At 38.7% G+C, this 44,136-nt stretch carries 38 protein-coding genes and 3 pseudogenes; 14 read left to right on the top strand and 27 right to left on the bottom strand.

All coding sequences use genetic code 11. The features are described from left to right. Positions 1–613 (top strand): transposase (locus HJP15_RS20400; RefSeq protein ID WP_170174510.1); only part of this gene is annotated, 613 nt, incomplete at its 5' end. Further along, entirely contained in the window at positions 610–795 is a 186-nt protein-coding gene (locus tag HJP15_RS20395) for a hypothetical protein (protein WP_170174509.1), read from the top strand. The genes HJP15_RS20400 and HJP15_RS20395, both read left to right, overlap by 4 nt. A 129-nt stretch (positions 796–924) precedes the next feature. Here HJP15_RS20395 and HJP15_RS20390 read toward each other — a convergent pair whose 3' ends face one another. The 12 genes and pseudogenes from HJP15_RS20390 to HJP15_RS20340 all read right to left on the bottom strand — a co-directional run bounded on the left by HJP15_RS20390 (position 925) and on the right by HJP15_RS20340 (position 10,145). Next, complete coding sequence (locus HJP15_RS20390; RefSeq protein ID WP_170174508.1) at positions 925–1,758, bottom strand: ADP-ribosylglycohydrolase family protein; 834 nt, start codon at positions 1,756–1,758, stop codon at positions 925–927. A 354-nt stretch (positions 1,759–2,112) separates the two neighbouring features. Further along, positions 2,113–2,289, bottom strand: a pseudogene (locus HJP15_RS22080) (transposase); the annotation flags it as partial. 325 nt (positions 2,290–2,614) lie between these two features. Continuing rightward, complete coding sequence (locus HJP15_RS20385) at positions 2,615–3,154, bottom strand: hypothetical protein (RefSeq protein WP_170174507.1); 540 nt, start codon at positions 3,152–3,154, stop codon at positions 2,615–2,617. Positions 3,155–3,876: 722 nt separating this feature from the next. Beyond that, entirely contained in the window at positions 3,877–4,062 is a 186-nt protein-coding gene (locus tag HJP15_RS20380; RefSeq protein WP_170174506.1) for a hypothetical protein, read from the bottom strand. 167 nt (positions 4,063–4,229) lie between these two features. Beyond that, a complete protein-coding gene (locus tag HJP15_RS20375; RefSeq protein WP_170174505.1) occupies positions 4,230–4,829 on the bottom strand; it encodes a PLP-dependent aminotransferase family protein in 600 nt (199 codons plus the stop codon). Then, complete coding sequence (locus HJP15_RS20370; RefSeq protein ID WP_170174504.1) at positions 4,823–5,473, bottom strand: hypothetical protein; 651 nt, start codon at positions 5,471–5,473, stop codon at positions 4,823–4,825. The genes HJP15_RS20375 and HJP15_RS20370 overlap by 7 nt, the downstream gene beginning before the upstream one ends. Before the next feature lie 283 nt (positions 5,474–5,756). Further along, entirely contained in the window at positions 5,757–6,008 is a 252-nt protein-coding gene (locus HJP15_RS22075) for a hypothetical protein (RefSeq protein WP_170174503.1), read from the bottom strand. A gap of 43 nt (positions 6,009–6,051) precedes the next feature. Next, entirely contained in the window at positions 6,052–6,456 is a 405-nt protein-coding gene (locus HJP15_RS20360) for a DUF1761 domain-containing protein (protein ID WP_170174502.1), read from the bottom strand. A gap of 129 nt (positions 6,457–6,585) precedes the next feature. Next, on the bottom strand, positions 6,586–7,119 hold the full coding sequence (locus HJP15_RS20355; protein WP_170174501.1) for a response regulator transcription factor: 534 nt from the start codon (positions 7,117–7,119) through the stop codon (positions 6,586–6,588). Next, a complete protein-coding gene (locus tag HJP15_RS20350) occupies positions 7,116–8,360 on the bottom strand; it encodes a sensor histidine kinase (RefSeq protein WP_054205067.1) in 1,245 nt (414 codons plus the stop codon). The genes HJP15_RS20355 and HJP15_RS20350 overlap by 4 nt, the downstream gene beginning before the upstream one ends. Positions 8,361–8,418: 58 nt before the next feature. After that, positions 8,419–8,823: a nuclear transport factor 2 family protein gene (locus HJP15_RS20345; RefSeq protein WP_054204986.1), complete on the bottom strand. Its 405-nt coding sequence runs from the start codon at positions 8,821–8,823 to the stop codon at positions 8,419–8,421. 8 nt (positions 8,824–8,831) lie between these two features. Then, positions 8,832–10,145, bottom strand: a complete 1,314-nt coding sequence (locus HJP15_RS20340) for a metal-dependent hydrolase family protein (protein ID WP_170174500.1) — start codon at positions 10,143–10,145, stop codon at positions 8,832–8,834. 153 nt (positions 10,146–10,298) lie between these two features. Here HJP15_RS20340 and HJP15_RS20335 point away from each other — a divergent pair, with 153 nt between their 5' ends. Then, positions 10,299–11,378: a ketoacyl-ACP synthase III gene (locus HJP15_RS20335; RefSeq protein WP_054204987.1), complete on the top strand. Its 1,080-nt coding sequence runs from the start codon at positions 10,299–10,301 to the stop codon at positions 11,376–11,378. Positions 11,379–11,507: 129 nt separating this feature from the next. Here HJP15_RS20335 and HJP15_RS20330 read toward each other — a convergent pair whose 3' ends face one another. Together HJP15_RS20330 and HJP15_RS20325 are read right to left on the bottom strand one after the other, a co-directional pair. Beyond that, the gene (locus HJP15_RS20330) at positions 11,508–12,869 is read right to left on the bottom strand and encodes a leucyl aminopeptidase family protein (protein WP_170174499.1); all 1,362 of its coding nucleotides are present in this window, start codon (positions 12,867–12,869) and stop codon (positions 11,508–11,510) included. 94 nt (positions 12,870–12,963) lie between these two features. Continuing rightward, positions 12,964–13,389 carry a hypothetical protein gene (locus HJP15_RS20325; RefSeq protein WP_054204989.1) on the bottom strand — a complete coding sequence of 142 codons (426 nt, stop codon included), beginning with the start codon at positions 13,387–13,389 and terminating at the stop codon, positions 12,964–12,966. A 150-nt stretch (positions 13,390–13,539) separates the two neighbouring features. Between HJP15_RS20325 and HJP15_RS20320 the strand changes: the two genes are divergently transcribed. The 3 genes from HJP15_RS20320 to HJP15_RS20310 all read left to right on the top strand — a co-directional run bounded on the left by HJP15_RS20320 (position 13,540) and on the right by HJP15_RS20310 (position 18,198). Next, positions 13,540–13,695 (top strand): oxidoreductase-like domain-containing protein, encoded by a 156-nt coding sequence (locus HJP15_RS20320; protein ID WP_170174498.1) that lies wholly within the window; start codon positions 13,540–13,542, stop codon positions 13,693–13,695. A 323-nt stretch (positions 13,696–14,018) separates the two neighbouring features. After that, positions 14,019–16,670 carry a TonB-dependent receptor plug domain-containing protein gene (locus HJP15_RS20315; protein ID WP_054204991.1) on the top strand — a complete coding sequence of 884 codons (2,652 nt, stop codon included), beginning with the start codon at positions 14,019–14,021 and terminating at the stop codon, positions 16,668–16,670. Between the two features lie 85 nt (positions 16,671–16,755). After that, entirely contained in the window at positions 16,756–18,198 is a 1,443-nt protein-coding gene (locus tag HJP15_RS20310; protein ID WP_170174497.1) for a tetratricopeptide repeat-containing sulfotransferase family protein, read from the top strand. On the opposite strand, the gene HJP15_RS20305 is transcribed toward HJP15_RS20310, so the two are convergent. Then, positions 18,176–19,075, bottom strand: a complete 900-nt coding sequence (locus HJP15_RS20305) for an alpha/beta fold hydrolase (protein ID WP_054454023.1) — start codon at positions 19,073–19,075, stop codon at positions 18,176–18,178. The genes HJP15_RS20310 and HJP15_RS20305 overlap by 23 nt on opposite strands. Positions 19,076–19,343: 268 nt before the next feature. Between HJP15_RS20305 and rlmF the strand changes: the two genes are divergently transcribed. Both rlmF and HJP15_RS22235 read left to right on the top strand, forming a co-directional pair. Then, positions 19,344–20,291: a 23S rRNA (adenine(1618)-N(6))-methyltransferase RlmF gene (gene rlmF / locus HJP15_RS20300; protein ID WP_054454021.1), complete on the top strand. Its 948-nt coding sequence runs from the start codon at positions 19,344–19,346 to the stop codon at positions 20,289–20,291. After that, positions 20,288–20,377, top strand: a pseudogene (locus tag HJP15_RS22235) (beta-eliminating lyase-related protein); the annotation flags it as partial. The gene rlmF and the pseudogene HJP15_RS22235, both read left to right, overlap by 4 nt. Before the next feature lie 228 nt (positions 20,378–20,605). Here HJP15_RS22235 and HJP15_RS20290 read toward each other — a convergent pair. The 7 genes from HJP15_RS20290 to HJP15_RS20260 form a co-directional block, all read right to left on the bottom strand. Next, positions 20,606–21,199, bottom strand: coding sequence for a thymidine kinase (locus HJP15_RS20290; RefSeq protein WP_170174496.1), 594 nt, complete (start codon positions 21,197–21,199; stop codon positions 20,606–20,608). 54 nt (positions 21,200–21,253) lie between these two features. Then, positions 21,254–21,736 (bottom strand): methylated-DNA--[protein]-cysteine S-methyltransferase, encoded by a 483-nt coding sequence (locus tag HJP15_RS20285; RefSeq protein ID WP_170174495.1) that lies wholly within the window; start codon positions 21,734–21,736, stop codon positions 21,254–21,256. Beyond that, the gene (locus tag HJP15_RS20280; RefSeq protein WP_170174494.1) at positions 21,733–23,094 is read right to left on the bottom strand and encodes a DNA-3-methyladenine glycosylase 2 family protein; all 1,362 of its coding nucleotides are present in this window, start codon (positions 23,092–23,094) and stop codon (positions 21,733–21,735) included. The genes HJP15_RS20285 and HJP15_RS20280 overlap by 4 nt, the downstream gene beginning before the upstream one ends. 85 nt (positions 23,095–23,179) lie before the next feature. After that, positions 23,180–23,791 (bottom strand): superoxide dismutase, encoded by a 612-nt coding sequence (locus HJP15_RS20275; RefSeq protein WP_054454015.1) that lies wholly within the window; start codon positions 23,789–23,791, stop codon positions 23,180–23,182. A 29-nt stretch (positions 23,792–23,820) separates the two neighbouring features. Further along, positions 23,821–24,327, bottom strand: a complete 507-nt coding sequence (locus tag HJP15_RS20270; RefSeq protein WP_054454013.1) for a DUF2753 family protein — start codon at positions 24,325–24,327, stop codon at positions 23,821–23,823. 82 nt (positions 24,328–24,409) lie between these two features. Beyond that, positions 24,410–24,904: a GNAT family N-acetyltransferase gene (locus tag HJP15_RS20265; protein WP_170174493.1), complete on the bottom strand. Its 495-nt coding sequence runs from the start codon at positions 24,902–24,904 to the stop codon at positions 24,410–24,412. A gap of 46 nt (positions 24,905–24,950) precedes the next feature. Beyond that, complete coding sequence (locus HJP15_RS20260; protein ID WP_170174492.1) at positions 24,951–29,708, bottom strand: PAS domain-containing protein; 4,758 nt, start codon at positions 29,706–29,708, stop codon at positions 24,951–24,953. 426 nt (positions 29,709–30,134) lie between these two features. On the opposite strand from HJP15_RS20260, the gene HJP15_RS20255 reads away from it, so the two are divergent. From HJP15_RS20255 to bfr (HJP15_RS20245), 3 genes are all read left to right on the top strand, one after another. After that, a complete protein-coding gene (locus tag HJP15_RS20255; RefSeq protein WP_170174491.1) occupies positions 30,135–30,398 on the top strand; it encodes a hypothetical protein in 264 nt (87 codons plus the stop codon). Between the two features lie 184 nt (positions 30,399–30,582). After that, positions 30,583–31,056, top strand: a complete 474-nt coding sequence (gene bfr, locus HJP15_RS20250) for a bacterioferritin (protein WP_054205002.1) — start codon at positions 30,583–30,585, stop codon at positions 31,054–31,056. A gap of 10 nt (positions 31,057–31,066) precedes the next feature. After that, positions 31,067–31,531, top strand: a complete 465-nt coding sequence (gene bfr / locus HJP15_RS20245) for a bacterioferritin (RefSeq protein ID WP_054205003.1) — start codon at positions 31,067–31,069, stop codon at positions 31,529–31,531. 66 nt (positions 31,532–31,597) lie between these two features. Here the strand turns inward: bfr (HJP15_RS20245) and HJP15_RS20240 are convergent, their stop codons facing one another. The 3 genes and pseudogenes from HJP15_RS20240 to HJP15_RS20235 all read right to left on the bottom strand — a co-directional run bounded on the left by HJP15_RS20240 (position 31,598) and on the right by HJP15_RS20235 (position 32,954). Then, on the bottom strand, positions 31,598–31,792 hold the full coding sequence (locus tag HJP15_RS20240; protein WP_054205004.1) for a (2Fe-2S)-binding protein: 195 nt from the start codon (positions 31,790–31,792) through the stop codon (positions 31,598–31,600). 471 nt (positions 31,793–32,263) lie between these two features. Next, positions 32,264–32,374: pseudogene (locus tag HJP15_RS22065) on the bottom strand (DUF6436 domain-containing protein); the annotation flags it as partial. Between the two features lie 25 nt (positions 32,375–32,399). Beyond that, on the bottom strand, positions 32,400–32,954 hold the full coding sequence (locus tag HJP15_RS20235) for an isochorismatase family protein (RefSeq protein ID WP_054454009.1): 555 nt from the start codon (positions 32,952–32,954) through the stop codon (positions 32,400–32,402). A 147-nt stretch (positions 32,955–33,101) separates the two neighbouring features. On the opposite strand from HJP15_RS20235, the gene HJP15_RS20230 reads away from it, so the two are divergent. Beyond that, positions 33,102–37,643: an EAL domain-containing protein gene (locus HJP15_RS20230; protein ID WP_349304643.1), complete on the top strand. Its 4,542-nt coding sequence runs from the start codon at positions 33,102–33,104 to the stop codon at positions 37,641–37,643. Positions 37,644–37,945: 302 nt separating this feature from the next. Here the strand turns inward: HJP15_RS20230 and HJP15_RS20225 are convergent, their stop codons facing one another. Both HJP15_RS20225 and HJP15_RS20220 read right to left on the bottom strand, forming a co-directional pair. Beyond that, positions 37,946–40,363, bottom strand: a complete 2,418-nt coding sequence (locus tag HJP15_RS20225) for a hybrid sensor histidine kinase/response regulator (protein ID WP_349304642.1) — start codon at positions 40,361–40,363, stop codon at positions 37,946–37,948. A gap of 442 nt (positions 40,364–40,805) precedes the next feature. Then, positions 40,806–41,693 (bottom strand): cation diffusion facilitator family transporter, encoded by an 888-nt coding sequence (locus tag HJP15_RS20220; RefSeq protein WP_054205008.1) that lies wholly within the window; start codon positions 41,691–41,693, stop codon positions 40,806–40,808. A gap of 240 nt (positions 41,694–41,933) precedes the next feature. Between HJP15_RS20220 and HJP15_RS20215 the strand changes: the two genes are divergently transcribed. Together HJP15_RS20215 and HJP15_RS20210 are read left to right on the top strand one after the other, a co-directional pair. After that, positions 41,934–43,349, top strand: coding sequence for a sensor domain-containing diguanylate cyclase (locus tag HJP15_RS20215; protein WP_349304641.1), 1,416 nt, complete (start codon positions 41,934–41,936; stop codon positions 43,347–43,349). 46 nt (positions 43,350–43,395) lie between these two features. Then, a complete protein-coding gene (locus HJP15_RS20210; RefSeq protein ID WP_170174489.1) occupies positions 43,396–43,761 on the top strand; it encodes a hypothetical protein in 366 nt (121 codons plus the stop codon). Positions 43,762–44,136: the final 375 nt, after the last annotated feature.

Below are 44,136 nucleotides of genomic sequence, written 5' to 3'. Positions count from 1 at the left end.
AATCGTTACATCAGCTTATTGCGCGGGTATAGAACTCAAAGAGAAGAATATTAAACTCAAAACGTTACTCGATAAATTCGCAAGTCAACCACTTGAATTAACAGTACGTTGGAAGAAAAATGGACCCCAGTACAGACTTAGCTATTTACCGGATGAAAAGCGCCCCGTTTTTCTTGTTACTAATTTAAAAGAAGTACAGTTTAACTTTGACGAGTTACTCGATATATACGCAACTCGTTGGCAAATTGAGCTGTTTTTCAAAGAGCTAAAGTCATGGAATAACCTTAAAGGGTTTATCACACGAGATCCACACATTGCCGAATCACTGGTTTGGCTGAGCATACTGCAAACACTTATCAAGCGTTTTATCTGCCATAGTGCAGCAACTATGTTTAAGTGTGCGATCTCGACATTTAGAACGAGCAAGTGCAGTTATCTTTGGTTGGATGATATTCTAGATTGCATGGAGCAAACACGGTGCAGCCACAAGATACACCGTGTACTAAAGCTACTAGCGGAAAATTGTAAGCGTCAATCCATTGAAAAAGAGAGTGACATTTGCCGTTTTAAAACACAAACAAAGATGACACCCATCCTAAAGTTTGATACTTGAATTCAAGAAGAGATAAGTTTTTAGCCCAAAAGAGTAAACTTAGTAGCGCAGTTTTATTTGCTCAATTAAAATGGCTGTCTAGTTTATTCATTCCAGCTAGTAAAAATAAATATGTTTCAACAGCAGCTTTTGTTACTGCAACTAACGGCAAAAATAATATTAAAGCTATGGAAATGGCATAAATCATAACTTGCCCTTTAATTTCCACTTTCTTTTTCGACATAATTTGTCATCCCTTGTACGATCCCAGTGCCATGAACACCATTTAACAGACCAATAATATCAAGTGTCTGTCCCAATGGTTTGTACTATCACAAAAACTTATTCTTAAGTTGAATGTCTAAATCTCTGAGATAATCTAATCCAAAGTCGTCCTTAGAAAAATTAGTAACGAGCTTATTTGGAAGAGTTTTATCAACACCATCATAACAACTTGCTATTCCGCAACTAATTGAGGCGACACTATCGGTGTCTCCACCACAGTCAACAGCTGACTTTATCAAAGCTTCATAACTAAAATGCCGCGTTAGATTAGACATTACTGCAGACAAAGTATCTCCTGACACTGCACGTACTCTTCCCTGCCAATTTAGGTCAATCTCGTATCCTTGAGATGCAAGATACTCCGGCAATGTTTTAAGTGTTGCTTTGCAGTGCAAGCCTGCATGTGCAGCAAGAGCAATGCAAACCGCAGCATCGACAGCAATCTGATGATCATGGGTAACACGTGCCTGTATAGTAGCATTGCGTATTACTACAACCTCATCTTTAAAAAAGCCAATTGGAACAGCTCGCATCATTGCCCCATTGCCAAAGCTATCCGTTTTAACTAACCTTGCAAAATGGTCTGCATTTCTCGCCTCAGAAAATGCCGTTTGTAGTCGCTTTGCGTAGCCATGCACAGGATCACGCTTATAGCATTGAAAAAATGCCTCGGCTATATGGGCTTCAGTCCAGTCAACGTCGTTTAACATTAACTCAGACAGCGCTAATGACATTTGAGTGTCATCAGTATAACACCCAGCAATGTTAGACAATTGATGCGCACGAAAGGTCTCGAGGTTATTTTCGGCTGATATAATTTCCTGATCTACAAACTCAAAACCCGCACCATATGCATCGGCAATTGCTATTTCTACCAACATAATATTTAACTCATTCTAAATTCGGAAAAAGTGATTATATAATACCCTTTTGATTGAAAGTAAAGGAATACTGTTATCCAATCACTTGTTTCTATAAAACTACCTGTTAATGTTTTTAAACATGGCATTAAGAACTTAAGTTGACACCCATCTTAATTATTTATTGAAAAAAAACAACAAACACACCGCTTGACATCATTAGTAAGTAAACATTTTCGACATAATCACGATTTAAACACAGTTCCAAAACTTAAGTTCCGAATTTGGCTAAATTCAAAAATTTAGGCTCCTACATTACAGGCACATACGCTTTTCTCTTGAAGAGCAATTTTAAGATTTAAAAGTGTGTGAACACTACGCTAGTAACTTTTCGCAGTTGCTGATGTTCGTTCGCCGTTTTCTGTGTAAATTTTCGCAGTAACGTGTGTGCGATGACACTCTACCTACTGCGCCATGACATACGCGCGAAAATTGCGTGGTCAGTTTTAACCAGTTTTATGGGGAGATATTTACTCTTTCTAGTAAAGGTAAAAAAATATCTTAAGATGACACCCATCCTAAAGTTTGATACTTGAATTCAAGAAGAGATAAGTTTTTAGCCCAAAAGAGTAAACTTAGTAGCACAGTTTTATTTGCTCAATTAAAGTGGCTGTCTAGTTTATTCTGTATTGAATTAGAATATAAAACCTTTAAGAACATTGAATTTAATATCCTTATTAAAAATAACTATCATGATAAAAAGGCAAGAAGAAAGGCCTGCCCCTATTCTTTGCTATTAAAATCTCAAAAAAGCTATTTTAACTTTTAATATAAAGCTTTAATCGCAATAAAAGAAAAAGGAAATATCTGTCTCTATTTATTCTTTTAGGTAACCACTACCGATTATTAATTTTGTATTATCTTTTGATGGGTAAAAACTGTGCCAGTCATAATTTTCGAATAAAACAACTTGTCTATTTTTTTTATCAACATAAATATAGCGAACTTTGGGTTTACTTGAAATTTCTAAAGTGACAGCTAAGTTCCGCCAGTTATCTATAAAATCCGCACTACATATAGGTAATTTATAAAGGTCATCGATTAAATTAAGCAGCTTATTGAAGCGACTACCTTCATGTTCAACTGATGGTGTTTTATCTATACTATAACTTATATCATAACGTTCACTTCGGTAATTATGTATTTCAAAAGTACGTGCTCCAATATTAACCTTTTCCTTGCTAATAAACTCCCCTTTGGCCGTTAGTATGTCACGCTCAAATAAAACTTTTGATTCCGTTTCAATCTGAAACTGTTTGAACGGTACTTTTAAACCAGTAACATAATTAAGCTCTATAAGTTTTATTGCCTCTATTGTTTTTTCACATGAAAAAGCCACTGATGAAATACTTATCATTAGTAATATCAATAATCTTACCAACATCTCATTGTATCCCCGCATTTTGGTGCAACGTCCCTTATATAAGACTTTTCAATTTCATTTATTGAATGCATGAACGATTGCGATTTCTCATAATACTGATCCGCCGTTAAAGTTGCGCTCCAAACTCCCATTATGCCGCTAGCTTGACCATACCACGCAGCTTGGGGCACGGAAGGCCCGACTGAGGTTGCGATAGTACCTAATGGATCTCCAATTAGGGTCATACCACCTTCAATTATAGTCATCGCATATGGCATAGCTTCCTCCACTGCGGCACTATTAAAGCCATCAAACTGTTGTGGTCAACTAATTCAATATTAAGAACTAAGGTATGTTTGATCATTAACAGAGTTCAACTTCAAGTTTCTTAAGATCCAACCTATGATTCTGAACTAGCAAAGCTGAAAAAACACATAATAAGAAAACACTCACTTTAAACAGTAAACTCTCAAAAAAGCTATTTTAACTTTTAATATAAAGCTTTAATCGCAATAAAAGAAAAAGGAAATATCTGCCTCTATTTATTTATCTTTTGGTGAATCATCTCCTCGCTACATTGAATTATTTTACCTTTAAAAGAAAACATGTATATAGCCACAGCGATTAACATTGGAATATGATAATCATAAAAAAAACTAAAAGAGCAAATTATTAATGATATAAGGTAATTCATTAATACAACTCCCTTCAACAACTTATTTTTTAAAACTAATAATCTTAAATTTTTCCAAAAAAATTAACGCAATAATTCCAGCTAGTAAAAATAAATATGTTTCAACAGCAGCTTTTGTTGCTGCAACTAACGGTAAAAATAATATTAAAGCTATGGAAATGGCATAAATCATAACTTGCCCTTTAATTTCCACTTTCTTTTTCGACATAATTTGTCATCCCTTGTACGTTCCCAGTGCCATGAACACCATTTAACAGACCAATAATATCAAGTGTCTGTCCCAATGGTTTGTATATACAGGGGGATCATGATTAAGTATTATGAAGCAAGTGATCTGACCCCTATTTTTTGTCCTATTGTATTTATTTTTTAAATTTATTTATTTATTTCCTTTTCTAAAACCCCACCAATTAAGATCCGATCATTATACTTGGTCTTAATTATAAAGCTCGCATCTTTCCAGTCGCCTTCGTGATACCAAACAATTACATTTTCAGTTTTAGACGAAAAAACCTCAATATATTTTGACCCTGAATGTACAACAAGTGAAGTAAGAGCCAAATAATTTGCGATTTTTTCAGGCTTACAGGACAAGGTATTATCTTTTCTAAAATCATTAATAATGGAAATCAAAACATCAAAGTAATTATTATTAACAAGGTTTATAGTTGGTAGCGCGTTAACTAGCATCTCTGTAAAATGAAGTTCGTAGTTATCATTTTCATATATATTCACAACTAGAGGTCGCTCGTCCGTGCCTATATTTTCACTATAATAGCTAGAGTCTTTAGGTATGCCCACTTCCAAACCCTCAGAACTCTCTAGATTAAAATGTTTCAAAGATTCAATAGGACTTTTATCAATAAAACGATAAATTTTCATAACTTCAACTTCATATGCAGACAAGTTACACCCCGCATAACAAATATTAGAAAATAAACCTAAGAGAATAGTTTGGAGTATTCTTTTTAACATCTGAATCCACTTCCACAATTTTCTGCATAATATTTCAACGAGCGGCTATCTAGTTTGTTGAGAGTCATTTTAAAACTGTCTGAACGGCTATAATAATTATTTGCCGCCGATGCCGCCGCCCATAGTCCCAAGGCCCCATCAGCTTGAGCCATCACGCCAATATTAGGTAGAGAGACTCCAACAGCTTGTTTAATTGTTTGTTCGGGATCTCCTATTAATGTCATGCCGCCACTGGCAATCGACATAGCTGAAGGTAACAACTCATTAAATGCATCCACACTTAGGTCGTTTATCATAAAAGTCCGAGTTCGTCTAGCAACAAGACTAGACCTCACAATATTCGCTCCATTACCTTTTGTATAGCCGCCCCTGATAGCCCATCCAGCTATCTTAGCTCGATCTCCTATATCTCTATAGTTTAATTTAGCTAAATGCTCACGAACCGCTTGTGCATGTTCTTTAATCTGCTGCTTTTTGGCTTCAACAGCCCCTGCTCCTTCAGCATTATACCACCATTGCATTGCTGAGGTGACGGCGCCATTGGCAAACTTTCCACCCGTAAGTTTAGACACGGTGCCGCCCACAACCCCTGCAATCGCGGTACGGCTATATGCATTACCAAATTCAGTGGTTTTCGGATTCATAAATCCTTTCAGAAGGAACTAAGATGACACCCATCCTAATTATTTATTGGCAGCAAAACAACAAATGTATCGCATGAAATCAGCTGGGAATAAATATTTTTAGGGAGGGCACCATTGAGCCAACACTTGTGAGTGTGCTTCGTGATACGCAGCATCAACCCAAGTCACCGTGCTTATTAACGGCTATTGAATGCGGAAAGCTTAGTGAATAATGGCTAGAGTTCACTATGAAAATCAATTAGTACTCTCCCATTAACTGAAACAGACAAGCAAGTACTTACTGTTATTTAAATGTGACTTTGCCACCAATCATTTTATACGCGGGCGCGCCGCGGACCATGGTTTCTCTTGCGAAGGATTTGTCACACTGGGGGCACACACAGGGTTTGGTGGTGTGATCTTGGGTTATACGTTCAATAAAGCATTTAATTAATGCTCCCTTCCCTCCTTTGCGATATTTAAAGAGGGGTGTTTTGCAATTAGCACAATAAACATCGACCGTTTTTGTTGGGCCTTTTTTATTCGGTTTAGCCATTTAGGAATTACTTTACATAAAATAGTGCGTGTACTTTAACAGTTTAAGGCCACATCCCCAACACTAAGCCCATTAAAGTAAATTGCAAAACATGATAGCCGCTGTTTACTAAAAATAACTTAAGTGGTCGCTGTTCGAAAATATAGCTCATCCCGAACGAACTACTCACCCAACAAATGCCTATTGCAAAACCAGCGCCAACGGCCACTCCAAGTGTGGGGTGCGGTCCAATAAATAACGATAAACTGAACGCCATAATTAAAGATAAAACAAAACTGCCGCCAAAAATCCATTTTGGATCAGAGTTTTTCAAATCTATCTCTGTTAACCCGCAACCTTCCATCCAAGTTCGTTGAAAGAGTAAAGGTGAATACCAAATGCCACCAAGCATAAAGGCTGATAATGCCGCTAGTAGGATTGCTAAAATATTTAATTGAGAAAAATCCATAAATACAACTCATGTTAACTGCACAAAAAGTGATTATTATTTCACTGTAGTTAATAATAGCCGAAGCAGCAACCAGTAGCGGCGCTTATAAAGAAGAAATATTCAGGGTTTTCTCATTTGACAGCACTTTTATTTTTGAACGGGCTTTTTTTGTAACTTACGTTGTAGTGTACGCCTATGCATATTAAGTTGGCGCGCAGTGGCTGATACATTCCCCTGATTACTGTGTAAAACTTGCTGAATATGCTCCCATTGTAAGCGTTCTGTAGACATAACCGTCGTTGCAGGATCCACTGGTAGGTCAGAAATAGCCTCGCTTATACCTTTTAGCGCTTTAACTAAAGTCAGCATATCGACCGGCTTAGTTAGGTAGTCGTTAGCCCCTAAACGCATTGCTTCAACGGCGGTTGCTATACTTGCAAACCCTGTCAGTAACACCAAGTGAGAATTCGGTAATATATTACGCAACGGTGAAATCAACGTTAAACCATTGTCGTCTGCTAATTTCATATCTAATAATATATGAGTGGGTAAAAACGTTTTTGCAACGAGTAACGCATTGTGACTATCGTGCGCTTTTTCGCAATTAAATCCTTGTTTGGTGAGGCCGCGCGCGAGCGTATTTGCTAAATTAATATCATCTTCTATGATAAGTAACTTCATAAAACGGCCTCTTGTTTTGCCGTTATTGCTAATTGAACTTTCGCTACACCGCCGCCTTGAGGGTGGTTAAATAACGTTAATGATCCTTGCAGGCGTTCAAGCGTCACATTTGACAGTAGCACTGCCATTCCCATACCTGTTTCGCTGGGCATAAGTTGGCCTCCTAGCTCGCTTAATTGATCTGCTGTAAAGCCCTTACCAAAATCTCGAATTGATAAATTAATCGCAACAGGTTGTTTTTGCGGAAATAGCTGCCAACTTAATGTGATTGTTTGTTTTGCTGTTTGCTGATTTGCTGTTACCGCATTTTGAAGCAGATTTAAAATGGCAGGTAACAACATTGCATCGCTGATAACCGTGTATTGTGGTGTTTCATTTTCCCATATTAGTTGTTGACTAGGGTATTGTAACAACATCGTATCTTGTATTTGTTCAGCTAAGCTAGACAAGGGCATTGAAACTGTTTTGCCTTGAGATCTTAGCTGCTCTGATAGCCGTCTAAAATTGCTCAACTGATTAGTGCATTGCTGTAAGGGTTGCTGCATATCGGCAACAATTGGGTTATCGGGTTGCTCATCAATTAATTCTTCAAACAGTAATTGTAAGTTTGTTATTGGACTTGCTAATTGATGAGTTATTTGCGCAGCTGCGCCATCGAGAGTTACAAGCTGCTCTGCTCTTAATTGTTTTTCGCGGGTGCTGGCAATAATGCGTTCTCTTGAATGTAGTGCACGGTTCATTGCCCCGACTACCAGTGCTATAACACTGGCGCTTATGACAAAGTTAACCCACATCCCGATAAAGTGACTGGTCATATCCATATGATGCATAGTGTGTTGTGGCATTTTAAATAATAAAATACTGTATGCGGCAATTGCTAGCATGGCTATATATGCAAGTCCTTTAGCGCTTACGCTCACTGCTGCAATCATAATAGGTAATAATAATAACGACACAAACGCATTTGTTGCCCCGCCACTAAAGGAGAGTAAGACAGCTAAAAAAAGTACATCAGCCGTAAGCTGCATCAACATCCCAAGCTCTTTGGCTTTACCAACATTACGATAAGCAATAACACTTAAAATCTGAAATACGGCTTCTAGCGAAATAACCACCAGCAAAGGCAGTAATGCTATTTGATGACCTAATAAAAAGTATACGGCAATAACCGCGATGAGCTGAATTACAATTGCGCCACTGCGTAACATCAGCAAACGGCTAATAGCAGGATCTGTGCGCATTAAAAATGCCATATTTTTTGCCTAAGGAGTTTTTGAGCAAATAAAAGAGTAGTGGTGTTTAATCGTCATCCATCGAAATACTAAAAACAGCACAGGGAGTGCCTTGATGAAAAACCATTTTCCAATGTCCATCGGTTAAGCGCCACAACGACATACGTAATGAGTAATTAAATTCAGCACGCGCTGAGCGCCGATAAGCAGCTTGATAGCTTAGCTGTACGATTTCATCACTAAGCATACGCCCTTTAAAGTGTTGATTATAAAATTGCGGAACAACTTCTGTCGGCAATCGTGTTAACACTTGGTACTTATTAAAAACAGTCCCATTGGCAGCAATTTCGATAAAATCATCGTCTAATAATGCGTCCAAAGCTTGCTCTGATTGGCGGACTTCTGGATCAAGTAATTGTCGTTCTGCATCAATTAAATGATTAAACAATGATGCCTTTATTTTGCTGCCCATGATGTACCTTACAATTGGTTTTTATATACGTTGCCTGCTTTCATCACAAACTGCACATTTTTTAATGTCGTTATGTCATCAAGAGGTGAGCCATTTACGCTGATGATATCTGCTTGTTTACCAACACTCAACTGCCCTAGCCTGTCTTGTTGACCAAGTAACTTTGCTGCATCAACCGTTGCTGACATAATAGCCTGTTTTTCACTCATTCCATATTTAACTAACAGCACAAACTCATCCGCATTAAGCCCATGACGAGAAACGCCTGAATCAGTTCCAAATGCAATGTTAACCTTGTTTTTAAGTGCCAGCTTAAATGAGGCTTCCATTTTAGGGGCGACCTCGCGTACTTTGTCAGCAATGGCTGTTGGCATGTTTGGATTACTAAGCACCTCTTTACTCACCGTTGCACCAGCTAATAATGTTGGCACTAAATACGCGTTGGTTTTATTAAATAGTTCCATGCTCTCTTTTGTTAAATAAGAGCCATGCTCAATTGAATCAACACCTGCTTTTAGCGCCGCATTAATACCCTTCGTTCCATGGGCATGAGCTGTGACCTTACGCCCTAAATGGTGTGCAGTATCGACTATTGCAGCCAGTTCATCATCACTTAATTGTTGATTAACACCCGCGGCAGTATTACTCAACACACCACCTGTTGCTGTGATTTTGATCACGTCAGCGCCATTTTTTATGACATTTCGTACAGCTCGGCGGCAATCATCGGCACCATTGCACACGCCTAAACTGCTCGTCATTACATCACTTACTTCTTTACGGTAACCATGTAAGTCGCCATGTCCGCCGGTTGCTGTTATTGCATTTCCCGCAGCAAAAATTCGTGGCCCTGTAATATCACCTCGTTCTACTGCGCGCTTAAGCGGAAAAATAACTTTATAATTCCCCCCTAAATCACGTACCGATGTAAACCCAGCATCTAAACTACGTTTTAAATATTTTATCGAACGCAGCGCGTTATCAGCTTCATATTCAGTTAGCCATTGATGCGGGTTAACTGTCGCATCACGCTCAAAAGTTACATGAACATGCATATCAATCAGCCCTGGCAGCACAAACTGATTTTTTAAATCAAAAACATGCGCATCAGGTAATTTAAGTTCGACAACACTTGGAAAGCCTTTAACAATGTCTGTGATAATGTTGTCTTTAATTATTATGGTGCGCTGTTTTTCAAGTGTTTGCTTCGCCCCTAATAACACGGAACCCGCATATATAACGGTGGTATCTGTTGCAATACTTTGCGGTGAAAGTAGCGTTAAGCTCAAAGTTGCGAGTGTAGTTAATAGTTTTTGTTTCATGTTTGCCTCTTTTTTCAACTACCATTACCGTAATTAACGTGTAATTACCATTATTTACGATGTAACAGACCTATGACCTAGTCTTGTAGCTGGGTTTTTGGTATAAAACACACCATAGATGAAAGATTTCTGACCATTTAAAGAGAACACATAATGACTTACGCACATATAACTGGTTGGGGTAAATGCATTCCACCGGCTCGTATCACTAATGATGATATTAGCCAAATTGTTGATACTAATGATGAATGGATCACCTCGCGCACTGGGATAAAAGCCCGCAGAGTAAGCCATGTTACTACTGCTGAACTGGCAACAGTTGCAGCTAAACATGCGCTTGCCTGTGCTGGCGTTGATGCTAAAGATATTGACCTAGTCATACTCGCAACCTGCACCCCCTCTACAATGGTGGCTAATACGGCATCGCTTGTGCAAAAAAATATTGGTGCCGTAGGTGCAGCAGCTATGGATACAAATGCTGCATGCTCAGGTTTTTTATATGCACTACAAGCAGCAACAGCACAAATACAAGCAGGCATGATTAAAAAAGCAGTGGTTATTGCCGCTGAGCGGATGACTTGGTATATAAACTGGGAACGTCGTGACAGTGCAGTATTATTTGGTGACGGCGCAGGAGCGGTTGTTCTTGAGGCTGCAGAGTCACCCGCTGGACTACTTGCTACTAAAGCGGGTTGTGATAGTGAAGATCGTGATATTTTACACATTAGAAACTGTGGCAGCGACTTAAATAAATACCAGCCTATTGGCCCGTCAGACTTACTCTTTGAAGGCCGTGAGATTTTCAAACGTGCAGTTAAAGGGATGAGCGAAGCGTGCGATGATGTGTTAACACAAGCAGATTTAAGCCTTGATGAAATTGATGTACTTGTTCCGCATCAGGCTAATTTACGTATTATTCAGGCTATCCAACAGCGCTTAAAAGTTGCTGACGAAAAAGTAATGGTAAACATTGGTGAATACGGTAATACATCAGCGGCAACCATTGCAATCGCATTATGTGAAGCTGTAGAGCAAGGTTTAATAAAACCACATGCCAATATAATGTCTGCTGCATTTGGAGCAGGTTTAACGTGGGCTGCAAGTTATATTAAATGGGGTAAGCGTGTAGAACCGATTGCCATCAGTGATGCCGTATTACCGCCATGTGATAAAACAGGGTTAGAGCTAATTGCACCCGCTGTAGCAGCATGCGAAGGTACCGATCGCAAATAACCACGCTGTCGGTAACTATATCAATAAAAAGTAGCGATAAAAAGTATCGCTAAATAGTTACCTAAACAGCATTAATGAGCTTTACGATAAATACCTAAGCACCATCGTAAAGCTCATTAATTACTTTAATTACTTAAAACGGTTTTGTAAGTAGTTAAATACCGCACGAATACCTAAAGCTTCACCGCCAACTGGGCGCCCCGGTAATGAGCGAATATTCCACGCCATAACATCAAAATGTACCCATGGCGTTTTCGGCTCTACAAATTCTTTTAAATATAGAGCTGCGGTTATTGCACCACCAAATGGAACACTGGCACAGTTAGCCATATCAGCTACGTCACTTTTTAACAAACTTTTATACTGCTCAAATAAGGGTAATTGCCATACAGGATCACTCACATGCATACCTGCATCAATTATACCGTTAGCAACATCACGCTCAGTTGAGAAAAAACCCGGTAACTCGGTCCCTAAAGCAACACGGCAAGCACCCGTTAGCGTAGCAAAATCAACAATCAACTCTGGATCATCATTTTGGGCTTCAGTAAGTGCATCACATAATACTAAGCGCCCTTCGGCATCTGTATTATCAATTTCGACCATTATTCCTTTACGCGTTTTAATCACATCCCCTGGGCGAAATGCATTACGTGACACTGCGTTTTCAACAGCGGGCACTAACACACGTAATCGCACCGGTAAATTGGCAGCCATAATAAGCTGAGCTAATCCTATAACATGCGCTGCGCCGCCCATGTCTTTTTTCATGTTGCGCATACCTGAGCTTGGTTTTAAATCAAGCCCACCCGAGTCAAAACACACACCTTTACCTACTAACGTGATCAAAGGAGCATCTTTTTTACCCCAGTGTAGGTCAAGTAATCGTGGCTTATTCTCGCTCGCACGTCCAACCATATGAATTGTTGGGTAGTTTTGCTCTAGTAACTCATCACCAACCCACTCGCTAAAGTCACCTTCGTAGGTTTGTGCCAAATCCGCCATTACTTGCGACAAATGCTGCGGCATCATGTCAGCGGCGGGTGTATTCACTAAATCACGGACCAAATAAATAGCATTAGCTTGTTGCTTTAAGCGTTCAAATAGCACTTCATCTGCAATTGCTAATTGTGCTTTTACTGCGCTTTTTTCTTTATATTCGCTAAACTCATAGCCGCCTAACATAAAACCAAGTGCAATCTGTTCTAGTTGTTGCTCACATTCTTGTATTTGGTAAGTGCCAGCAGGTAGCTTATTTGCAAGATCTCCAGCTAACCAGAAATCATCAATACTATGTACTAAACAATAAACATGGCTTAATGCGCCACTTTGTGGATTAACAACTAAAGCGAGGCCTTGTTTCTCAAAATCACAACTGTTTAACCAATTTTGTAAAAAAATCGGCTGTTGTTCTTGCCATTCAGCTAAGCCATTTTTAACAATGAAAGATAAGGGTATACCAGAGGAACTATGACGAATTAATGCGCTCATTAAATGACTCATTTAAAATAATATAATGAACAAGCATACCAATATCTAATCCTAAAAGGTATAGCTTGATAACTATCCATTTAACTCGCTGGCATTATTTTTTTACATTTGTCTCATGCTTTTTAGCCTCAGCATCTTCTAAGGCAATCTGTTTATCTATCTCTTTAATCGGTTTATTAATATTAAAAGAACTCGGTAAAACATCAACACCCACCCATTGTCCTAATTTAACAACCAAAGGAATAGTAATAGGCGCAAAGGGTAAAACAGCAAACACACCAAGCCCTAACCCTTTAAGAATATCAACAAATTGTGCATTTGCTTTTTGTAAATCCTCTTTACTTACATCTCCTTGGGTGTAACGCCGGTAAATTGTAAGCATCTCTTTAGTTTCTTGCTTCTCTTGTGCCAAAGCAAGTTTTAAAGCCACCATAGCGCGCCTAAAACGCAACTGTTGGCGCTTTTTACTAATTTTTGCCACCCGCACAGGAGCTCGGTGAATAACTTTATATATTCGCATAAACTCTATTCTCACATAGCCTAAGCACTTAACAAAGCACAATTTAATAAGTCGTATATATATTTGAAAAAAGAAGTGTTTGCTATTAAAAATGGGCTCATACGCTATAATAGTTTCTTTTTAAATCTCCAATATCAACTAGTGAATATAATGCAACAAACTAAAGCAGCGCCCAAGCCACAAATTGAACAACCAAAGCCACAAAAGCCAGCACCTGATGAATGTTGTGGTGGGGGGAGTTGCTGTCCATGTGTATGGGATGAATACAGAGATAAATTAAAACAGTGGCAACAGGATTTTAGCTAGCAAGACTAAAATCTCCTACTAAATCAATTCAATATGATGTCATAAAAACAACATATACAATTTATTTTTTAACATTTGACCTCATAAACAGCTTGATTTTCAACCACTTCATTTTTCCTTTTCAAAAAAAAGCATTTATTTTCAGTTAGGTAAGTTTACTTTCAATTTTCCTCTATACGAAACCAAAAAAAATTACATTATATTAACGATTTGCAAAATTCATTAACCGTATGTATAACTTATTAGCGTCGAAATTTCATCATTATGGATTTTTGCGAAATAAATATAACTAAACAATCTAATTCTAACCGGGGAAAGTCAGAATGAAATTTAAAAGTAATGCGCTGCAGCACGCAGTAAAGTTCGCACTAGCGACAACAACAGCAGGCTTATTTATGTCTGGTTCTGTGATGGCTGCCGAAGCTGATCAGAGTGAGAAAACCAAAGTTAACAAAAATGTAGAAAAAATCGCCGTGGTAGGAACTCGTTCTGCACCGCGCTCAATTGGTGATTCACCAGTACCTATCGATATTATCGGTGGCGAAGAACTTGGCAAATCAGGTAATACCGATATGCTCGAGCTGCTAAAAGGTGCCATCCCTTCTTTAAACGTTCATTCAATGCCTATCAGTGATGCTGCATCACTTGTTCGTCCTGCTAATTTACGTGGCCTGCCTTCTGATAGCACATTAATTTTACTTAACGGCAAACGTCGCCACCGTGCATCGGTTATTGCTTTTTTAGGCGGCGGTATTAATGATGGCGCACAAGGTGCTGATATTTCAGTTATCCCTAGCATTGCACTAAAACAAGTTGAAGTACTGCGTGACGGTGCTGCGGCTCAATATGGTTCTGACGCGATTGCAGGTGTAATGAACTTTGTACTCAAAGACGCCTCTGAAGGTGGTAGCCTAGAAGTTCGCAAAGGCCAGTATTACGAAGGTGACGGCGATACAACACAAGTCTCTGGTAACATTGGCTTACCATTTACTGATAACGGTTTTGCAAACTTAAGCTTTCAATATAAAACATCGGATGCGACTAGCCGCTCAGTGCAGCGTCCAGACGCTGCAGCACTTGCCGCCGCTGGGGTTCAAGGTATTGCGCCTTTAACTCAAGTTTGGGGAGCTCCTGAAGTTAACGATGATATTTCAATATTTGGTAATGTAGGCTTAGAGCTTACAAATGACTCTGAATTCTATATGTTTGGTAACTACTCAGAACGTGATGTTCGAGGTGGCTTTTATTATCGTAACCCTACTACCCGACCTGGCGTTTATGGCGGTACTATTCGCGATGTCAATGGTACTAATATGCGCCGCCCTGGCGATGATAATCCTGAAGGCCAAAAAGCGTGGGATGCTGCAACGCCAACGGTTTTAGTTGGCTCACTTGATGGCTATGATCAACAGTTAGCCTGCCCACTTGTTGAACTTCAAGCAAATGGTGCACCCGATCAAGCAGCAATCGACTCTCTTACTGCAGCAAACTGTTTTGCATTTAATGAAACTATTCCTGGTGGGTTTACGCCTAACTTTGGCGGTAACATTACTGATACATCGTTAACTATCGGTACTAAAGGCGAATTTACCGGTGGTTATCTTGAAGGTGCATTTTATGACTTAAGTGGTACCGTTGGCTTTAATGAATCTCGCTACTTCATTTACGATACATTAAACGCATCCTTAGGCTTAGATAGCCCAAGAGATTTTAGCCCGGGTAAATACACGCAACTTGAGAAAAACTTTAACTTTGACCTTTCTAAAGGTTTTGATTTTGGTTTAGCGTATGACCTGAATGTAGCTGGCGGTTTAGAGTGGCATGAAGAAACCTTTACTGTTACCTCTGGCGATGTAGCATCATTTACAGCAGGCCCTTATACTGATCAAGGCTTTGGTATTGGCTCAAACGGCTTTCCGGGCTTTAAACCTTCGGATGCTGGCGAATACACTCGTCGTAACTACGCCGCTTATGTTGACTTAGAAGCCCCCTTTACTGAAGATTTTTTAATGGGCTTAGCACTTCGTTATGAAGATTATGACTCTTTTGGCTCAACAACAAACTATAAGCTAACTGCTCAATACCACGTAACTGAAGACCTTAATATACGAGGGTCAATAAGCTCAGGTTTTCGCGCTCCGACTGTTGGCCAAGCAAATGTCAGTAATGTACAAACAAATTTAAGCAGCGGCGTATTGGTTGATTCAGCTTTATTACCACCAACAAACCCTATTGCAATACTTAAAGGCGGAACCGAGTTACAACCAGAAGAGTCAAATAGTTATACATTTGGTGCTGTTTACACTATGGGTGATTTGTTCTTCACAGTAGATTATTACAACATCAAAGTGGATGATCGTATTAGCCAGTCTGAAAAAATAGAACTTAGTCAAGCAGATAAAGATGTATTAGATGCAGCAGGTGTTCCTAATGTGCAAAGCCTTGCCCAAGTAAGCTTCTTCACTAATGACTTTGACACTACAACACAAGGTATTGATTTAGTAGCAAACTACTCTGCAGATTTACTTAATGGTAGTTCAACCTTTAGCTTAGCCTACAACTGGAATGAGACGGAAGTAACACGCTCTAGTGATATTACAGGCGCATTTAAAGTAAGCCGACTAGAAAACGACTTGCCAAATCATCGTGCAACGCTAAGCTGGGCACAACAGTGGGAAAGTTTCTCAGCGTTTACCCGCCTAAATTACTTTGGTGAATACCAAGGTGTTCATGTTGATTACGATGCAACGGCAAAAACAGCGGATGCTGCTGTAACACTTGACGCCGAAGTAACCTACTTTGTAAATGATTCAATTAGTTTGTCAGTCGGTGCACAAAACTTATTAGATCAAGATGCTGAAGAGCTGGATTTTACTGCCGCTCCTAACAATAACTGGGGTGGTAAGTACTACGAAACATCGCCATTTGGTATTAACGGTGGTTTTTACTACGTTAAAGCAACTTATACTTTTTAAACAAAGTTAAAAGACGCAGGCGAAATGCTCAAGACATTTCGCCTTTTTCGTTTTATAGTAACTAAAAAACAAATAGCTATAATGTATGCTGCTAAAAAAAGCCAACCAATTACTTGCCGACAACCGTTTAAAAGAAGCTGAATTTCACTTTAAAACCTTACTCGATACGGATCCCCAAAACGGTGAAGCTTTGTTTGGCCTTGGCCGTATTGCACTTAGGTTAGAACGTTTTGATGCTGCGGTATATTTACTACAAAGATCCTGTGAACGATTGCCAAACATGCTTGAGCCATTGCATGCCTTAGCGGACGCATTTAACGGCGTAAACTCCCCCAATGATGCACTTAAAGTACTTGAGTACGCGAAAGCATTGGCAAGTCATAACCCTGAGCCGCATTATTATCTTGCCCAGCACTACTTAACCCATGGGGAGCTTGATAAAGCACACACCACTTTTGCGCAAGCCCTCAGCCTTGGGCTCTACCCAGTTACAGCGTATATTTTACTTGAATTAGTGCAATTAGGACGATTTGATAAGCAACATAATTACACCAGTAATTTGCATCACCTTTTAACGCAAACAAATAACCTGCACTTAAAAATGATCTGCTATTACGCATTAGCAAAAAGCTACGATCAACTAGATGATATTGAACAAGCAACCAATTACTATACCCTTGCAAATAAGCTACAACGCCAGCTAAGTGATTTTAATACCGATGAATTAACCGCATTTTATCAGCAAATTATTGCGCATAATCCAGCTCCCTTGTTTACGAATATAGAACAAGGATTTAAAGGCACTATTACACCGGTGTTTATAATTGGTATGCCGAGATCCGGCTCAACCTTACTTGAGCAAATTTTAGCAAGTCATAGTGAGTTTGCCAGTATTGGCGAAGATACCAGTATCAGTAATCATGTCGTGGCGTTTATTGAGCAACAAACGAAGCTTCCCTACCCTGAATGTTTAACAGCCTTAACGCCCACATTAATTGAACAAGGCCGTGCTATTTATACAAATAGGCTCAAACAAGCGAAGCCAATCCGCGCTTTTATGATCAATAAGCTACCAGCTAATTATCAATCATTAGGACTCATTAAGCGCTTATTCCCCAATGCCAAATTTATTGATTTAAAACGTGATTTTAACGCCACAGCTTGGTCTGTATTTAGTAACTACTTTGCAGAAAATGAGCCTTATTTTTGCTCAGTACCTGAGTTTAAAACTTACTATGATCTTTACCAAACACTTATGGCACATTGGCACAATGCTCTACCCAATGCGATTTTTACACTTGAGTACGAGCAATTAGTTAGCAACCCGAAAGAACAGCTCAGTCAATTGTTTGGATTTTTAGGCTGTAATTTTGAGCCCCAATGTCTGGATTTTTATAAATCTAAAAAACCAGTTTCCACACTAAGTAAACACGCAATACGCCAGCCCTTAAATAACAAGGCCGTTGAACGTTGGAAACGTTTTGAAGCCCCGTTGCGTCAATTGCTTAATACGCAGCAAACCAATTAACTAAATCGGTAAATTGATCCGCTTTTGCGTTAGGATGAGTCAGCATATTAATGTGATCATAATCAAATTGATGGCCGTGCTTACGCCCATAAATACGTAAGTCTTGCACGCCTTTACCTGACTCATCAATGAACTTTTGAATGTCAATGGGTTGAGCAAGCGCCTTATCTTTAACACCTGCAATATGCAGTGTCGGTGGCAAGTGCATCTCACTCACAGCCGCGCCGTAATCAAAGCCATCATCAGAGTCAATCCACGGTTTTTTCTTTGCCCATTGCATACTTTGATAATGCGATTTTTTAGTCTCATCATCACTGCCCCATTTAAGTTTTTTAGCCGGTAAGTAGCCATGCTTGTTAGCTAAAATTGGCGCTAAAAAATACCAAATAACATTCCCTTGAAAGTACTTTTTAGGGTGATGATTATACAATGAGCGTTTAGTACCAAAATACGCACACGCTTTAACATCCGCAATATAGTGCGGAAATCGAGCAAATACGCTGTTCATCAATACGCCTCCCCACGAATGAGCAACCCAATATGCAGGTGGCTTGCCTTCTAGTTCAGCTATTTTATCTATGAAAGCGGGTATATCCTCGGTAATCGCCTCTGTTTGACCATAATGCGCATGCTTTGAAATACCCGGTTTACTTTCGCCTCGACCACGTAAGTCAGCCACATAACAAACATACCCTTGCTCAGCTAAAAATGGAGCCAATCCTTTATTACTATGTGTATAAAAAATTTTGCCATTTTCAACTGCACCATGCACAAATAACACTGCAGGGCCTTGGCTATTTGGGTTATATATACGTCGTAAATGCAACGTTTGTTGGTCGGCTAATTTAATAAAAACCGACTCTTGTTTAATTGTCATCAAATTACCTATTATTATTTTTAAAGCCCAACTCATCCTACCAGTAAATACACGCTAATATAAGCATGTATACCAAATGACCTCAAGATGCGAACGTCATTGGAATTAAAAGCAATTTAGACAAGGCATTGATTGTAAAGTAAGACCTTGATATTAAGTCCCCGATGAAATGATGAATTTTGTATACTGGGGCGGCTTAGGGATATTTACACCTTAAAATAAATATCTGTTAAACTAATCAACCTGTTTACTCTGCTAGCTATCAATCATGAAATCAGTGCCTAAAAAAGCCAAACTACATCCACGAAATCGCCATAACCAAGGTTACGACTTTGATCACCTTATAACGGTTGAACCTGCATTAAATGTCTTTGTTTCACTCACTCAGTATGGCGAAAAGAGTATTGATTTTAGTGATAATAAAGCAGTCAAAACCCTTAACCAAGCGCTACTAAAAGCATATTACAAGGTCGACTTTTGGGACTTCCCTGAGCATAACTTATGCCCACCAGTCCCTGGACGCGCTGATTATATCCATTACTTAGCTGATTTATTAGCCGCCGACAACCAGGGCGCGATCCCACAAGGTCGGCAAGTAAAAGCGCTTGATATTGGTACCGGCGCAAATATTATCTACCCATTACTTGCAAGCCACGAGTATAACTGGAGCATGACAGGCAGCGATATTGATCCTGCGGCTGTAAAATTAGCCAAACAAATAGTGCAGTTTAATAATCGTAAAATCACTGTGAAAGTTCAAAAACAGCCTGAGCATATTTTTCAGGGCATTATCAATGCCAAAGATTTATTTCATTTAACACTATGTAACCCACCATTTCATGCCAGCGAACAAGAAGCGAAACAAGGCAGTGATCGTAAATGGCGTAATTTGGGCAAAACCCCGACAACTAATTTAAATTTTGGTGGCCAAAATAACGAACTATGGTGTGAAGGCGGTGAAGCACAATTTATTACGACCATGATCACAGAAAGTGCTTTATTTGCAGAGCAGTGCCTATGGTTTACATCATTGGTGTCTAAAAAAGAAACTTTGGTAACACTGCAAAATGAACTCGCTAAGCACCCAGTTGCAGATGTTAAAATAATTGAAATGGCTCAAGGTCAAAAAGTAAGTCGATTTATTGCTTGGAGCTATTTTGACGAAGCAACTCGCAAAGAAATTTGCCAAGAATTTACACCCATGGAGACACCATGATCGATTTTCGTTCTGATACAGTCACAAGACCTTGCGATGCAATGCGTAACGTGATGTTCAGTGCACCTCTGGGGGATGATGTATACCCAAACCTGAGGGATCCCCACGAATATTTATTCATGTAATCCCTCAATATTGACTGTTAAATTTGAGAGTTCGGACAATACACCAATGTTGCTGATCACATCGATATTAATACCATTGCTCTGGTGTTAAAAGAGCGGGGAATTTTAATAAGCCCGAGTAAAACCTTACGTTTAGTTACGCATTTGGATATTACTCGAGCCAACATTGATACATTTATTGAGGTGATATCAAGCGTTCGAGCGCTCCATATTTAACGCTGCTTTATAATGCTTGCGGCACACTGATACATATCGGTCGTTGCCGCCTATTTCTACCTGGTTGCCATCGGCAATTGCATTGCCATCTTCGTCTGTTCTCAATACATGATTAGCTTTACGGCCGCAATGGCATACCGTTTTCAATTCAATCAGTTTATCAGCCCATGCGAGTAAATATTGAGAGCCGCTGAATAACTCGCCTCTAAAATCATTACGCAGCCCATAACACAACACAGGAATGCCCAAGTAGTCCACTACATCGGTCAGTTGCATGACTTGTTCTTTTGATAGGAATTGGCATTCATCGACAAGTATACAATGGCGCTTTTTTTCGCTGTTTAATGACTTTATTAAGTCAAATACATCTTTATTTTCATCAAAAATATGCGCTTTAGCCTCAAGCCCTATACGTGATGACACCTTACCCACACCCGCGCGATTATCTATGGCAGCCGTTAATATTACGGGCTCCATACCTCGCTCGCGGTAATTAAATGCTGATTGTAATAATGTGGTGGATTTGCCTGCATTCATCGCAGAATAATAAAAATACAGCTGAGCCATAAAAATGCCTACCAATAAAAAGTGCGCTAATGCTACATCAAATAACCCATAACATCACCCCTGACTTGGGTAACCTTCGTGTTTAAGTAACCATTGTTTACGCTCAAGCCCACCAGCGTAGCCAGTTAACTTTCCACTGGCACCAATAATTCGATGACACGGCACTATTATGCTAATAGGGTTTTTACCATTTGCAGCACCCACAGCTCGTACCGCCTTTGGGTTACCAATAGCGCGAGCTATATCGCTGTAACTTTGTACTTGCCCAAATGGCACATTTAACAATGCCTGCCATACACTTTTTTGAAAATCAGTGCCTTTGGTATCTAAGTTAATAGTGAAAGTGCGCCGCGTATCATTAAAGTACTCATCAAGCTGACTTATGCACTGATGTATATGAATATTATTTACATCTTTCAATATCTGTTCTGGGTATTCTTTTGTGGGGTAAAAGCCAACATAACTCACTCCTTGCTCAGTCGCTTGAATTATAATGTCATCGAGTGGGCTGGCGATCTTAATTTGTACAATACTCATAATAATTGCTGCCATAGTTGAAATGTTAAATATGAACGAAATGGTGCACACAGTTCATCATTAAAGGGCTTTGCTGCTGCTTGCGCTTTTTTTACTCCCAAGTCACCCGCGAGTAAAATATCAGGCTGGCTTTGCCCCCTAAGTTTTGCGTAATTGACCGTCCAGGGGCCTATACCTTTTAACCCTAACCATTCATCCAACTGTTCGCAATCAGGATTATCAGCACAAAATTGGGCTAGCGCACGTAATGCGTTTTTACGAGCCTGCGGCATTTTAAAAAAATCTAACTCACTGTTTGCAACCTCTTGCGGGTGAGGAAAATAAATACGGTCTTGCTCTTTTTCACCTAATGCTTGAACTAATTGCGCCACTAAGTTGTGTGCAGCCGTTACACTCACCTGCTGACCTAGCACAGCCCGAATGCCCGCCTCAAACGTTGACCAAATACCCGGTAATCGTAACCCTGTTGTTAATTTAATTGCGCCGTGAGTATGTGTCTCAAGGTGATCTTCAATTAATGTAGTATCCGCATCTAAATCAAGTATACGGCGTATCTGAGTTAAAATGGGGTGTAAATAACGCGGTTCATCAATATCTATTGATACTAAAAAATGATGTTTTTGTTCAATAAACTCAGCCGTAAATTGCCCTTTACAACCATGCGTATTAAAACTTCGTCCATAACTATTATCACTTAACCATTCCATAGGTGATATAAGCCTGCGCGCTAAAAACTGATGTAATGCAGCCCAATTATAGGGTGGCCTAAAAGGCAATTTGATCGTCAATGTGAGGTTACTTGGTTTATTAGTAGCGCGCATTTTACTGGGGCAAATATGCAGCTGCTGTAAAAAGGCATCATTAAAACGGCGGATACTGCTAAAGCCCGATGCAAACGCAATTTGTGATACGGGTAAATGTGTTTCTTGCAGTAATTTTTTAGCAAAATGGCATTGATTAAATAGTCGATACTGGGTGACTGAAATACCAAAATACTGCATAAATAAGCGACGTAAATAGCGGCTGCTAACACCTAACCGCGCAGCGAGTTGTTCACAGTTTTGTGGCTGGATTAAGTTTTGATCAATTAAGTATTTTGCACGTAATGCGCTGGTTTTGGTTCCTTGCCATGCGCCACTACCTGGGGCACTGTCAGGGCGACATCGTATGCAAGGCCTAAACCCTGCTTGTGCAGCACTATGCGCATATTGATAGTACTGAACATTGTGTTCTTTGGCCGTGGGGGCGGGACAAATTGGTCTGCAATAAATACCGGTACTTTTTACCGCAATAAAAAATACGCCGTCAAAGCGATGATCGCGACTTTGACGGGCACGTTGCCAATGGCTATTATCCATGGAGCTCTCATAACTAACTTTATCTATCAATTAGATTACGTGAAAAACCATACATTACTAGCCATTTTCGGCACTCAATAAAATGTTATGAAATAGCGTCTAGATAACGTCGTTCCACTTCATTCCAATTAATCACATTATAAAAAGCGGCGATGTATTCTGGGCGGCGATTTTGGTATTTCAAGTAGTATGCATGTTCCCATACGTCTAAACCAAGAATAGGTGTATTACCATGCATTAAAGGGCTGTCTTGGTTTAAGCTGCTTTCCACGATTAACGTTTTATCTGCAGTCACACTCAACCATGCCCAACCACTGCCAAAACGACTGACTGCCGCAGCGGTAAATGCCTCTTTAAAGCTGTCAAAGCCTGCAAGCTGCTCAGTGATAGCATCAAATAAAGTACCTGTGGGCTCTCCCCCACCATTTGGACTCATAACAGTCCAAAATAACGAGTGGTTTGCGTGACCGCCACCATGCTCTTGCACAACCTTATTTAATGGGCTTGCTATTGTATCAATATTACGTAATAGCTCATGTACATCCGTATTAGCATACTCAGTATTTTCTAATGCAGCATTGGCTTTATTAATATAAGTTTGATGATGTAATGTGTGGTGAATCTCCATAGTTTTTGCATCTAAGTGCGGCTCTAATGCATCATATTCGTAAGGTAACGCGGGTAATATAAACGCCATAATTGCTCCTTTGGGCTTGCGTAACGTGATCAATGTACTGTGGCAGTATGATCCGGGGTATAACTTAAAGTGTGGTTAATTTTTTCAATTAGTTGCGGGCAGTGGCTGTGGCTTTTTGCAAATTGCACAAGCTCTGTATACGTTTTGTGATGATGATGAGCAACCACGGTGCGTATGGTATTACAAGGGTGCTCAATTAAATGACTCAGTGTTATATGAACATCACATAACCACTGGCAAGCTTGATCTGATTGGCTCATCGCTCGATAAGTGTCAGCTAAATTATGTGCCGCCACAACCAGCGCTGGGCAACAATGCTCTATGGCTGCAATGACTGACTGGCACGTTTGTGCTTGACTAAACTGGCTTAATAAGTGAGATGCTAAAGTATGTGCGGTGGTGTATTTATCGCGCGCTTCCAACAAGGCACCACGTTCAAACGCATAATTACCCGCCATTATATTAGATTGCCAAGGGCTGAGTGCTTGATCTACCTGTGGAAGTTCGGCTTTATTACTAAGCTGGGGATGTGCCATAAAAATCACCTGCGCAAAATTAAATGATGTGCATAATCTACACACCATCACAACTTAATACAAATGATTTTTATTTATATTGCTATTTATTTTCTGCGAAATCTATTAATGCTTGACCAGTTAAACGATAAATTATCCACTCATTTTGAGGCTCAGCGCCCATGCTATTATAAAAATCAATAGCTGGCTTATTCCAATCAAGAACCACCCATTCAAAACGGCCACACTCTTTTGCTATGGCTTGGCGTGCAAGATGTTGCATAATGAGTTTACCCGCTCCTTTACCGCGGCTATCGGGGCTCACATACAAATCTTCTAAATAAAGGCCATTTTTGCCAAGCCACGTGGAATAATTATAAAAGTAAACAGCAAAGCCAATCGGTTCATCGCCATCTAAACAAATAACGCTATGGGCTGTTGCGCCATCACTGAATAATGTTTTTAAAATAGCGTGTTCATCTGTTTTAACTGCATCAGGCTCTTTCTCATAAATTGCCAGTTCGGTAATAAAATGCAAAATAGTCGCAGCGTCGCTTGGTAACGCATCGCGTAATATTATCGATGTAGAATTAGTCATGTACTGAGGTCACCTTTGTATGTGAGTATCTGTTGGAATAAAAAGCTCAATGATATTGTTCAAGCTTTTCTTTGAGGGTTTGTAACTGAATCGGCTTGGTAAGATAATCATCCATACCCGACGCTAAGCACAACTCTTTATCTTCATCCATTGCATTAGCAGTTAATGCAATAATAGTGATTTCTTGATGCTTTGTACCTGCATTTCCTTGGCGTATTGAACGTGTTGCATCAAAGCCATCCATAATCGGCATTTGACAATCCATAAGCACCAAATCAAAAAAGTGTGCGGGCTTTTGTGCCAAAATATCAACCGCTTCTTGGCCATTTTCAGCCAACGTTACCTGATAATTTAATTTACTCAACATAAGTTGAGACACTTTTTGATTGATCAAATTATCTTCAACTAACAATAAATGATGTGTTGGATCCTGTTTAGTGTTGCGCAATGAAGAAATATAACCCGAGGTTATCATTGGTAAATCAAGTGCTTTATCTTTATCAGTGATCACTGCCATTGCAGAAATTAAATCGGCCGTGGTGATTGGCTTTGGAAAATACGCTTGGAAACCAGCATCACTATAGCGCTGCGCGCCTTCTAATCCTGCAATACTCGTCATCATAACTAAAGGCATGGCTTTAAAATGCTCGTTTGCTTTTAACAATCGGCACAATTGGATCCCATCCATTTTAGGCATTTGCATATCCAGTACTGCGATATCATACAAGGGATCTTTATTATCAATACACGTTTGGCACATAGCCAAAGCCTGTTCAGCATCGCAAGCTAAGGCAACCGATGCCCCCCAGTGGGCCAATTGTTGACTAATTACCAACCGGTTTGTTTCATTATCATCCACAACCAGAACACGTAATTTATGCATATCGATTGTTGGAATACTGCGTTCTTGTTCGGTGCCTAACTCTAGCATAACTGTCGCCGTAAATTCACAGCCATTGCCAACTTCACTGTACAAGGTAACAGCCCCGCCCATCAACTCACATAACTGTTTGCATATGGCTAAACCTAAACCTGAGCCGCCGTATTCACGCGTAGTCGAGGCATCCACTTGTGAAAATGGGCTAAACAAACTTTGCTGCTTGGCAAGCGGTATACCAATACCCGAGTCTTTGACCTTGATGCTCAATTGGTACTGTTGATCAATGTTTTGCACAGCTGCAGTGATAACAACTTCCCCTTGAGAAGTGAATTTTACTGCGTTGCTAAGTAAGTTTGTCAACACTTGGCGTATTCGCCCAGGGTCACCTTTGAACTGAGATGGCACTAAAGCGACTAAATCGAGAATAATCTCTATTTGTTTTTCTTGCGCCTTAAGCGCCTGCGACTCAGCTACCTCACCAATCAAGTCTCTGGCATTGAAATTAATTGATTCTAAATCAATTTTACCTGCTTCGACTTTTGAAAAATCTAAAATATCATTGATCACGGACAAAAGTGAATGCGCACTATTTTTAGCAATCCCCACTTTAGTTTCAACGGGTTTGGTTAATGGTTCAAGTTCTATTAGCTCTAACATACCCAGTACACCATTCATTGGCGTACGTATTTCATGACTCATAGTTGCTAAAAACTGACTTTTAGCAAGTGCAGCATCATTTGCTTTGGCAAGTGCAACTTTTAATTCTTCCGCTGTTTTCTTACGACTTTGCGACATCAAAACACTGCCAACCAATGTAGCTAAAGAACGCAAATAAGTTTCTTCATTTTGGCTCCAATTATGCTGTTCTCCAACACTCTCAGCACACAAGACACCTAAAATCCCTTCACCTGTTGAGATCACTGCATCCAACATTGATTTGATATTCAACGGCCTTGAATAATCTTTTACAAAATCTAATGATGCGTGGTGAGTGTCCACATTATCTATTGCGACTAAGCCATTTTCAAATATCGCTTTAAAATAATCAGGGTACGCTGTGATATCTAAACACAAAGTATCTTGCGAAAAGCCAGAGCCATCAACATAGAGACTGACGCAATGCATTTTATTAGTACCACGCTCTAATATCCATACAGATGCACGCTGCACGTTAAGTACATCACACATAGATTGTGCGACTAAATCTTTAACCGCGCTAAAATCACCCGCTAATACGTCAGGAGAAACCGTTATACTTGCTAAATTAGTATTATATTGGTTGGTTTTTTCACTTTCTAACTCTAATCGTTTGTAGGTATCTATATTTTGAAAAGAACCATAAACACGAACACAGCGTTCATCTTTTAATTCAACTTGCCCTATCGATTTAACCCAACGCTCTTTACCTGTTTGTGTAATGATGATCAGTTCAACATCCCAACTATCGCCGCGAATAACCGCATTTTCGAACAGTTCACTAATTTTGTCTCGGTGTTCGCCTTCCTTATAAAAGTCTAGTGCCTGGGTTATGACTGGCTCAAAATCATCACTTACTTCGTGAATAGCTTTGACTTCTTCAGACCAATAAATCGTATTCGCTTCTAAGTCGACTTCCCATGCACCAATTTGCCCTTGCTTACTCATTGTTTCGAGTAAACTTTGCTGACGATATAATTGCAATTGAGTATTGTAGCGCTCAGTTATATCTAAAATAAAACCGTCTAGATAAAGTACATTCCCTTGTGAATCATATACTCCTTGACCTTTTTCATGTACCCAATGGACGTTACCATCTAGTGCAATCAGCCTATATTCCACAGACCAAGGCAGTTTGAGTGCAACCTGTTCATTTATTACTGTTTCAATGTGTTGAACATCGTCAGGGTGCACTATTTGTGCAAAACTTAATTGGTAGTTATCTACAATATCAAAAGGCTCATAGCCGGTAATCGCTTTAGTCTGGTCGCTCATATATAGCATTGTCCATTGCTTATCATGTTTACATCGATAAACAATGCCTGGAATATTGCCCACCAAAGACGCAAATCTATCGCGACTTTGCTGAAGTTGATATTCAGTTTCCTTGTGTGCCGTAATATCTAAGTGAGTGCCAATCATACGTTTTGGTGTGCCGTCGCTATTCCATTCAACAACACGGCCTGTATCTAAAATCCAAACCCATTGACCATTTTTGTGCTTCATACGTGATTCGGCAACATAGTTGTCAGATTGACCACAAAAGTGCTCAGTTAGTTTTTTCTCTGATACGATAGCATCATCTGGGTGAACATTATCTAGCCAAGTATTAATCGTCGTTGGTTCAAGCTCTTTTAAATCATAACCAATTATTTCAGCCCAACGATTGTTAAAGTAAACCTTACTTGTATCAATGTACCAATCCCATACACCCACTGCGGTACTATCTAGTACCAACTCTAGTTGTGTTTTATGCTGCTCTAACTCCATTTCTTGAAGTTTTAAGCTTGTGATATCAGTACGAATAGCGATATAACTTTGCGGTTTGCCTTGTTCATTTAAAAATGGCGCTATTGTTGTATCTAACCAATATAACGCGCCACTTTTATTACGGTTACAAATCTGCGCATGCCAAACATTACCCTTTTCCAACGTGTTGTACATATTTTCAAAGAAACTTCTTGAGTGAGTTCCTGAATTCAATATTCGATGATTTTGGCCCAGTAATTCAGCTTCTTCATAGCCACTTATTTCGCAAAACTTTTTATTAACAAAAGAAATAGTCCCTTTTATATCTGTCACGGCCACAATCGCATGCTCATCTAATGCACTTTTTTGTTCCGCTAATTCTTTTAAGGCAAGCTGTAATGCAGCACTTTGCTCTTGTAATCGTGTTTGATGCTGCGCCTTTACCGTTATCAGTTGCTCTAAATCAATGGATAATTGGTTTAATTCACTAGAGTTATTGAGGATCGGAATATTTTCTCTAAGTCCCTGCGTCACTTGCGTTGTTGCATTCGCCAGTACTATTAATGGGTTTGATAGGCGTCGACCAAACCACCATGAAAGCATCAAAATAACCAGTAATGCAAAACCATTTAACCATACTGCAAGCTTTTTATATTCAGTAGCACCTTCAAGCATCACTGCAGCGGGTTTTTCTACCACGAGTTGCCAACCTGTGGCGTTTAAAAAGTCTAAATCACTTAAAATGGCGTAATATTTTGCACCATCCGTTTTGGTATAACTAAACACCTTGTCTAATGGTTGCTCATCAGTCAAATTTTCAGTAAAGCTCAGCCCGCCATCAGTATCAGTGTTTTGAACCAATTCACCATTTTTAATAATATAAAATGTAAGCTTTTCGTTTATATCATGTATATGCGCTAAGTTTTTAAGTAGGCCTTGGAAGTTAACGTCAACAAGAACAATCGATTTTAAACGTTGATCCCCTTCACCCATTGGCAAAGCAATAAAGTGATTATGGGCTTTTTCACCTAACACAGACACAAACACACTCGGTTTACCTTGTTCAATTTGAGCCAACATAGGAATGAGTTGATCTTGATGCAAATGAGAAAATAAACCATCTGTGACAGGGATTGAGGTATTAATAGGGTTTGCGAGTATATGAATTTGATTTACAAAATCATAGCGCCCTACAAATTCGTTAACTAATAATTGTTTTTGAAGTGGGCTGTGACGTAATTGTTCGTTTAATAAATATAAATCTTTTATATGATCTGCAAACCAAATATCTGCAAATTGTTTACCAATACTACTTAGCTCTCTGAGCTCTATGCGGGCACTTTTATCCAGAGAATTAGTAACGTGTATAAAGCTGAACCACGAAAGCAAACATAAAGGTGCTAAAGAGATTATAATAAAAGTAACAATCAACTTACTTCGGATTGACTGCACTTTACTATCTAACACACTTTTTTTCATTGCTTTCCCTATCCCAACCTTCGGTTTTAACTCAACTTTTATTATTAATATATTAAGGCATTAAATACTACAAGACGCAAGCTTATACGTGTCATGAATAGGCTTAATATACAAAAACTCATTAATTATTTTTACTTTAGCTGGGCGATACAGGCAAAATACTTACAAGCTATGATTGCTATAAAGAGCAAGCTAACAACGCAGGGGTATGTAACTTTAAGTATAAATTTAACATTGGTGGCCTGGGTATACGAACACTATGGTCGTTAATGGCATTAACGCCTGTATTTTTTACTATCAACGATCTTTACTTTTTGGCACAAAAGGTACACTAAGCACTTTTGATGGACTAAATACCCCGCAAACTTTATTTTTCCGATAATCGCTTTTACACTTATTAATCAACAAGTGTAAAAGGACTGCACGATGAAGTTTGTATTGTCTATTTTAATAATAAACCACCTCTGCTTTTTGGGCTTTGAATACGCAATAACTTCAATGCTAAATGATCAAATAAGCGCATCGAGCTACGCTAAACTTTATGTCATTTTAGTTTTTCCTGTTCAATTATTACTAGAACTTACATTTTTTATCGCCATGCTCTATCAAGCCTTCATTGTTTTTAAGTGGCGAGCAAATGGCACATTATGGATTGGGTTTATAGCGACTTTTTTAATGGTCATCTTTTAGCGTGTCACTGTTGGCCTCACTTAAAAGAGAAATGCAAATACAAAACTGTTCATAAACCAACCATTAACGCAAATTTAAACGAGAATCAAACTCAATATTAACCATATGATTTAAAAGGAAAATACTTGCATTTATGTCGATATAGACTAAACTTGTCACAATTATGATTTAAAGGTACGCCATTATGAAAGGTAATCAAAAAGTTATCGACAGCTTCAATAGGTTGTTAGCAAATGAACTTGCTGCAATCGATCAGTATTTTATCCACTCTCGTATGTATGATGATTGGGGCCTAGATAAACTTTATGTACGCCTGAATCACGAAATGGAAGAAGAGAAAGACCACGCTGATTGGCTAATCAAACGTATTTTGTTCCTAGAGGGTGTACCAAATATGACTAAACGTCGTGATCTTATTATTGGTCATGATGTAAAATCTATGATGCAAAATGATCTAACACTTGAACTCGAAGTAGTTGCCTGTGTTAAAGATGTTATTGCAACATGTGAAGAAGAAAAAGATTACCAATCACGTGAAATACTTGAAAAGCTATTGTTTGATACTGAAGAAGATCACGTTTACTGGCTTGAACAACAACTTGGTTTGATTGATAAAATTGGTAGCCAAAACTATCACCAATCACAAATGGGCGAATAGGAGCTAAAATATGAAAGGTGATAAAGACGTTCTTATTGCATTAAATAAGATACTAGCCAATGAGCTTGTGGCAATAAATCAGTATTTTTTACATGCACGTATGTTTAAAGATTTTGGTTTTAGTGTGCTGGACAAAGCAGACTACAAAACTTCAATTCAAAAAATGAAAAATGCAGACCGTTTAATTGAGCGTATCTTATTTTTAGAAGGCTTACCAAATCTACAGGATTTAGGTCGTTTACGTATTGGTGAAAATAGCGAAGAAATGATTGCAGCCAATATGAGTTTTGAACTTGATTCACTTGTTGATTTAAAAGAAGCGATTAAACTTGCTGAAAGTAAAAAAGATTATATTAGCCGCGAAGCGCTAGATAATATTTTAACTGAACAAGAAGAGCAAATTGACTGGTTAGAAACACAACAGCTGCTGATTAAGAGCGCAGGCATTGAAAACTACTTACAGTCGCAGATGTAACATTATCTGACACTAAAAAAAGCAGCCTTGGCTGCTTTTTTTATATGTACTTTAATCGAAACAATATTAAGCAACTTGGTCGGTGATATCAGCTATTTGAATCAATTTGCGATTGAGAATTTTTTTTGTACAACCACAGCATTTTCCACATTGGCTGCCAACGTTCAGCTCCTTACTTAGCTCTCGCATCGTAGTCGCGCCTTCGTCAATTGCTTGTTCAATTTTTTTATCTGTCACACCATGACATAAACAGATATACATGAATACAAACCACTCTCAATAACATTTAGTAAATACATATTAATCTAAACGAAAATAGTTATCAATATTTATTTGTACAATTTTTTTACTATTTATTGCTTCTTTTGCAAGGTGTTGATTTTTAAAAGCAGACGATATTTAGTCTCCATTAATGATAGGAAATTTATAATGTTCTACTAATTCTGATGTGACTGCTACAAGGGCGCTAACAACATGCTAATAGCTAACTTCTTCACTTTAACGACAAGAGCGAGCCTACTAAAAATATCAATAACGATTAAGTTGTGATTTACAATTACCGCAAATAGCGATTGTAATGAGTAACAGCGATCTTCAAAGAAGATTAGTGGATAAGACTTATAAAGTTCAACACAAAAAATTATGGATCTACGCAAATATTTATACGCAAAGGCCCTATCTACAGTGACTAGTGTGCATTAACGCTAACTCTTCTGTTATTTTGATTACACGTTAACTAATACAGTAACAGCCCTTTGCATCTGAAATAACTAATTCACTATTAAAACCTGCGAGTAAGTTTGATATCACTAACTCAACAAAGCTATCAGATGCCGAGCATGCGAGCCCTTCTGAGAGTTTTTTCGAATTATTTCACTATTTTAAGGATCTTTTTAAAAAGTGGCGTTGCTGCAACTTCTGTCCACTGAAAAATAACACTCTCAGCACAACTGATCACAGCCCCTGCTTGGCGCAATTGTTCTACAGCCAAATCGCGATGTAAATCATTTCGCGAGCTCACACCGTCTAATAGTATAAAAATATCAAAACCATGCGCGATTAAATCCAAACACGTTTGCAATACGCATACATGAGCCTCCATACCTACTACAATAATTTGTGGGCGATTATATTTTTTCATTAAAGGAATGAAATTAGGCTCCAAACACGCACTAAAATGACTTTTATCAAAATAGTTACCATTGGGTGCGAGTGCTTTTAATTGTTGCTCGGTATCACCTAGACCTTGTTTATATTGTTGTGTAAACACGATAGGAATCGAATGCAATTGTGCTGCCTGTATTAATTGGCTGGTAACGTCTACCACAGTTTGATAATGCAACATTGCGGGGCGCAGTTTTTCTTGAATATCCACTACTAAGAGAACACTTTGAGACGCTTGTACATTGTAGAAATGACGCATAATACACTCCTTATTTTATTGGGGCCAAACTTAATCATAACCCTTTTATCATTTATCGCTAATTCTTTAATTAAACTATAAATTCTTATGCTATATTTAGCATTCTACTAACATAATTTTAGCTTCATTATTGGGATAGCCTTATAAGTGCGTTTGCATATTGTTGTTTTCATTTTATTCGCCTTACTCTGCATTTTATACAGCACTACTTCACATGCTCAAAATTATGCGCTACAACTGCAACGTCTCTCCCCTGATGAGGGTTTATCTCAAGGTTACGTCACCAACACATTACAAGATCATCTTGGCTTTGTTTGGATTGGTACAAAACAAGGACTCAACCGTTTCGATGGATATCAGGTAAAAACATTCACGGGTGAGCAAGGATTAGACCAAGCATCGATTTTATTCCTATTTGCCACCGAAAGTGATGAGATTTTTGTCTCAACAGAATATTCAGGGGCTTTTCTTATTAACCCGGTAACACTCGTCACCAGAAAGGTTTATTCAGGAAAACTAAGTGAAGAAGATAAACGTTACTCTCCTATTAATGCGGTTAAACAAAGAGGGACTCTTTTTTATTACGCTATCAATGACCACGTTTATACGTTTGATAGTAAACACAGCACCTTCACACATACATTTTCAATAAATAAACCTGAACACCTTGTTCGTGCATTAACTATTCATAATAACTTTATTTACATAGCAACTAGCAATGGCTTGTATTCTAAATCTTTGATTGATGATCACATCACCAAAATCCCACTGCTGAGCAAAGACAAACTAAATGAAGATAATAATAATATAAAGTTCTTACATGTAGACCCTCAATTAGGTTTGATGGTTGGTACTGTTGAAGGCTTTTATAGCATTTCACTCGATAAAAATAGCCAGTTCGACTTTGCAAATATAAAAACGCTAATACCGCATCACAATATTTGGGATTATATAAATACACCCTTTGGTGAGTTTGTTGTCACTCAAGATGGCTTATATCAATATGACCGTCACACTAATCAAAGCTTATTTATACTGCGGTTCGATCAAAGTAAATTTAACATGACCGATAATACTATTTTAGATGTCATGGTAGATAAAACAGGATTAATGTGGCTTGCATCTCGCTCACAAGGTGTTTTTACGTGGTCAACGTTTGCTCGTCGTTTTAATAACATCGAAATTACAAGTCGAGATAAATTACATAGTAATGTCGTATTATCTGTTTTTCAAGATGACACTAATGCACTTTGGCTAGGTACTAATAACGGTTTAACACGCATTAATGAAAAAGCGGGTATTACCAAAACTTACCTAGCAACAGCAGATACAAAAGCATTTTATGGACAATATAGCGTATATGGCATTGCCCCTGCCGAGCTAAACGAACCAAACAGATTTTTATGGCTATTGCTTTATAATGGCCTAGCTTTGTTTGATAAACAAACAGAACAACTGCTTCCAACTCCAATGCAAGGGATCACCCAGAATATTTTGACCGAAGGACCAACATATGGTTACTACCAAATTCAAACAGATACATTTGCATTTTTTAGCGAAAAAGATTTTTATATTTACGATGGTAAAACAGGTAACACACGCCCCATTAGGGGCCTCAAGGAGCAACTTGATCCTATTAACGTGCATAGATTTTTAAAACCTCTTAATACCTATCCTGATGATCATCTCATAAGCGTCTCTGGTGCACTTTATCGTTATAATGAAAAGCGTGAAAGGTTAACTTTACTCTACGAAGTTAAAAATTATAATCCGCTGTCCTATATTACGATAGATGATTGGGTACTGGACTATAACAATATCCTTTGGCTTGCTTCTTCTCAAGAAGGCTTGATAGGCTTAGATGCTAATACCTATGAAGAAAAATACAGAGTCAATCTCGCCAGCGGTCTAAAAACAAAATCGATCTTCGCTTTACAGATAGATCCTTTTGGTTTTTTATGGGTAAGTAGTCAAAATGGCTTGTACCGACTCAATTTAAGTTCAATGCAAATTGATACTTACACTGTTAGTGATGGTTTAACCGTTAATGAATTCAATGTTGATTCACATACTCAGTTAAGTGATGGGAGACTGGCATTTGGCACAACGTTAGGGTTGTTAACTTTAGCCCCGCAAGATTTTTTATCTGTACCAAGTGACCAACAAAATATTACAACCGAAATTACTGATATATCGTTATTTTCTCGTCCACTCGACTACCACCCATTAAAATATAGTGAACAACCTCTTCAGTTAAACTCCGAAGATATGGGTTTAGAAGTCAGTTTTTCGAATTTTAATTTTCAGCATATAGACAAAACACACTATAAAGTGTCTTTACAAGGCCCAAGCCCTTTTAGTTATGAAAAAATAAAAAATAATAATGTTTTTTTTACTAAACTCCCTCCTGGCGATTATCAATTATCCATTGCCGCATACCATATACATGGTTCTGGAATGGGTAAAACCCGAACTCTGGATTTTAGTATTGCATACGCACCGTGGCGCTCTCCTCTTGCAATCAGTCTTTATTTTATTATTGGACTCTTTATATTATTTATTATTTTTTGGCAATATAGATCACGGCAACAAACGATAAAACTAGCTCACGATAAAATACTCGACTCGCAACAGCAAACTGAGCTTGCGTTATCTAGCAGTAAAAGTGGCGTGTGGGAAGTAAACTTTTTAACGCGCAGCGCCTCTCAGCACCGAGTAAAGCACGAGCTAGGGTATGAAACCCTGCCCCATACACACAGTTTTGAACAATTTACTGCGTTAATTCACCCTGATGACAAGCGCCAGTTAAGCTTGGATTGGGCTGCATTCCTAGAACAAAAAAATCAGCAACAATGGCAAGCGACATACCGTTTAAAGCACGCATTAGGCCACTGGCTGTGGTATCAAGATATTGGGGAAGTCATTGAAACCGATGAAAATAAAAAACCAATTCGTGTATCGGGTATATATACAAATATCACAGAAAGTCGTGCAACAGCGCAGCAAGCAGCGGTTTTAGGTGAAGCATTTAGTCAAATAAATGATTGGTTGTTAATCTTAGATCATCAATTACTTCCCTTTTCTGTTAATAACAGTTTTGCAGATGCTTTTTCTGTTGACTCAAGCCCCGCCACTTTAAATTTAAAAGGGTTTTTAGCTGCGTTAGGCAAACAACAATACGCCGATTACATTAAGATACTAAATTCACTAAAACCCCGACAAAACTGGCGTGGTGATGCATACATAAAAACCAGAACAAACCCATCGCACCCAATTCACATTAGTATTACTGCTGTTGCTAAAGACAGTGACTTCGTCAGTTATTATGTCGTGGTTATATCTGATCTAACTGAGCAAAAAAGAGCAGAAAACGAACTTAGGTACTTAGCTAATTACGATCCATTAACTAAGCTCCCTAACCGCACACTGATGTATCAAAAAATCAATCGGGCAATAAAAGATGCCGATAAGCGTCAAACTTTATCAGCATTGTTATTTATAGATTTAGACAAATTTAAACCTGTAAATGACTCATTTGGTCACGCGGTAGGCGATCAGCTACTATGCGATATTACGCAAAGAGTCAATGCGATGTTAGATAGCGATGGAGTTTTAGGCCGTCAAAGTGGTGATGAATTTTTGCTCTTAGTAAATAACCTCAACTCACCTCAGGCACTTAGCGCACAAGTCAAAGCACTTACTATCGAACTCGCTAAAAGGGTTGTTATTGATGATTTTGCCATTAACATATCAGCAAGTATCGGTGTTGCTCTTTATCCATTTGATGCAAAAACCGCAGATCAATTGATCCGACATGCTGACATCGCAATGATGCATGCTAAACAATCTGGGCGTAATGGGTTTAAGTTTTTTACTGAGCAAATGAATGACCAAATTACACAAAAACTCTTGTTAGAAAATGCATTAAAGGATGCATTTAAAGATGATCTACTTTTCAATAACTATCAGCCAATTGTGAATGTAAAAAGTAAAAAAATCAAAGGTGTGGAGCTACTGATGCGCTGGCAACATGAAGGCCAGTTTATCTCCCCAGCTAAATTTATCCCTATTGCAGAAGAAACAGGCCTAATTGATGTACTGACCGAACAAGCACTTTCCCGTGCACTTAAAGAGTTAGCGCCTTTGTTACGTGCTAACCCACGTTTTTATTTATCTCTGAATTTATCGCCAGTACATATACTAAAATCCAACTTAACAGAGCGCTTATTGTTCATTCTCACTCAACACCATATAAAGCCTGTACAACTGCGTTTAGAAATTACTGAAAACACGCTACTTGATGATAAAAATAAAGCAGCAAAGCAGCTACAAACACTCAGAAATGCAGGATTTAAATTATTACTCGATGATTTTGGTACTGGTTATTCGTCTTTGACCTACTTAAATCAATTTCCAATCGACGTGATAAAAATCGATCAAAGTTTTGTTCGTAAAATCGGTCAAGACAGTGGTAATGAATCAATATTAAAGACCATTCATACACTTGCTGAAAACCTTAACCTTTATTGTATTGCTGAAGGCGTTGAGACAATCGAACAAATACGCTTTTTAAACCGCATTGGTTGTTATGATTTACAAGGGTATTATTTTGCACGGCCAATTACCGCTGATAAGTTATTAAGTGATGACTACATTAATAACGTGATTGATAAACTACAAAGCATTTAAAAAAGAAGCGAATGCTTCTGAAATAAAATAGCCTAAAATTTAAGGTTTACAACTAGAGCGTGTTGACCTTTGTGGATTGAAATTCGTTCAATCTAGGGGCGATTTTATCGCGGCGCGAGGTTTGTAGCCTAGCGGGCTCGATAACTGCTCCTGCGTTATCGCCTATTTATGGGGAACAACCACACTACATAGGCGCTGTCTTGCCTAAATACCAAATAGACTGCTGCAAAATCAATCACGAAAGGTCAACACGCCCTAGTATTAATAACGTCTAATCGCGGTTAGTAAATTACCGAAAATGATCATGATTTTAGCTTTCCGACCCATTTATTTAAACACTTATAAAGTAATATTCTATCAACTGGCTTAGCAATAAAATCATTCATGCCTACCTGCAAACACCGTTTTTGATCATCTTCAAACGCATTTGCTGTAATCGCAATAATAATTACATCAGCATACTTTTCAGGGTGAGTTCGTATCGCACGCGTACACTGAAAACCGTCCATATTAGGCATCTGACAGTCCATTAAAATAATGTCAGCTTTCATGGTCTCTAAACACACAAGTGCTTTTTCGCCATCGCTCGCTATATGTAATGAGCACCCAGTGTCTCCAACCATTTTTGAAATAACCATCTGATTAATTGGATTATCTTCAACAAGCAGTACATTAAAATCAGATAAATCAGGCACAGGTTGCTCATTATTAACCGGCTCAGATAATTGCGCGACTTTCACCGGCACAGCGATTGTAAAGCAACTTCCCTCACCTTCTTTGCTTTTTAGTTTTAAATTGCCGCCCATTAATTCTACGATTCGCTTACAAATAGCCAGCCCCAGCCCAGTGCCACCATATTGCCGTGTGGTTGATATATCGGCCTGCGTAAACTCTTTAAATAGCTGACTTTGTTGTTTTTCCGAAATACCAATTCCCGTATCACTAATTGACAACGATAACGTGCCGTCAAAATATGAAACTGACATTTCAATTTTACCGCTTTTAGTAAATTTACCTGCATTATTAAGCACGTTGTTCACAATTTGACTTAACCTAAGAGGATCGAGCTCCATAACTTGAGGTACATTGGCAGAAATCTCTAATGTAAAAGCAACGCCTTTTTGCAGTCCTGTATTGGTAAATACTAATGTCAGTTGATTTAACAATTGATGTAAATCGACTGATCTTGTATCGAGTTTCAGTGCGCCAGCTTCAATTTTAGAAAAATCTAAAATATCATTTAGGATCAGTAAAAGATTGTTTGCGCTTTGTTGAATCATTTGAAGGTGCTCACTACCTTCTTGGTTTATTGCTTTATTTTTAAGTAATATATCTGTTAGGCCAATAATACCATTAAGTGGTGTGCGTATTTCATGGCTCATATTTGCTAAAAATTGCGATTTAGCCTGACTTGCTTTATTCGCCAGCGCAACCGCTTTAATCAACTCATCTGTTTTTTCGTTTACTTGAAATTCCAAGCTCACATTAAAGTTTTTTAAACGCTGATTTAGTGCTTCATTTTCATTATTTACTTGCTCTAAATCTCTAAAATTTGACGTCAAATTAAATGCAAGTGTTGCAAATTGACGCTGTAAACTAAACACTTCAAGCCATGAATTATAAGGATTATCGATGGTTGTTGCCGTTGCCGTGGGCTCAAACTCATCTATTTGGGCTGATAACTGCTTTATTGGCCTCACTAGCCAACGGCTCAATTGAGTTATAAAAATGCTGATCAAAGCAATCACAACTAATGCTAAAAATAAAGACTGTCCCCATGCGCTTGCTGCAACTAAATTTGCATATTTTCGCTTCAATAATGTTGCAACATACCAGCCTTGCTGCTCCGATAGATAAGATTGCACATAATACTGCTCTCCATCAAGTTCTGTTACCATCACACCACGTTCGTCACCACGTAAAGCATCTAGTTGTATTGAGCTTAATTGATTCAATACCGGATAGTGATCGCCTAATGTGCTAAATACAACTTGTTTACTCGCATCTAAAACAATCAACTCACCGTCGTTTTCAAATATTATGGGTCTAAAGCGAAAGAAAAAATCAAAAACAAGTGAGCCTTCAACAATACCTTGAAACTCGCTATTTTTGTAAATAGGAGCAGACACACCAACAATAGGCACATTGCCTAATCCCCTACTTTTAAATATATTTGAAATATACCCTTTAGGTGAGTCTTTGCCTTTTATATAGTAATCGCGGTCGGCAATAGAGGGGGCATCATCTTTTAAGCTTTCTTTTAAACTCATTGGATTAAAAATACGTGCAATAGCCTTATTATCACTCACAATAGAAGAACGTAAGTTTGGGTACAGCCCCATTAAATGCTTCAGCGCAAGCTCCTCATCAATTCCTTGCTCAATTGCTTTTGCGGTAAGCACTACGCCTCGACGATAGTCATTCAGATACAAATCGATTTTGGCCGCAATATCTTTCGACTTTTCTCCTAATTGCGATTTAACTTCATATTCAATACGCGAGTAGTGATTATTCGTAAGCACGATAGTTGTTAAAATCACCACCAATATAATAAGTAAGCTAACGATATAATTAAGAATTTTGTACAGGGATAGGTCGCGGGTTTGCCAAGATTTTTTTAAAAAGAAGAAGCTAAGTAAATCAATCACACTTAAAACAATGGCAGCATTTAAAAAATATTTAACTAAAGCTGTGGCAATTTCTAAGGCTGGGAGCTTCACAAAAAAATAGCCAAAAACAGCTAAAAGGGGTGTACCTATTAGTAACCAGTATACAAGGCCCCTAACAAATAAAGGTTTAGCGCTGCGACAACAAAAAAAGTAAAGCCATATTACCTCGCCAGTAAAGACAAGTGATGGCCAACAGTGCCCCCAACGATAAAATATAAATGCGGCACTAAATACACATGTGAGCAAGGCATAACGTAAGCCAAAGCACAATAATGTAAGAACAACAAAAAATTGACCAAATAAAAATTCAGAGCTGTCTAAAAACCAAAAAGGTAATAAGTTAACAGCCCCTGCAAGTAAACCCAGTACTACTGAACAACTAAAAGCAAAATATCGTTGCTGAAAAATCGGCAAAGGCTTACCCTATAAAAGATCCATACTAATAAAAGTAAAAGAAAAAACCCATTTTGCCAAGCAAATAAGTCCATTTAATTTAGTGCGTACAACCATTACTTTCAATTTGCAGTACACTAGTAACCACATTAAATTGTTGCGCAAGCAATTGCTCCACCTTTAATCGGCATGCCTCGTCGTGTTTTTCTTTTGTACAATGTTGTTTTAAGACAACATGCGCACCAACAACAAGCTCTTTTTCGCGCCTAATGACAGTTACATTGTGTACATTTTCAACGTGCTCAACTTTGCTTATCGCACTTTCAATATCGCCTACATCAGGCAATTTAGCCTTATTGAGCCATAACCCTTTAACACAGCTAATAATCACTTTTACACCGGTAAACATCACAAACAAAGCGATTAACATGCTTGAAAGTATATCAATCACTGTCCAGCCAGTAAGGTAAATCAATACGCCGGCAATAAAAGTAGACACCGTCGAAATTAAATCAAAGAACGAATGTAAGAAAACGGCATAAACATTAATACTTGCTTTGCGCCCTTTATATAAAACCCATGCAGCAGCGCCATGAAAAAGAAAGCCCGTTGCGGCTATTACAGACATCAAATAACTATTTACAGGTGCGCCTTGGCCCTCATGATGATGTAAAAAACGCTCCCCCCCTTCAAACAAAATAACCATGCTAATTGCTAAATAAAGACACCCATTTAACAAGCCACCACTTAACTCTGCTTTTTGATATCCATCATTATAGTTTTTTGCTAAATGAATAGCTAAACTCGAGGCAATAAGCGCGATAAATAACGAACTATTATGTACAAATAAGTGCCCTGCATCAGCCATAACAGCGAGAGAATTAGCATAGTAAGCCCCTATAACTTGAATGACCATAAAAGAACATGTGATAGCTAATGCTATTAGTAATCGACGTCTGGAAGCTTTGTGAGTTGTAATATCGGTCATGAAAAGCGGTTTTTACCTATGCTTAATGGTGCTAAGAGTCATCATTTTTAAAGATGCAGGAAAGAGTAATGATATACAATATCAATTGTAATACTTCCTATGACTAAACGCACTAAAAACTTAGTACTAACCCACAGCAATCTCGCAGCAATTTAAGTAACTATCTATTTAAACAAAAAAGTACCATTCTCATTCAATTCACGTTAAGCTAAAAGTGTTAACAAGACGTTAGGGAAACCAGTGAACAACGCTTCTACAGGTACAATAGATTCAGTAAAAGACATATGGCATGCACTCCAGGCTTTGCCCATAACAATAGCGTTATTTGATCAGCGCACTGATTCTGTTTTTGCCAACCCATCAGCGCAAACACTACTAGGGATCCCCGCTTTAGTTACCTCTGCACATGATGCCTTATCCCATTTACATATTTTTGAGACACTAGATACCAGCTTACCTTCAAACGTTAAGCCACCAATCCACCTCGAAAACGGACAAAATATAAATGTTCGTTACAGCTATATTGCACAAAACCTTATCGCACTTATTTTTGAAGTGCAGCATGAACCTGATAATCAAGCCGATTTTGATGAGGTCATCGCGAAAATATCAGCTCAATTAATTGATATTCAAACTGAAAACCTAGATCAACAAATTGAAAGTGCTTTAGAGGCCATAGGCACATTCTGTCATGCTGATCGCAGCTACCTGTTTCAATTTAGTAACGATGGCAAAGAAATGAGTAATACCCATGAATGGGTTAATAACAACATCAATCCCTTTAAAGATGAATTACAAAATATTCCACAAAACTCATTGCCTTACTTTTTTAAAACTATGAACGAAAAACACGTCTTTAACGTGCCTAACGTAAGCCTGTTACCCGTTCAGGCGGCCGCAGAAAGAGAAGAGTTTGAATCTGAAGGCATTAAATCGGTTTTATGCATTGGCCTACGGTCAGACAATACACTATTTGGTTTTATAGGCTGTGATTGCGTTAGCAAAGCACATAATTGGACTAATACTGATTTAATTCGTATAAAGTTAGTAGGCGAAATAATTGCAAATGCACTTAAAAATGTTGTTTATAAACAACGTTTAGAACAAACCCAACATCAGCTGTTAATTGCAAACCAAGAACTTAAACTTCAAGCAAACATCGATAGCCTGACCGGCATAGCCAACCGACGCTGTTTTGATCAAACTTTAACGAATGAAATACAAAGAGCAACACGCACCTTGCAGCCCGTCAGTTTAATCATCTGCGATATAGATTACTTTAAGTTATACAACGATAATAACGGCCACCAAAAAGGTGACGACGTATTAAGGCAAGTAGCCCAAGCACTGCAAGCACAATGTAAACGCCAAGGTGATTTAGCAACCCGTTATGGCGGTGAAGAATTCGCCATTATTCTCCCGAGTATTGATACACAGCACTGCCTACAGTTTGCTGACTTATTACAGCAAAGAATACATGAGTTGAATATCCCGCACTTATACTCTGACATTTCACCACAACTTACTTTAAGTATTGGTTGCCATACCTGCTTTGTAAGTAAAGATACAACACCACAAACTATGATTAGCGCCGCAGACAAAGCACTCTACAACGCCAAAAATGCAGGCCGAAACCAAGTTCAGCAGATAGATTGAATCAAAAGTAAATCATCAACAATGATATTAATTCACAACCTAAACCATGTATATTGCGGGTCGTACTTTAGCGCGAGAAACCCCGAATGATCACGCTAAGCTAGCGATTTATAACCCATCCAAGGGCTTGGTTACATCGGTCACTCATCACATAAATACCAGTACCGTAGGTCGTGCTTTAGCGCGAGAAACCCCGAATAATCACGCTAAGCTAGCGATTTATAATCCATCCAAGGGCTTGGTTACATCGATCACTCATCGCCTAAATACCAGTACCGTAGGTCGTGCTTTAGCGCGAGAAACCCCGAATGATCACGCTAAGCTAGCGATTTACAATCCATCCAAGAGCTTGGTTACACCGGTCACTCATCACCTAAATACCAGTAGCGTAGGTCGTGCTTTAGCGCGATAAACCCCGAATGATCACGCTAAGCTAACGATTTACAATCCATCCAAGGGCTTGGTTACACCGGTCACTCATCACCTAAATACCAGTACCGTAGGTCGTGCTTTAGCGCGATAAACCCCGAATGATCACGCTAAGCTAGCGATTTACAATCCATCCATGGAGTTTGGTTACATCGATCACTCATCACCTAAATACCAGTAGCGTAGGTCGTGCTTTAGCGCGAGAAACCCCGAATAATCACGCTAAGCTAACGATTTATAATCCATCCATGGAGCTTGGTTACATCGGTCATCCATCACCTAAATACCAGTACCGTAGGTCGTGCTTTAGCGCGAGAGGCCCCGAATGATCACGCTAAGCTAGCGATTTATAATCCAT

The sequence above is a fragment of the Pseudoalteromonas sp. NEC-BIFX-2020_002 genome (assembly GCF_013002825.1).
Lineage (GTDB): Bacteria > Pseudomonadota > Gammaproteobacteria > Enterobacterales > Alteromonadaceae > Pseudoalteromonas > Pseudoalteromonas neustonica.
Note: the sequence above shows the minus strand (reverse complement) of the source record. Positions and strands in the feature narration are given on the sequence as shown.

Coding starts and splice junctions, on each gene's coding strand:
- HJP15_RS20390 (WP_170174508.1), bottom strand. CDS start 1,758: ATGTTGGTAGAAATAGCAATTGCCGATGCATATGGTGCGGGTTTTGAG.
- HJP15_RS20385 (WP_170174507.1), bottom strand. CDS start 3,154: ATGATAAGTATTTCATCAGTGGCTTTTTCATGTGAAAAAACAATAGAG.
- HJP15_RS20380 (WP_170174506.1), bottom strand. CDS start 4,062: ATGTCGAAAAAGAAAGTGGAAATTAAAGGGCAAGTTATGATTTATGCC.
- HJP15_RS20375 (WP_170174505.1), bottom strand. CDS start 4,829: ATGTTAAAAAGAATACTCCAAACTATTCTCTTAGGTTTATTTTCTAAT.
- HJP15_RS20370 (WP_170174504.1), bottom strand. CDS start 5,473: ATGAATCCGAAAACCACTGAATTTGGTAATGCATATAGCCGTACCGCG.
- HJP15_RS22075 (WP_170174503.1), bottom strand. CDS start 6,008: ATGGCTAAACCGAATAAAAAAGGCCCAACAAAAACGGTCGATGTTTAT.
- HJP15_RS20360 (WP_170174502.1), bottom strand. CDS start 6,456: ATGGATTTTTCTCAATTAAATATTTTAGCAATCCTACTAGCGGCATTA.
- HJP15_RS20355 (WP_170174501.1), bottom strand. CDS start 7,119: ATGAAGTTACTTATCATAGAAGATGATATTAATTTAGCAAATACGCTC.
- HJP15_RS20350 (WP_054205067.1), bottom strand. CDS start 8,360: ATGCGCACAGATCCTGCTATTAGCCGTTTGCTGATGTTACGCAGTGGC.
- HJP15_RS20345 (WP_054204986.1), bottom strand. CDS start 8,823: ATGGGCAGCAAAATAAAGGCATCATTGTTTAATCATTTAATTGATGCA.
- HJP15_RS20340 (WP_170174500.1), bottom strand. CDS start 10,145: ATGAAACAAAAACTATTAACTACACTCGCAACTTTGAGCTTAACGCTA.
- HJP15_RS20335 (WP_054204987.1), top strand. CDS start 10,299: ATGACTTACGCACATATAACTGGTTGGGGTAAATGCATTCCACCGGCT.
- HJP15_RS20330 (WP_170174499.1), bottom strand. CDS start 12,869: ATGAGCGCATTAATTCGTCATAGTTCCTCTGGTATACCCTTATCTTTC.
- HJP15_RS20325 (WP_054204989.1), bottom strand. CDS start 13,389: ATGCGAATATATAAAGTTATTCACCGAGCTCCTGTGCGGGTGGCAAAA.
- HJP15_RS20320 (WP_170174498.1), top strand. CDS start 13,540: ATGCAACAAACTAAAGCAGCGCCCAAGCCACAAATTGAACAACCAAAG.
- HJP15_RS20315 (WP_054204991.1), top strand. CDS start 14,019: ATGAAATTTAAAAGTAATGCGCTGCAGCACGCAGTAAAGTTCGCACTA.
- HJP15_RS20310 (WP_170174497.1), top strand. CDS start 16,756: ATGCTGCTAAAAAAAGCCAACCAATTACTTGCCGACAACCGTTTAAAA.
- HJP15_RS20305 (WP_054454023.1), bottom strand. CDS start 19,075: ATGACAATTAAACAAGAGTCGGTTTTTATTAAATTAGCCGACCAACAA.
- rlmF (WP_054454021.1), top strand. CDS start 19,344: ATGAAATCAGTGCCTAAAAAAGCCAAACTACATCCACGAAATCGCCAT.
- HJP15_RS20290 (WP_170174496.1), bottom strand. CDS start 21,199: ATGGCTCAGCTGTATTTTTATTATTCTGCGATGAATGCAGGCAAATCC.
- HJP15_RS20285 (WP_170174495.1), bottom strand. CDS start 21,736: ATGAGTATTGTACAAATTAAGATCGCCAGCCCACTCGATGACATTATA.
- HJP15_RS20280 (WP_170174494.1), bottom strand. CDS start 23,094: ATGGATAATAGCCATTGGCAACGTGCCCGTCAAAGTCGCGATCATCGC.
- HJP15_RS20275 (WP_054454015.1), bottom strand. CDS start 23,791: ATGGCGTTTATATTACCCGCGTTACCTTACGAATATGATGCATTAGAG.
- HJP15_RS20270 (WP_054454013.1), bottom strand. CDS start 24,327: ATGGCACATCCCCAGCTTAGTAATAAAGCCGAACTTCCACAGGTAGAT.
- HJP15_RS20265 (WP_170174493.1), bottom strand. CDS start 24,904: ATGACTAATTCTACATCGATAATATTACGCGATGCGTTACCAAGCGAC.
- HJP15_RS20260 (WP_170174492.1), bottom strand. CDS start 29,708: ATGAAAAAAAGTGTGTTAGATAGTAAAGTGCAGTCAATCCGAAGTAAG.
- HJP15_RS20255 (WP_170174491.1), top strand. CDS start 30,135: ATGAAGTTTGTATTGTCTATTTTAATAATAAACCACCTCTGCTTTTTG.
- bfr (WP_054205002.1), top strand. CDS start 30,583: ATGAAAGGTAATCAAAAAGTTATCGACAGCTTCAATAGGTTGTTAGCA.
- bfr (WP_054205003.1), top strand. CDS start 31,067: ATGAAAGGTGATAAAGACGTTCTTATTGCATTAAATAAGATACTAGCC.
- HJP15_RS20240 (WP_054205004.1), bottom strand. CDS start 31,792: ATGTATATCTGTTTATGTCATGGTGTGACAGATAAAAAAATTGAACAA.
- HJP15_RS20235 (WP_054454009.1), bottom strand. CDS start 32,954: ATGCGTCATTTCTACAATGTACAAGCGTCTCAAAGTGTTCTCTTAGTA.
- HJP15_RS20220 (WP_054205008.1), bottom strand. CDS start 41,693: ATGACCGATATTACAACTCACAAAGCTTCCAGACGTCGATTACTAATA.
- HJP15_RS20210 (WP_170174489.1), top strand. CDS start 43,396: ATGTATATTGCGGGTCGTACTTTAGCGCGAGAAACCCCGAATGATCAC.